We start from the raw sequence: 57,671 nt of genomic DNA on the forward strand, positions 1-57,671 counted from the left end.
CTGGGCGTCCGAGGAGTTCCACACCGTCAGCCTACGGGCTGTCGTACGCCCGGAAGCAGCGCGCCGCGATCAGCCGAGCCTTCGCCGAGTACGCCCCGGCCGCGGTCCTGGTCTTCGACGTCGGCCTACGCGATCTTGGACATTGCGCATCAAAGGAAACTGGCCAAGTCAGATTGCACAGCTGCAGGGGTGTCAGGTGAGGGGGCAGCGACCGGCACTGAAATGGGCGACGGCCGCCAGGATCTCGGCCTCGGACTTGTCGGCGAAGTTCAACGTGGCGACGAGCCCGGAGCCGTAGAAGGCGCTCAACATCCCGGAGTCCAGTGCGGTGTACGTGCCGAGGTTCGCCAGGGCGTTCGGATCGTGCGGCCGGACGACCAGCATCTTCTCCAGGCTCCACCGGCGGCGCGAGATTTGCGCGACCCCCTCCCAGGGCAGCCAGATCGCCTGACCCCGAGTCGGCCGGGTGCGGATCCACAGACCGGCCGGGCCCAGGGCCAGCACCGGGCCGCCGGTGCCGATCAGCCACAGCTGGAGGCCCAGCGGCAGGCAGACGGCGGCCAGCAGGCAACCGAGCATGCCCACCACGGCGAGGACCGATCCCCTGCCGGACGTGGTCGAACTCGTGACGCCAACCCCGAAGCAGCAGGTGATCGGCACGATGAGCAGCAGCGCGAAACCCAGGAAGACCAGGCCCCGTTTGGTGACGTTGGGGCGTACGACGAAGGGTTGGTCCTCGGGGATGCGCCGCACGACCGGCGGTGGCTGACCGCCCGCCGGCGGTTGGTTGCCCGGCGGTAGGAAGTTGGGTGGGTACGGGCCGAGGGGGTTGCCGGCCGGCGGGCCGCTCTGCGGCGGCTGCGGCGGGAATTCGGGTGGCGGGGTCGTGCTCACCTGTCTCGCTTTCGGTCGATGGTGGCAGAGGCGCGGACCGGGAAGATGGTGGCAGAGGCGCGGACCGGGAAGATGGTGGCAGAGGCGCGGACCGGGAAGATGGTGCCAATCCCGGTGGGCAGCAGGGTGCGGGGGCTTACCATCAGCCGCCGGGCTCGTGTCGTCGATGTTGATCGGTTCGACGAAGTTCCCCGCTCATGGTTCGGTAGCCGATCACGCCAGCGGACCGGCGTCAACACGTCGGCGCCCGCCTGCCTCCGGGTGCCTGCTCGGCGCTGTCGCGCCGAACCGTCCGCGCTCTCAGGTCGACAGGGCCGGCACCACCTCCGGCACGCGGACCATCGCGGCGTCGGGTCGCCCGGTGCAGGGATGGATGTCGGGCAGGAGAGATAGTGTCGACCGGTATAACCCCCCGTTCGCCCGGACGCGGGGTGATCGTCGTGTCCCCACCTCGGAAGTGACCATGACTGCGCTCACCGGACTCTTCGCCGCCGCCCTGGCCGACCCGGGCCTGGCCCGCGTCCGTGACCTGGCGCGCTCCGGTGCGGCCCAGGTCGACGGGCTCGACCTGACCGCCCCGGCGGCGCTGCGCCCGTTCGCGGTCGCCGCCGTCGCGGCCGACCCCACCACCGACGCCGACAAGCAGGGCGCCGACAAGCAGGGTGGAGCGGGGCGGCCGGTGCTGGCGGTGACGGCGACCAGTCGAGAGGCCGAGGACCTGGTCGCCGCCCTGGGCAGCCTGCTACCACCCGAACAGGTGGCGCTCTTTCCGAACTGGGAGACGTTGCCGCACGAGCGGCTCTCCCCGCGTTCGGACACGGTCGGTCGGCGGCTGGCCGTGCTGCGTCGGCTCGCGCATCCGGACTCGGCGGACGCGCACGGGCACACCGGCCCGCTGCGGGTGGTGGTGGCCCCGGTTCGCTCGGTGCTGCAACCACAGCTCAAGGGGCTCGGTGACCTGGAGCCGGTGCGGCTGTCCGCCGGGGACGAGGCCGACCTGGAGCAGGTGGCCCGGCGGCTGACCGACATGGCGTACGCCCGGGTCGACCTGGTCACCAAGCGGGGCGAGTTCGCCGTACGCGGCGGCATCCTCGACGTCTTCCCGCCCACCGACGAACACCCCTGCAGGGTCGAGTTCTGGGGCGACGAGGTGGAGGAGATCCGCACCTTCGCTGTCGCCGACCAGCGCACCATCGAGCAGGTTCCCCAGCTCTGGGCGCCGCCGTGTCGGGAGCTGCTGCTCACCCCGGCGGTACGCGAACGGGCCGCCGCACTGGCCGAGCGGCACCCGGAACTGGCCGAGATCCTGGACAAGCTGGCCGGCGGGGTGCCGGTGGAGGGGATGGAGTCGCTGGCCCCGGCGCTGATCGGCGCGGACTCCATGGAGCTGCTGCTGGACTGCATGCCGGCCGGCACCCACGTACTGCTCTGTGACCCGGAGCGGATCCGCACCCGGGCGCACGACCTGGTGCGTACCTCGGAGGAGTTCCTCCAGGCCAGCTGGGCGGCGGCCGCCGTCGGTGGCCAGGCCCCGATCGACCTGGGCGCCGCCGCCTTCCACACCCTCGCCGACGTACGCGCACACGCCGCGACCCTGCGGCAGCCCTGGTGGACCCTGTCTCCGTTCGGGCTGGCCGAAGCGGGGGCGGTGCCGCAACGGCAGCCGTGGGAGGACGAGCCGGAGCCGGTCGACGTCACTCCCGACGACGCCATCGCGGTGGCCCTGACCGCCCAGCCCGCCCCGCTCTACCACGGCGAGACCGCCCGGGTGGTCGACGACCTCAAGCGCTGGGCCGGTGAGGGCTGGTCCATCGCGCTGGTCTTCGAGGGCCACGGCCCTGCCCAGCGAGCCGTCGAGGTGCTGCGCGACGGTGGCCTCGGGGCCAGGTTGACCGAGCAGGTGCCAACCGCACCCACGCCCGGCGAACTGCTGGTCACCTGCGGCAGCCTGACCGGCGGTTTCGTCGACGAGGCGGCCCGGTTCGTGCTGCTCACCGGCAACGACGTCACCGGTGGCCGGGGCGTGACCACCCGGGACATGCGCAAGATGCCGAGTCGGCGGCGCAACACCATCGACCCGCTTGAGCTGCGCGCCGGTGACCACGTCGTGCACGAGCAGCACGGCATCGGCCGGTACGTCGAGCTGGTGCAGCGCACCGTCAACGGGGCGTCGCGGGAATATCTGGTCATCGAGTACGCCCCGAGCAAGCGCGGCCAGCCCGGTGACCGGCTCTTCGTCCCCACCGACCAGCTCGACCAGCTCAGTCGCTACGTCGGCGGGGAACAGCCCACGCTGCACAAGATGGGCGGCTCGGACTGGCAGAAGTCCAAGGCCCGGGCCCGTAAGGCGGTCAAGGAGATCGCCGCCCAGCTGATCCAGCTCTACGCCGCCCGCAAGGCGTCCAAGGGGCACACCTTCGGCCCGGACACCCCGTGGCAGCGGGAGCTGGAGGACGCCTTCCCCTGGCAGGAGACGCCCGACCAGCTCGCCGCCATCGAAGAGGTCAAGCGGGACATGGAGCAGAGCATCCCGATGGACCGGCTGATCTGCGGCGACGTCGGCTACGGCAAGACTGAGATCGCGGTACGCGCGGCGTTCAAGGCGGTGCAGGACGGCAAGCAGGTCGCGGTGCTGGTGCCGACCACCCTGCTGGTGCAGCAGCACTACAACACCTTCGCCGAGCGGATGAGCCAGTTCCCGGTGACCATCCGGCAGCTGTCGCGGTTCCAGACGCCGAAGGAGGCCGAGCAGACGCTGGCGATGGTGGCCGACGGCACCGCCGACATCGTCATCGGCACCCACCGGCTGCTCCAGGCCGCCACCCGGTTCAAGTCGCTCGGGTTGGTCATCGTCGACGAGGAGCAGCGCTTCGGCGTCGAGCACAAGGAGCACCTCAAGTCGATGCGGGCGGCGGTCGACGTGCTGAGCATGTCGGCGACCCCGATCCCGCGCACCCTGGAGATGGCGATCACCGGCATCCGGGAGATGTCCACCATCGCCACGCCGCCGGAGGAGCGGCATCCGGTGCTCACCGCCGTCGGGGCGTACGACGAGCGTCAGGTGGCCGCCGCCATCCACCGCGAGTTGCTCCGCGACGGCCAGGTGTTCTACCTGCACAACCGGGTCGAGTCGATCGAGCGGACCGCGCGGAAACTGCGGGAGCTGGTGCCGGAGGCCCGGGTGGCGGTGGCACACGGTCAGCTGGGCGAGGACGCCCTGGAGAAGGTCATGGTCGGCTTCTGGGAGAAGGAGTACGACGTCCTGGTCTGCACCACGATCGTGGAGTCCGGCATCGACATCCCGAACGCCAACACCCTGATCGTGGAGCGGGCCGACCTGCTCGGCCTGGCCCAGCTGCACCAGATCCGGGGCCGGGTGGGCCGGGGCCGGGAGCGGGCGTACGCGTACTTCCTCTATCCACCGGACAAGCCGCTCACCGAGCACGCCCACGAGCGGCTGGCCACCATCGCCCAGCACACCGAGCTGGGTGCCGGCATGTACGTGGCGATGAAGGACCTGGAGATCCGGGGTGCCGGCAACCTGCTCGGCGGCGAGCAGTCCGGGCACATCGAGGGCGTCGGGTTCGACCTGTACGTGCGGATGGTCGGCGAGGCGGTGCAGGCGTTCAAGGGCGAGCGGCCCGAGGAAGAGACCGACGTCAAGATCGACCTGCCGGTGGACGCGCACCTGCCGCACGACTACGTCGGTGTGGAACGGCTGCGCCTGGAGATGTACCGCAAGCTCGCCGAGGCCCGCGACGAGGAGCGGCTGCGTGAGGTGGCCGCCGAGATGACCGACCGCTACGGCGAGCCGCCCGCGCCGGTGCAGAACCTCATCGCGGTGGCGAAGTTCCGGCTGCTGGCCCGCAGCTACGGGCTGACCGACGTCAGCATGCAGGGGCGGCACATCCGCTTCGGCCCGCTGCCGCTGCCGGACTCCAAGCAGCTGCGACTCAAGCGCTACCACCCCGACTCGGTCTACAAGGCCGCCCTCGACCAGGTCAGCGTGCCCCGCCCGACCACCCGTAGGGTCGGTGGCGAGCCGCTGCGTGACCAGGCCCTGCTGGAGTGGTGCGCCCAGTTGCTCTCCGACGTCCTCGGTGCTCCCGCCCTCGCCGGCTCGCCTCGTTGAGGCGGGCGAGGCCGCCCCGCTGACCCGCCGGGAGGCGGCGGCGACCGCATGGTCGAGCCGCTGGTCGGCGGGTGCGGGGGACCTGTCAGGGTTCGGTGCGGCGGGGCATGAGAGAGTGACGGGCATGCGTGCACGCCGTCTTGCCGCCGTCGCCAGTGTGGCGATCGGCCTCGTCGCCCTGACCGGTTGCCGTTCCGAGCCCGGGGTCGCCGCGTACGTCGGTGACCACCGCATCACCGAGGACGCGGTCACCGACATCATCGACGACGCGTCGGCGAAGAACCCGATGCCGACCGGGGAGGACGAACTGCCGCCCGGTCAGGGGCCGCAGCTGCCCGGACGCAGCCAGGTGGTGAGCACCCTGGTCCTCACCGAGATCTGCGATCGGGTCTCGGCCGACAAGGGTTACCGGCCGCAGGGGCAGGTCGATCCCGCGCAGGTCGGGCGGAGCATCGGGCTGAACCCCGAGACCGGGTACGTGCGGCAGCTCGCCGAGCTGTACACCTGCCTGTCGGCGATCCCGATCGGCACTCCGGTGGCCCCCACCGAGCAGGAGCTGATCGACCTGGTCGCGGCCGGCAAGCGGGCCGGCGCGGTGCCGCCCGAGGTGACCGTGGAGCAGGCCGCCGGGCAGCTCGACGGCGAGCAGCTGCGCCAGGCCCTGGCCAACCGCAACGCGCTGCGGGAGGCCGCCGAGACGTACGACGTGACGGTCAACCCCCGGTACCGGCCGTTGGTGTTCCCGGTGTTGAGCTTCACCGGCAACACCATCGCGGTGGGGGTGCCGCTGGGCGAGCCGGCCTCCGACGCGGTCACCGACGTCTCCACCCCGAAGCCCCGGCTCGAACCGGCCCCACCGACCGACGGCTGACATGCCCCGGATCGTCCTGCTGGTGACCTCACCCCGGTTGCCTGCCGGGCTGCTGACGGCAGCCGCCTGGGATGTCGTACGCGCGGCTCCGGTGCTGGCCGCCGAGGAGAGCGAGCTGACCACGGCGCTGCGGACGGTGGGCGCCGAGGTGCGGGTGCTCGACGGGCCCGCGGTGCCGGTGCTGCTGGAGACGGTTGCGGCGCGGGGCACGGTGGTCTGGTTGGCCGGTCCGACCGGTGACGAGTCGTTGGCCCGGGAGTTGGGCCTGCGGCTGGCCCGGGAGCCGGGGCTGGCGGAGCTGGAGCTGATGTACGGCTCGTGGGATCCGCCGGGGGCCCGCCTGCTCGACGCGGTGGCGGTGCTCGACCGGCTGCTGTCGCCCGGCGGGGATCCGTGGAAGCGGGCGCAGACCCACCGCAGCCTGGCCGGGTACCTGTTGGAGGAGAGCTACGAGGCGTACGACGCGATCAGCGCCGGGGACACCGACGCGCTGCGCGAGGAGCTGGGTGACGTGCTGCTCCAGGTGGTGCTGCACGCCCGGCTCGCCGAGGAGCTGCCGGAGGACGAACGCTGGACCATCGACGACGTGGCCGGTGCGCTGGTGGACAAGATGATCCGGCGTAACCCGCACGTCTTCGCCGGTGCCGAGGCGGGCACCCTGGAGGAGATCACCGCGAACTGGGAGCGGATCAAGCAGGCCGAGAAGGCCCGCGATTCGGTGCTCGACGGGGTCGCGCTGAGCCAACCGGCGCTCGCCCTCGCGGCGAAGATCCTGGATCGCGCCGCGCGTGCCGGGCTCACCGTGCCGTTGCCGTCACCGCAGGCACAACCCGACGCCGAGACCGCCCTCGGCGCCCGGCTGCTGGCGGCGGTCGCCCAGGCCCGCGCGGCCGACCTGGATCCCGAGGCCGCTCTGCGCCGCGTCACCCTGGCGCACGCGGACACCCTGCGCACCGCCGAGAACCCACCTGGTTGACCGAGAGGTTCGGCTTGGGTCGGGTACTCCGCCAGGCGGGAACTTTCTGATCAACAAGTGGTGGTGTCGGTGGGTAGGGTCGGGGGGTGGAACGGTTCGGGGTGGTGGGGGAGCGGGTTGTCGAGGCGCTGCTGGGGAGCCGACCTCACCTCGCCGCGACAGCGGGGGACCATCGGGTCGACGACCGGCTGCCGGATTACTCGGCCGATGCGGTCGCGGCAGACCGGGCGATGCTGGTCGACGCGGCGAGCGCGCTGTGCGAGATCGACTCCGATGTCCTCGACGCCGAGGAACGCGTCGACCACGCCCTGCTCTCCGCCCTGGTCGACCAGGAACTGTTCGAGCTGACCGAGATCCGGGCGCACGAGTGGGATCCGCTCGCGCACAACCCCGGTCCGCTGCTGTACGCGCTGCTGTCCCGCCCGTACGCCCCCGTGGACGTGCGGTTGACCGCCCTCGCCGGTCGTCTCGCCGCCATGCCGGACGCGCTGGCCACCGCGCGCGCGACGCTGCGCGACATGCCCCGGGTGCACGCCGAGACGGCGGTCGGGCAGTTCACCGGTGTGGCGGCCCTGATCCGCGACGAGGTGCCCACGCTGCTCGCGCAGACTCCCGCCGCCGTCGACCGGATCGAGCCGTCCGCGACGGCGGCGCTGGCCGCGCTCGACGAGTTCGTCGCCTGGCTGCGGACCGGTCTGGCGGCCGACAGCGGGCCCGGCCGTGATCCCCGGCTGGGGCGGCGGCGTTGGGAGGCGCGACTGTGGCACACCCTCGACACCGAACTGAGCGCCGCCGAGATCCAGCGCCGGGCCTGGGCGAACCTCGACCGGGTCACCGAGGAGATCCGCGCGGCGGCGGTCGAGCTGGTCGGTGGTCCGGCCGACGACGAGACCGTACGCCGGGCACTCGACCTGCTCGCCGCCGAGCACCCCGACGACCACACCATCGTTGACCTGGCCTCGATCACGCTGGACGAGGCGAGCGACTTCGTACGGGCGCACGACCTGGTGAGCGTGCCGGAGGACCCGTGCCTCATCCAGGTGATGCCGCCGTTCGCCCGGGGCGTCGCGGTGGCCTACTGCGACGCGCCCGGTGGGCTGGAGACGGCGGACGTGCCGACGTTCTACTGCATCGCGCCGGCACCCGAGGACTGGCCGGCGAGCCGGGTGGATTCGTTCTACCGCGAATACAACGACCACATGCTGCGCAATCTCACCGTGCACGAGGCGATGCCCGGTCACTTCCTCCAGCTCGCCCACGCTCGACGCTTCGTCGGCTCCACCCGGGTGCGGTCGTTGGTCCGGTCGGGTCCCTTCGTGGAGGGGTGGGCGGTCTACGCCGAGGAACTGATGGTCGGTCGCGGCTTCGGCGGCCTCCCGGTGCGGTTGCAGCAGTTGAAGATGCAGCTGCGGATGACCCTCAACGCCCTGCTCGACCAGCTCACCCACGCCGAGGAGCTGCCCGAGGCCGAGGCGATGGCGTTGCTGACCGGTCGAGGCTTCCAGGAGGAGGGCGAGGCGGCGGGCAAGTGGCGTCGGGCGCTGTTGACCTCGGCGCAGTTGTCGACGTACTTCGTCGGCTACAGCGAGATGGCCGAGATCGCCGCCACCCGCCCGCCCGACGTGCCGCTGCGCGACTGGCACGACGAGATGCTCGCCCACGGCAGTCCGCCGCCGCGCCACCTGCGCACCCTGCTGGAGGGGTAGGAACGAGGCGGTCAGGGGCCGGCGGTGCGCCGGTCCACCACGTCGGCACCGGCCGGCAGGTCGAAGGCGCCGCCGTCGACCTGGCCGCGATAGTGGCTCAGCGCCAGTTCGACCGGTTTCCCGTCGAGTTGCCCGGTGAAGCTGCCCAGCGCCCCCTCCCCGGTCACGCAGGCGGTGAAGCTCTCCGCGTCCTGGCGTACGTCGACGCAGGTGGCGTGGTGACCGACGACGGTGCTGCTGCGTTCGGTGATCAGCGCCTCCGGGTCCAGCGCCGCCGAGGTCAGCCGGCTCATCACCATCGGCGGCGTGACCAGCCCCTGTAGCTCGGCCTCGGCGAAGACCACGACCGAGGGCTTGCTGTTGGGGGCGGGGGGCGCTTCCAGCGTGCACACCGTCCGGTCGCCGTCGACGTCGCACCGGGTGGTCGCCTCGTCGGTGACGGTCACCTTCCCGCCGGGCCAGGTGTAGCTGGACCGGGCCGGGTCCTGCGACTGGACGAACGAGGCGCGCTGCCCGCCGGCCAACTGGTACTCCGCCGAGTAGGTCAGCTCCAGCGCCCGGTCCATCCGGGCGGCGAGGTCGTTGACGATGTCGGCTCGGCCCATGGCCCGTCCGGCGTCGTCCAGAGCCTGACAGCCGGTTACGGTGAGCAACGCGATGACCGACACAGCGAGCGTACGGAGAGTGGTCGAGGTGGCGGGCATGGCGACCAGCCTTGTCGATCGGGTCCCGGTCGTGCAAACCGGTTGCCGGTTGAGGTACGAGAATCCGGGAATGTCCGACCCGTCGGAACCGGAGAGTGACCGTTGACCCGACCGGTCGCGGTGCCGACGGGCGGGGACCGATACGCTGCGTTCAACACCTGCCTCTGCCGCACCGTCGCGGCCGATACCGGACGAGACCGCACGAACGAGGAGCAAACTCAGTGGCAACCATCGAGGTAATCGAGGCCCGGGAAATCCTGGACTCGCGGGGCAACCCGACGGTCGAGGTCGAGGTCGGGCTCGACGACGGCACGATCTCGCGGGCGGCGGTGCCCTCCGGCGCCTCCACCGGCGCCTTCGAGGCGATCGAGCTGCGCGACGGTGACAAGGGCCGCTACCTGGGCAAGGGAGTGGAGAAGGCGGTCGCCAACATCGAGGACCGGATCGTCGACCAGCTCATCGGCTACGAGGCCAGCGAGCAGCGGGCGATCGACCAGAAGATGCTCGACATCGACGGCACCGACAACAAGGCCGAGCTGGGCGCCAACGCGATCCTCGGGGTTTCCCTGGCCGTGGCCAAGGCCGCCGCCGGCAGTGCCGACCTGAGCCTCTTCCGCTACCTGGGCGGGCCGAACGCGCACCTGCTGCCGGTGCCGATGATGAACATCCTCAACGGCGGGGCGCACGCGGACAGCAACGTCGACATCCAGGAATTCATGATCGCCCCGATCGGCGCGCCCAGCTTCCGCGAGGCGCTGCGTTCCGGCGCCGAGGTCTACCACGCGCTCAAGTCGGTGCTGAAGAAGAAGGACCTCTCCACCGGGCTCGGCGACGAGGGTGGCTTCGCACCGAACCTGCCGACCAACGCCGCCGCCCTGGACCTGATCGCGGAGGCGGTGGAGAAGGCCGGTTACCGGCTCGGCACCGACATCGTCTTCGCCCTCGACGTGGCCGCCACCGAGTTCTTCGCCGACGGCAACTACACCTTCGAGGGCACGGCCAAGAGTGCCGCGGAGATGAGCGAGTACTACACCAAGCTGGCCGACGCGTACCCGATCGCCTCGATCGAGGACCCGCTGGCCGAGGACGACTGGACCGGCTGGCAGACGCTGACCGCCGCGATCGGCGACCGGATCCAGATCGTCGGTGACGACCTGTTCGTCACCAACCCGCAGCGCATCGCCCGGGGCATCGCCGAGCAGGCGGCCAACGCGGTGCTGGTCAAGGTAAACCAGATCGGCTCGCTCACCGAGACGCTGGACGCGGTGGACCTGGCCCACCGGGCCGGTTTCAAGTGCATGATGAGCCACCGTTCCGGCGAGACCGAGGACACCACCATCGCCGACCTGGCGGTGGCCACCGGTTGCGGTCAGATCAAGACCGGCGCACCGGCCCGGTCGGACCGGGTGGCGAAGTACAACCAGCTGCTGCGTATCGAGGAGGAGCTGGCCGACGCGGCGCGGTACGCGGGCGCTGGCGCCTTCCCGCGCTACCGTTCCGCCTGACGGATGCCGGACCTCGGGGGAGGGGTGTGATGCAGCAGCGCCGCACGCCGGGCGGCCAGCGTCCGGTCCGCCGGCCGGCCCGCGCCGGTCGGCCCGGCGTGACCCGCGACGGCGGCGTCCGCGCCGATTCGCGGTCCGCCGCCGGTCGGGCGCCGTCGGCGGCCCGGGGCGCCGAGAGCGTACGCTCCGCCAAGCGCCCCGCCGCCGCCCGGCGCACGGCGGCCGGCAGCGCGGTGACGCGGCTGTCCGCACCCCGTTCCCGAGGTCTCACCGGCCGGGCGACCGTGCTGTTCGCGGTGTTGATCGCCCTGGCTCTCGCCTACACCTATCCGGTCCGGGTCTACCTCGACCAGCAGGCCGACATCGAGCGGATGGAGGCGTCGCAGGCGGCCCAGCGAAAGCTGATCGCGGAGCTGACCACGCAGGCGGAGAAGTGGCAGGACGAGGCGTACATCGAGACCCAGGCCCGGGAGCGGTTCTTCATGCGGCGCCCCGGCGAGAAGATGCTGATCCTGCTCGACGACCCGGCCGGCGCGGCTCGGGAGGCGGGCACCGGCGAGAGCCCGACGCCCACGGACGTCTCCGATGCCTGGTACGACACCCTCTGGTCCAGCGTGCGGGCCGCCGACGCCCACCGGACCGAGGACTGAGCAGCACAGCGTGAGACACCGACGGTTCAGCACCCGACGAGAGATGGCATCGTGACTGTCGTACCACCGCAGGAGCCGGCGGCGGCTTCCGTACCTCCGCCGCAGCGGGAACCGGCCACGGAGGCCGACCTGGCGGCGGTGGCCGCGCAGCTCGGACGCCCGCCCCGGGGCACCCGGGCGGTGGCGCACCGCTGCCCGTGCGGCCTACCGGACGTGGTGGAGACGACCCCCCGGCTGGCCGACGGCACTCCCTTCCCGACGCTGTTCTACCTGACCTGCCCCCGCGCGACCGCGGCGTGCAGCCGGCTGGAGTCGGCCGGTCTGATGAAGGAGATGGCCGAGCGGCTGGCGACCGACCCGGAGTTGGCGGCCCGGTACCGCGCGGCGCACGAGGACTACCTGACCCGCCGCGAGGCCATCGCCGAGGTGCCCGAGATCGCGGGGATCTCGGCCGGCGGGATGCCCGGTCGGGTGAAGTGCCTGCACGTCCATCTCGGTCACGCGCTCGCCGCCGGGCCGGGGGTGAACCCGTTCGGCGACGAGACGCTCGACCTGATCGAGCCCTGGTGGACGGCCGGACGCTGCGTCGACGCGCCGGAGGCCGGGTGAGCGACAGCGGTGTCGTGGTCCGGCGGGCCCGGACCGCCGACGTGCGGGCGATCCGTCGGCTGGTCGACACCTACACCGACGACCGCCGGCTGCTCAGCAAGGCCACCGTGACCCTGTACGAGGATGTGCAGGAGTTCCGGGTCGCCAGCCGGGTCTCCGACGGCACGGTGGTGGGCTGCGGCGCGCTGCACGTGATGTGGGAGGACCTGGCCGAGATCCGTACGGTCGCGGTCGATCCCAGCTGCCGGGGCCAGCGGATCGGGCACCGGATCGTCACCGAGCTGATCGACGTGGCCCGGGACCTGGGGGTGGCCCGAATCTTCGTGCTGACCTTCGAGACCCGGTTCTTCGCGTCGTTCGGCTTCACCGAGATCGACGGTGCCCCGGTGCCGCACCCGGTCTACGAACAACTGCTGCGCTCCTACGACGAAGGTGTCGCCGAGTTCCTCGACCTGGAACGGGTCAAGCCGAACACGTTGGGCAACACCCGCATGCTGCTGCGCCTCTGACCCGGGCGCCGATCACGCGGACGCGACGCTCCGCCCGTCACCCACTGTGGCCACCTCCCGGAGAGTAAGCGAGATGGCGCTACCGTGCGTGACCGTGGTGGTCGGAGTCGCGGGCTGCGGGTGGCGGTAGGGTTCCGTTGTGACGACGCGCGTGGCGGCCATCGACTGTGGCACCAACTCGATCCGTCTGCTGGTGGCAGACCTGCCCGATCCGTCGGCCGGACCGGCCGCACCCCTGATCGACCGGAGCCGACGGATGGAGATAGTCCGACTCGGCCAGGGAGTGGACGCGACCGGTCGGCTCGCCCCGGAGGCCATCGAGCGTACCCGGGTCGCGCTCGCCGACTACGCCGCCGAGATCGAGCGGTTGGGGGCCGAGCGGGTGCGGATGTGCGCCACCTCGGCCAGCCGGGACGCGGAGAACGCCGCCGAGTTCCGCACCATGGTGGAGCGGATCCTCGGCGTCCCGCCCGAGGTGGTCACTGGTGACGAGGAGGCGCGGCTGTCGTTCACCGGCGCGGTGCGCGGCCTGCCCGCCGACGCGCCGTCGCCGTACCTGGTGCTCGACATCGGTGGCGGCTCGACCGAGTTCGTCGTGGGCACCCGGGACGGTGGTGTCGAGGCGGCGATCTCAGTGGACATCGGCTGTGTGCGGATGACCGAGCGGCACCTGCGCGGTGACCCGCCGAGCCCGGAGGAGATCGCCGCGGCCGAGGCCGACATCGCTGCCGCGGTGGACCGGGCGTTGACGGCAGTGCCGGGACGGCAGGCGGCCACGCTGGTCGGGCTCGCCGGCTCGGTCACCACGGTGGTCGCGATCGCCGAGGGCCTCACCGGGTACGACCCGGCCCGCATCCACCATGCCCGGGTGTCGTACGAGCGGGTGGCGGAGGTCACCGCCGACCTGCTGGCCATGACGCGTGAGCAGCGACTGGCCATCCCGGTCATGCACCCCGGCCGTGCCGATGTGATCGGTGCCGGTGCGTTGGTGCTCCGAGTGGCCATGGAGCGGGCGGGCATGGCTGCCGTGATCGCCTCCGAGCACGACATCCTCGACGGCATCGCCTGGAGCATGGCAAACGCGAACAGGAGGTGAATGCCACTCTTCCGGCATCTTCCCGGCAATGGTCACCGCGTGGCAGGCTACCGGCACGTAGGACCACTGGGCGACCAGCCAACGATGACTGACCGCTAGGAGGACGGGCCGATGGGCGAGATGGTGACCTACCGTGGTGATGGCCGCACCGGTGAGGGATATCTCGCGATACCCGCCACCGGCGCGGCAAGCCCGGCGGTGATCGTGATTCAGGACTGGTGGGGCCTCGTGCCGCACATCAGGTCGGTGGTGGACCGTTTCGCCGAGGCGGGATTCGTCGCCCTGGCCCCCGACTTCCGGCACGGCGAGCCGGCCGGGAAGCCGAGCGAACCCCGGCGGCTGCTCAACGGAGCACAGATGGACGAGACGGCGCGCGAGATCGCCGCCGCCGCCGACTATCTCGCCGGCCGCACCGAGGTCACCGGCAAGATCGGCTGCGCCGGCTTCTGCGCCGGAGCGAGCCTGGCCCTGTGGGCGGCGAACTACTCCGAGCGGATCGTCGCCACCGCAGCCTTCTACCCCCGCCTGCCCTGGGAGGGCATGCGTACCGACTGGGTCGACTACGCGGGCAAGGACGCGTTGGTGCACTGCTCCGAGGCGGACGGCACCTCCGCCGACCCGGGCGTACAGGCGGTCCGCCAGGCCATCGAGAACGCCGGTGGCAACTGCCAACTGCACGACTATCCGGGCACCGCGCACGCCTTCTTCAACGAGGACCGGCCGGAGAAGTTCGACCAACGGGCCGCCATCAGCGCCTGGGCGCGCACTCTGGAACTCTTCCGGGCCAAGCTTGGCTGAGTCGCGTACCCCCGCCGAGGTCGTCGCCCGTGCCGCACGGGCGGCGGACCTGGCCGACCTGGACGCGGGCGTCGCCGACTGCTTCGCCTGCCCGCGCCTGGTCGACTGGCGGGAGGAGGTCGCCCGCACGAAGCGAGCGGCCTTCCGCGACCAGGAGTACTGGGGACGGCCGGTGCCCGGCATGGGTGACCCGGCGGCCCGGATCGCCATCCTCGGTCTGGCCCCGGCCGCACACGGCGGCAACCGCACCGGTCGGATCTTCACCGGCGACCGCTCCGGTGACGTGCTTTTCGCCGCCCTGCACCGGGCCGGTCTGGCCAATCAACCGACCAGTGTGTCAGCCACCGACGGTCTGACGCTGCGGGAGACGAGGATCTTCGCCGCTGTACGCTGCGCCCCACCCGACAACAAGCCCACTCCGGGCGAGCGGGACACCTGCGCGCCCTGGCTGCATCGTGAGGTCGAGCTGATCCGGCCGACGTTGCGGGTGGTGGTGGCGTTGGGCGCCTTCGCCTGGGCGGCATGGTGGCCGGCACTGCGCGCCGCGTACGGTGTCCGTCCGCCCAGCCCGCGACCGTCGTTCGGGCATGGGGCACACTGGTCCGGCACAGCCGTACCGGAACTGCTCGGTTGTTACCACGTCAGCCAGCAGAACACCTTCACCGGCCGGCTGACACCAGAGATGCTGGACGATGTGTTCGCTCGGGCGAAACAGCTGGCCGGGGTGGACTGAGGCTGCGGGGCGGTGACGATGGCGGACGACACTGGTGACCTTCCGCCGTACGCCCCGGTGGTCCGGAGGTAACCGATGGACGTGCTTCGCAGGTGGTGGCCGGTGACGGTGGTGGTCGCCCTGCTGGCCGCCGTCACCCTGGCGACCACGCACTCGTCGATCGGTGCGAGCCGGATACCGCCCGCAGTCAAGGACGCGCCCTTCGTACTGGAGTACCCGAGCGGGGAGCCGCGTCCCTCGATCCCGGTCGAACCCCGCGAGGCCGCCGAGGAGACCCGTACGCACATTCCATCCTGGCTCGGCACGGTGGCGGTGGCGATACTCGGGCTGGCACTGCTGATCGCCCTCAGTTATCTGCTCTGGACCGTGGCGCGGGGGGTGGCGCGCCGGGTCAGCCGGGCGTTGCCCGCGCAGCCGGTCCGGCGCAGCGCCGAGGGCACCGCCGCCGAGGTGGTGGCGGCCGTCGACGCCGGTCTGGTCGACCTGGACGACCGCGACACCGACCCACGGACCGCGGTGATCGCCTGCTGGGTACGCCTCGAGGAGGCGGCAGCCGCCGCCGGGGTGCCCCGGCTCACCGGGGACACCCCCACCGACCTGGTCACCCGGCTGCTCCGCGGAGACCCGTCCAATGGCGTGCCGGCGATCGTGAGCGCCGACGTGCTGGCCGAGTTCGCGAACGTCTACCGCGAGGCCCGCTACGCCACCCGGCCGGTCGACGAGCGGACCCGGGACCAGGCCCGGGCGGCGCTGCGGCGGCTGCGCGGTGAACTCACCGAACCGGCCGAGCGGGAGACGGTGTGAGCAGCACCAGCATCGACGACCTGCTCAGCTTCTCCGAGGAGCGGCCGGTCCAGCACGAGCCACGGCAGGGTGGCCGGCTGCGTACCATCGCCGGGGCGCTCGGTGTCACCGCGGCGGTCACCGTCGTCGCCGTCGCCGTACTGCGTGCGATCGGGCTGCGGGTGTCGCTGCTGGTGTTGGTCGCCGCCGTGGTCGCGTTGCTGGTGGTACGCCGGATCGTCGGCCACCTGGCCCCACCTCCGAAGTCCGCCCAGGGTGGAGCGTCGTCGCGGGGTGGCGAGGAACCCGGCGTCTACAACTGGAACGCCCGGGATGCGCTGCGCGTCGCGATCAACGGGTGGGCGACTCCGCTGGAGTGGTCCAAGACTCGCCCGGAACGCTTCACCACCGTGATCCTGCCCCGGTTGGTCGAGTTGGCGGACGAGCGACTGCGCCTGAAACACGGCGTCACCCGCGAGCAGGATCCGGCCCGAGCCCGGATCCTGCTGGGTGAGCGCCTGTCGACATTCCTGGAAACCCCACCCCGCCGCACCCCTTCGCCGCGCGACCTCGCGGCGATCGTCGCCGAACTGGAGAAGATCTGATGAACGACGTCGGCCGGACGATGCCCCCCATCGAGGTAGGTCGCCTCGCTCGGGCGGTGCTGGACGCGGTGGGCCAGGTCGTGGTCGGCAAGCGGGACGCCCTGGAGCTGGTGTTGGCCGGCATCCTCGCCGGTGGGCACGTGCTGTTGGAGGACCTGCCGGGGTTGGGCAAGACGCTCACCGCGCGGTCCTTCGCCCAAGCGCTGGGGCTGGACTTCCGCCGCCTTCAGTTCACCCCCGACCTGCTGCCCGCCGACGTCACCGGTTCGTTCCTCTACGACCAGCGCAGCGGTGACTTCACCTTCCGGGCCGGGCCGGTCTTCACCAACCTGCTGCTCGCCGACGAGATCAACCGGACCCCGCCGAAGACCCAGTCGGCCCTGCTGGAGGCGATGCAGGAGAAGCAGGTCTCGGTGGAGGGCGTGACGTACCGGCTGGACGAGCCGTTCCACGTGCTGGCCACCGCCAACCCCATCGAGTACGAAGGCACCTACCCGCTGCCGGAGGCGCAGTTGGACCGGTTCCTGCTGCGGGTGTCGTTCGGCTACCCGGCGCAGGACGAGGAGTGGGAGGTGCTGCGTCGACGGATGGCGCGCCGCCGGGAGGAGGCCGACATCAAGCCGGTCGTCGACGCCGGCACCCTGCGCGCCATGCAGGCGGCGCTGGAGGACGTCGTGGTGGAGGACTCGGTCGGCCGGTACATCGTGGCGCTGACCGCGGCCACCCGCGAGCATCCGTCGGTGCTGGTGGGCGCGTCGCCGCGCGGTTCGTTGGCGCTGCTGCTGCTGTCCCGGGTACGGGCGGTGCTCTCCGGGCGGGACTTCGTGATTCCCGAGGACGTCAAGGACGTCGCGGCTCCGGCGCTGGCGCACCGGATCACGCTGCGGCCGGAGATGTGGCTGCGCCGGGTCGATCCGTCCTTCGTCGTCGGTGAGGTGCTCGACGGCACCCCGGCTCCGGCCAGCGGCGCGCTGCCCAGCTACGCCGCCGGTCGGCAGGGAGACTGACCCGGCGTGACTGCACCGGACCGCCCGGCACCGCCCAACTGGACGCCCACCTGGGCGTTCGGCCGGGCGGTGCTGCTCACCGGCCTGCTCCTGGTCGCCGCGGTGCTGCTGGGGCGGGTGGATCTGATCGTGCTGGCCGTCCCGTTCGCGCTCGGCACCGCGTACGCGTTGCGGCGTCGACCCGTCGACCTGCCCCGGGTGTGGCTCAGCGCCGACGAGGACCCGCTGGTGGAGGGTGGTCGGATGGCCGGGACGGTCAGCGTCGGCAACCCGGGTGCGGTCCACTACGACGTGGCGGTGCTGCGTACCCGGATCTCACCGTGGCTGCGGGTCGACCGCGTGGGCCTGGCCGGTAGCGCCGTCGTCGGGTCCGGGCGGTCCGGTGCCGGTCAAGCGACGGTGGCGGATCGTCCGTTCGTCACGTCGGTCGCCCCGGACACCGTCGTCGACCTGGAACTGACCGGCACCGCGCTGCGGTGGGGTCGGCATCCGCTGGGCCCGGCGGGTGCCCGGGTCGCCGCCGCGCAGGGCCTGCTGGTCTCGCGGGCGGTGATCGTCGAACCGGTCCGGTCCAAGGTGTACCCGAAGACCGAGCCGTTCGAGGCGGTCGAGGCGATGCCCCGGGCCGCCGGTCTGGTCGGTGCCCACCACTCACGTCGCCCCGGCGAGGGGGGCGAACTGGCCGGCGTACGGGTCTTCGCCCCCGGTGACCGGTTGCGCCGGATCGACTGGCGGGTGTCGCTGCGGGCCCGGCAACTGCACGTGGCGGCCACCCTCTCCGACCGGGACGCCGAGGTGGTGGTGCTGCTCGACGTGCTGGCCGAGGCGGGACGCTCCGGCGGGGTCACCGGTACGGCGTCGGTGTTGGACACCACGGTCCGGGCGGCGGCTGCCATCGCCGAGCACTACCTGCACCGGGGCGACCGGGTGGCGTTGCTGGAGTACGGCCCGAGCGCCCGGCGGTTGCGCCCGGCGACCGGACGCCGGCAGTACCTGACCGTGCTGGAGTGGCTGTTGGACGTGAAGGCGCAGTCCTCCCCGCACGAGCCGTACGACCAGGTCTTCGGGCCGCAACTGCTCTCGGCGGACGCGCTGGTGGTGGTGCTCACCCCGTTGCTGGAGGAGCGGTCGGCGCAGATGTTGGCCCGGTTGGCCCGTTCGGGACGGTTCGTGGTGGCCGTCGACACGCTCCCGGCGGACCTGCCCCCACCGAAGGACCGGGGCTGGGTCGAGGTGGCGTACCGGCTGTGGCGGCTGGACCGGGACACGATGATCGCGCAGCTACGGGAGCACGGGGTGCCGGTGGTGCCGTGGGCCGGTGCCGGCAGCCTCGACCAGGTGTTGCGCGACGTGGCGAGGCTGGCCACCGCCCCCCGGGTCGGTGGCCGGTGAGCGCGAGGAATGTAGCGCAGCGGAGTCCCGCAGTCGCGAACGAGAGGCCAGCTCGGTGAGCGCGAGGAATGTAGCGCAGCGGAGTCCCGCAGTCGCGAACGGAAGGCCAGCTCGGTGAGCGAGATGGTGGGGTCGATCGTCGGGCGGGTCCGCGCGCTGCGGACGGCCGCGACGCGGATCTCCCTGGCTCCCCTGCTGATCCGGGTGGGGATCTTTCTCAGCGCACTTACCGGGTTGCTGCTGGCGTACCCCGTGGAGGTCGTGGTCGGGGAGGCGCTGGGCCCGCTGGTGGCGGTCGCGGTGCTGCCGGCCCTGATGCCGCGCCGGCTCTGGCCGACCTTCGCCGCGTTGGTCACGGTCGGCGGGTGGCTGCTCGCCACCGAGGGGTACGACCGGCCGATCGCGCTGTGGCGGCTGCTGGCGGTGGCGTCGGCGCTCTACCTGACCCATACGCTCTGCGCGCTGGTGGCCGTGTTGCCGTACGACGCCGTGCTGGACCCGGACGTGATAGTGCGTTGGCTCACCCGTGCCGCCGGCGTGTTGCTCGCCACGTCGGTGCTCGGCGTGCTGCTGCTCGAACTGGCCGACGTCCGGGCCGGTGACGGAGGCTGGCAGGTGGTCACCATCGCCGGTCTGCTGCTCGCCGTCGGGGTGACCGCGTTGCTGGCTGGGCTGCTGCGACGCAGGTGACGCGGGGGCCTGGAGTGCCTCCGAGCGCGAGCGCTGCCACCGCCTCAGGGTTGCTCCCACCAGCCGCGTTAGCGGCGTCACAGCGGGCTTGTGCTCGGTCACAGAAGCCGGCCGCGCCGGGATTACTGCTGCCGGTGGGGGAAAGATGGAGGTGTGAATCCGAAGCGGATCCTTGTGGTGGGCGCCGGGCACGTCGGTCTCTACGCGGCGCTGCGCCTGTCGAAGAAGCTGAGTTCCCGTGAGGCTGAGGTCGTGGTCGTCGACCCCCAGCCGCACATGACGTACCAGCCGTTCCTGCCCGAGGCATCGGCGGGAAACATCTCCCCACGGCACGCCGTGGTGCCGCTGCGCCGGGAGTTGCGCCGGTGCACGGTGGTGGCCGGTGCGGTCACCCGAATCGACCATGCGAACAAGACCGCCACGGTGCAGCCGATCGTCGGCCCGCCCCGCGAGATCACCTACGACCACGTGGTGGTCGCCCCGGGCTCGGTCTCCCGGACCCTGCCGATCCCCGGGCTGCACGAGCACGGCATCGGCTTCAAGACCATCGGTGAGGCCATCTATCTGCGTAACCACGTGCTCGAACAGCTCGACGTGGCCGCCGCCACGACCGACCCGGACGTGCGCCGTCGCGCGTTGACCTTCGTCTTCGTCGGTGGTGGGTACGCGGGCATCGAGGCGTTGGCCGAGATGGAGGACATGGCCCGCCACGCGCTGAAGTACTACCCGGAGCTGAACGTCAAGGACATGCGATGGGTGCTGGTCGAGGCCACCCAGCGGGTGCTGCCGGAGGTCGACCGGGACATGGGCGCCTACACGGTGCAGCAGCTGTTGAAGCGGGACATGGACCTCCGCCTCGACACCCGGTTGGAGTCCTGCGTCGACGGGGTGGTCAAGCTCTCCGACGGGGACAGTTTCGCCGCGGACACCATCGTCTGGACCGCCGGCGTGAAGCCGTCACCGATGCTGGACGCGACCGACTTCCCCCGCGAGGAGCGCCGCCGGGTCACCTGCCTGCCGACGTTGCAGGTGGTCGACGGTGACCGCGTGGTCGAGGGCGCGTGGAGTGCCGGTGACTGTGCTGCCGTACCGGACCTGACCAAGCCGCCGGGCAACTACTGCTCGCCGAGCGCGCAGCACGCCGTACGCCAGGCGCAGCGGATGGCCGACAACATCGTCGCCGTGATCCGGGGCCGGGAGCCGGTCGCCTACAAGCACAAGCACGCGGGCAGCGTGGCCAGCCTCGGTCTGCACAAGGGTGTCGCCCAGGTCTACGGCATCAAGATGACCGGGTGGCCGGCGTGGTTCATGCACCGGACGTACCACATGAGCCGCATCCCGTCGCTGAACCGGAAGGTCCGGGTGGTGGTCGACTGGACGTTGGCGTTCGTCCTCAAGCGCGAGGTGGTCGCCCTCGGCCAGCTGCACGACCCGCGCGAGGAGTTCGCCGAAGCGTCCCAGCCACCGGCCAAGGTGTAAGGAAGGGCCCCTTCTTATCGTCTCCGGTAGAGCAGGGGCCCCCTTTTAACAGCCGGCCATTCGTTCGGGCGGCTTCAGACCCGCCAGAACCAGGCGTCGCTGATCCGGGCCGACGGGCCGTACAGCGCCTCCAGCGTCAGGCGCAGGCTGTCGGCGTGCGCGGTGTCGGCCGCCAGGACCACGCACGAGGCGCCCCAGTGCTCGACGTCCGCCGCAGCCTGTCGGCGCTGCTCGTCGCCGACGACCGGCCGGAGGCCGCTGCGGGCCACCTCGGCCAGCAGCGCGGAGGTGGGTCGTGGGGCGACACCCATCGCGGCGCTGCCGCCCCGACCGTGCGGGCCGATGAAGAATCCCTCCGGCATGCCGAACTCGGCGTTCGCGGCGGTCGCCCACCGCATCGGCCAGGGTTGCTTCGGTGTGGGCAGTGGCACCGGCACCAGGACCCCACCCGGTTCGACACAGGCCCGCCAGTGGCCATCGGTGATGAACTGTGGAACCGGCGGCCGGTGCGCGGTGGGCAGCGGTGCCGGGAGCAGCGGCACCACCGCCACGGCGACCGCGACCAGGGTCAGCCGACGGGTGCGGCCCCGGGCACGTAGCGCCCGGTCGACCGCCGACACCAGGAGCGTCGCGATCAGCGGCGGGGCGGCCAGGGCGAACCGCATCGGCAGCGAACCGTCGACCACCGGAAGGCCGGCGAGCAGCGCGTACGGCCCGGACACGCCGGTGCCCTCGCCGTCGAGGACCACCTCGGGGCCGAGTGACAGCGCGCCCATCACCACAAGGCCGACGGTGCAGGCCAGCACCAGCGGTCGACGTCCCAGCCAGATGGCGCACCCGATGGTGACCACCAGCAGCGGCCAGCCCAGGAAGGTGTTGTACTCGGCCGGACCGGTGCTCAGGTCGGCGGAACGCTCGTCCCCGAGCAGGGACAGCGGTGAGATCGCCCACCAGCTGGCCAGGTCGGCCGAGAAGTAGTGCGGGCTGAACATGCCGTCGGCGACGCCGAGGGGACCGGCGAACTGGAACCACAACGGGTACAGGAGCACCAGCAGGGCCAGCCCGGTGGCGAGGGCCATCGCACCGGCGAAGGCGGGTAGTGCGCGACGAGCCAGGTCACGGTCCACGACGATGATCGTCAGCGCCATCACCAGCAGGGTGAGCGCGGTGAGGAACAGCACCTCCTCACCGATGAGCACCTGGGCGGTGACGGCGGCGGCGAGCCCTGCTGAGGAGGTGGCGAGCCGACGCCGGTCCGCAGCGGCGGTGGGCCGAACGGCAGCCGCCCCGGGCCGGACGGCGGGGTCGGCGGCCCGCAGCAGGCGTACCACCAGCCAGACGATGACCGGCAGCAGCCACTGCGCCGTCATGTGCAGGTGACTGTTGCTCTGCGACACCATCCCGGGAGCGAAGCCGCACAACGCGCCGCCCAGCGCGGCGGCGGCCCGGTGGGCCCGCAGCATGCGGCTGAACAGTAGGTACCAGGCGGTGGCGGTACCGGCGAGGTTGACCGACACCAGCAGGACGAAGGTGACCGGAGCGCCGAACAGCAGGGTGACCGGGGCGAACAGCACACCGAGGGCGATCACCGACGTGTTGGCCATCAGGTTGACCCCGTCCGGGGCGTTGAGCCGGTCGGTGGCCAGACCGACGTCGCCCAGCAGCGCCCGCGCGTCGACGGCCAGGAACCACTCGTAGAGCACCTGGTCCTCGGGGTTGAGGGCGAGCACCAGCCCGCTCGGGTCGGCCCAGAGCCGGTGGGTGAGGATGCCGGCGAGCGCCGCGAAGAACAGCCCTGCCAGCAGGTCGGCGCGGTGCTGAGCGACGGCCCGGACCCAGCGCCGCAGCGGCTGCGGGCGTACCCGGGTGAGGGGGTGACCAACCGATGTCGCCACGTCCTCGGTGGGGGCGGTGGGTGGGCCGCTGCTCACGGCCTCGACCCTAGCTGCGGTGATCGACGGGGGACGCCGCAGCGGCGACGAACCCGCTACCGTGTGCACTGCACCGTGCGTGTCGGCGCGTCGGTGTCACCCGCCCGGGTGGTGGAACGGCAGACACGGCCGCCTTAAAAGCGGCTGCCGCAAGGCGTGCGGGTTCGACCCCCGCCCCGGGCACTCTCAGCGATCGCTCAGCCTTCCCGTCGCCATCGGGCCGTGCCGGGCGTTTACTCTTGTATGGCGCGTTGACGTGCCACGACCCCCTTAGGGAGGCCAGTAAAGTGAAGACTTCGAACCCGGTGCTCGCTCGGCTCGGTCAGGCGGCCGAGCGGGAGCGGGCCGCCGGGTACGCCCCGTCCGGGCCGTACGGACAGCCCGGCTACCCCCAGCAGTACCCGCCGCAGGCCGGTTACCCCGGCGCGCCCGGCTTCCCGTCGGCCCCGCCGGCGGTCACCCCCATGTCGATCGACGACGTGGTCGTCAAGACGGTCACCCTCCTGGCCATCGTCGGCGTCGCCGCCGCGGCGGCGTGGGCGTTGGTGCCCGACGCGCTGCTCGGCGTCGCCTGGATCGGCGCGGCCGTCGTCGGCCTGGTGCTCGGCCTGATCATCTCGTTCTCCCGGATGGCGAACCCGGCGCTCGTGGTCGCGTACGCGGCCGTCGAGGGTGTCCTCGTCGGAGCGGTGAGCAAGTTCTTCGAGTCGATGTACGACGGCATCGTGCTCCAGGCGGTCACCGCCACCTTCGGTGTCTTCTTCGTGATGACCATGCTCTACAAGGCGCGGGTCATCCGGGCGACGCCGAAGTTCGTCAAGGGCATGATCGCGGTGATGGCGGGTCTCTTCGCCGTCATGCTGATCAACCTGGTGCTGGCCATGTTCGGCGTCAACACCGGCCTGCGTGACGGCAGCCCGCTGGCTATCGGGTTCAGCATCGTCTGCATCGTGGTGGCCTCGTTGAGCTTCGTGCTCAGCTTCAAGGAGGTCGAGGACGGCGTCCGGATGGGCCTGCCGCAGCGCTACTCCTGGGTGGCCGCGTTCGGCATCCTGGTCAGCCTGATCTGGCTCTACATCGAGATGCTGCGTCTGCTGAGCTACTTCCAGGGCGAAGACTGACCTGGTCGTCGCCGACTGACCGACTGGTGCCCGCCCCACCCCGGGGCGGGCGCCGTCGTCATCCCGCCCGTTGAATCCTGGGCGCCGATCACACCGTTCGGCACCCGCCGGGACGGTGGGGCGGGTGCGTAGAGTTCGGGGGGTGGAGACGGACGCTGGGGCTGAGGTGGCGCGGGGGGTCGAGCTGTTGGTCCGGCAGGTCGGCCACTGGCAGCAGCCACGGTGGTCGGCACCCGCGTCGACCGGCAACGTGTCCCGGGCGGATCTGGTGCACCGGCTGGTGCAGGAGATCGCCAACCTGGCGGCGGACGCAGAAGGGCAGCCACGTCGAGCCGTACCCCGGCTCGACAACGACCTCGCCCTGCCCGACCAGCTCCGGGTGGTGACCGCCGACCTGCTTGCCGCCGACGCGGGCGAGGAGGCGCTGGCTCGGGCCGCCACCGAGGTGGCGGCGACCCGGGCCGCGCTCTAGCCACCAGGGACGCGCACCGGCCGCGACCGGCGGGCCTGTCGTCAGCTGAGGCGCTCGATGACCATCGCCATGCCCTGCCCGCCGCCGACGCACATGGTCTCCAGACCGATGGTCGCGTCGTGCCACTGGAGGGCGTTGAGCAGCGTGCCGGTGATCCGGGCGCCGCTCATCCCGAAGGGGTGACCGACGGCGATCGCGCCGCCCATCACGTTCAGCTTCTCCTCCGGAATGCCGAGCTGGCGGTACGACGGGATCACCTGGGCGGCGAACGCCTCGTTGATCTCGACCAGATCGACGTCGTCGATGGTCATGCCGGCGCGTGCGAGCGCCTGGCGGCTCGCCTCCACCGGACCGAGGCCCATGATCTCCGGGGACAGCGCGGTGACTCCCGTCGACACGATCCGCGCCAGCGGGGTCACGCCCAGTTCCTCGGCCCGCTGGGCGCTCATCACCACCACGGCGGCGGCCCCGTCGTTGAGCGGGCAGCAGTTGCCGGCGGTGATCCGGCCATCGGGGCGGAAGACCGGCTTGAGCGCGGAGACCGCCTCCAGGGTCACCCCGGCGCGGGGGCCGTCGTCGGCGCTGACCACGGTGCCGTCGGGCGTGGTGACCGGGGTGATCTCGCGGGCCCAGAAGCCGTCGGCGATCGCCTTCTCGGTCAGGTTCTGGCTGCGTACGCCGAAGGCGTCCATGTCCTCGCGGCTCACGTCGTACACCTGGGCGAGGTTCTCGGCGGTCTGCCCCATGGACAGGTAGACGTCGGGCAGCGCGTCGCGTTCGCGCGGGTCGGTCCAGACCGGCGCGTCGGCCTCGGCGCGGGCCTTGGACAACTCGCGTGCCTGCGCGAAGCGGGGATTCTCCCAACCGCCCCCGACCAGGGCCTGAGCCTCCGGGGGCAGGCCGTCGGAGCTGCCGCGGGCGTACCGGGAGACCATCTCGACACCGGCGGAGATGAAGACGTCTCCCTCACCGGCGCGGATCGCGTGCATGGCCATCCGCGTGGTCTGCAACGAGGAGGCGCAGTAGCGGGTGAGGGTGGCGCCGGGCAGACCGTCGAGACCCATCAGCACGGCGACCACGCGGGCCATGTTGAAGCCCTGTTCGCCGCCGGGCAGGCCGCACCCGAGGTAAAGGTCGTCGATGTGTCGCGGGTCGAGCTGCGGCACCTTGTCGAGGGCCGCCTGAACGATGGTGGCGGCCAGATCGTCCGGGCGGAGTTCGCGGAGGGACCCCTTGTGGGCTCGGCCGATGGGGGAGCGGGCGGTGGCGACGATGACGGCGTCGCGGGACGACTCAATCGGCATACCGCCACGTTAACTCGCCGGTAACTTGCAGCGGAAGTTTTCTGGCAGCCGGAAATGTCACCCCGCGCCACCCGGAACGACCGCCGAGTCGCTCAGTGGCGGGAGGCGATGGCCGCGGCGGCGACCACCGCCGGCAGCAGAGCGTGGGCCCAGACCCGGTAACCGTCGGCGGAGGGGTGGTAACCGTCGTGGCAGAAGGTGCCGGCATCGGCCCGGAACACCGGGCCCGTCTCGGTGGCCAGGTCGACCACCGACCCGCCGGCGTCGAGCACCGCAGCGGTCTGCGCCTGGGCGACGCGACGTCCCATCCATCCGACGACCTGCCGCAGGGGCGACGCGATCGCGCGTACGGCGCCGAGATCCGGGCAGGTGCCCACCACGACCTCGACACCGGCCTGGCGCAGCCGGTGCACGGCCGCACCGAGGTAGGCGGCGGCCTCGGTCGGACGCCGCATGCTGGTGACGTCGTTGGCACCGACCAGGATGACCGCCACGTCCGGCCGTTCACCGAGCAGCGCCCGAGCCACCTGGGTGGCCAAGTCGGTGGAGCGGGAACCGGAGACACCGACGCTGGACAGGTGCACCTGACGCCCGCCCGGCCCTTCGGCGAGCAGCTCCGCCAGTTGCCCGCCGATGGTGTCGCCGAGACGGTCGACACCGACGCCGAGAGCGGAGGAGTCACCGAGCAGCACCAGGCGCAGCGGTGGGGTGCCGGCCCGCCCGACAGTCGCCCGCAGCGCCAGTCCGAGTTCGGGTTGGGCGTATCGACGGTTGCGCGCCACCACGGCCTCGCCGGCGAGCACCGCAGCCCCGCCGAGCGCGCCGGCGAGCAGAGAGAGCGCGGCGGTGCGGGCGACCCGCGCGGCGACCCGGCTGCCGTGAGGGAGGGCGGTCATGGCGTCACCCTCGGGTCTGCGTCGAAACCGCATCGCCCCCTGATCCGCTCGGTCATGAGAATCCTTCCGCTGCCGGTGAGTCGACGGTGGGTGCCGGCTGTGGCATCGGCGCGATCCCGAAGCGCCGCCGCCGACGCAACTGCGCCCAACGACCGGCCGGACCGCTCTCGCTGCCACGGACCTGCGTGCCGCTGACCTCCGTCCCAGGGTGCCGCGCCGCCTCCTGCGCGGCCTTCGGCAAAGACCGTACGCCTTCGCGGCGGGTTGGCGTAGGTCTGCGTTCGGCACCGTGCCCCAGAGCGGAGATCACGGTCGGCAACAGCGCGGCGGCAGCCGCCGCGTATCCGTCCGCGGAGGGATGAAACCGGTCCCAGGCGAACATCCGCCCCGGCTCGGCGTCGAACCGGGGACCGAGCAGGTCGCCGAGGGAGACCGTCCAGCCTCCGGCGGAGACCACCGCGACCGTCTGCGCTGCGGCGAGTTGCCGGCTCCACCGGCGGGCCAGCCAGCGCAGCGGCGGCTGGATGGGGCGGATGGCGCCCAGGTCGGGGCAGGTGCCGACGACCACCTCGGCACCGGCCGCGCGCAGCGCGCGGACCCCCTCGACGAGGTAACGCACGGCCAGGGCCGGCGGCGTACGGTTGGTGACGTCGTTGCCGCCGATGAGGATGACCGCCACATCGGGGTCGCATTCCAGGGCCGCCTCGACCTGGAACTTCAGCCCGGCCGAGATGGCACCCACCACCGCGAAGCGGTGCAACCGGACGGGTCGTTGGAGGCGTCGGGACAGACCGGTGGCCAACAGCGCGCCCGGCGTCTCCCGCCGTCGGTGTACCCCGTAACCGGCGGCCGACGAGTCGCCGAGGATGACCATGGTGATGGCGGGCCCGGGGAACTTCGCGCCGTAGACGCCGTCGCAGCGCGGTGGCGGTGCCTCGGCCATCGGAATGGTGCGCCGGGCCTGTCGGGCCTGCCCGAAGAGCACCCCGGTCGTCGCTGCCGCAGCCGCCACCGTGGCACCCGTGCCGATGGCCGCCAACCGGGCCACCCGCAGGGCGCGCTGCCAGCGCGGACGATCCGGTACGACGGAACCAGCGAGCCCCATACCGTGACACTAGCGCGGCCCTCCGACGTCCCGCTGTCATCGTCGCGGCGCTCCGGTGCCTGGAAAACGACTGTGCTGGGTACCTGGGTGGACAGTGTTGCGGCGGGGCGTCACGCTGCACGTGGAGAGGAGCACGACGATGGCTAAGACGTTGAAGCGAGGTGCCGCGTTCGTGGCCCTGGCCCGGGCGATGACCGCCGGTGCCCGGGGCGGGCCGTCCCTCGGCGCCCGGCTCGGGGCGCTGCCCAGGATGATCGCGGCCACCGCCCGTGGCCAGTACGACGGTGGTCTGCGGCTGGCCATGATGACCGCGGCCACGGCGTACATCGTCTCGCCGATCGACGTGGTGCCGGAGATGTTCCTCACGGTCTTCGGGCTGATCGACGACGCGGTGATGGTCACCTGGCTGGCCGGCGCGGTGCTGGCCGAGACCGAGCGCTTCCTGGAGTGGGAAGCGCGACGCAGCACCGTGGTCCCCGGCCACGTGGTCCCCTGACCGACGTACTCTGGGCGGGAATTCCACCTGACTCACCCGCCCGGCCTGGCGTGCCGGTGCCGGAGCAGAAGGGCACGAAGAGGTGCAGTACTACGACAACGTCGTCGAAATGATCGGCAACACGCCGCTGGTACGGCTACGCAACGTCGCCGAGGGCATCCAGGCGACGGTGCTGGCGAAGGTGGAGTACGTCAACCCCGGCGGGTCGGTGAAGGACCGGATCGCGTTGCGCATGGTGGAGGACGCCGAGGCGGCGGGGCTGCTCCGCCCGGGCGGCACCATCGTCGAACCGACCAGCGGCAACACGGGTGTCGGGTTGGCTTTGGTCGCCCAGCTCAAGGGCTACAAGTGCGTCTTCGTCTGCCCGGACAAGGTCAGCCAGGACAAGCAGGACGTGCTGCGGGCGTACGGCGCCGAGGTGGTGGTCTGCCCGACGGCGGTCGCGCCGGAGGACCCCCGCTCCTACTACAACGTCTCCGACCGGTTGGCCCGGGAGATCCCCGGCGCGTGGAAGCCCGACCAGTACGCCAACCCGGCGAACCCGCGCTCGCACTACGAGACCACCGGCCCGGAGCTGTGGAAGCAGACCGAGGGGCGGATCACCCACTTCGTGGCGGGGGTGGGTACCGGCGGCACGATCTCCGGCATCGGGCGCTACCTGAAGGAAGCCTCCGGCGGCACCGTCAAGGTCATCGGCGCGGACCCGGAGGGTTCGGTCTATTCCGGCGGCACGGGTCGGCCGTACCTGGTCGAGGGGGTCGGTGAGGACTTCTGGCCCGAGACGTACGACCGGGACATCGCCGACGAGATCATCGAGGTGTCGGACAAGCAGTCGTTCGAGATGACCCGGCGGTTGGCCCGCGAGGAGGGACTGCTGGTCGGTGGCTCCTGCGGTATGGCGGCCGTCGCGGCATTGGAGGTGGCCCGCGCCGCCGGACCGGACGACGTGATCGTGGTGCTGTTGCCGGACGGCGGTCGCGGCTACCTCTCCAAGATCTTCAATGACGAATGGATGGCCCGGTACGGCTTCCTCGACGCCTCCGGTTCCGAGCCCACCGTGGCCGAGGCCCTGGCGGGCAAGCCGGGCGGCCTGCCCGAGCTGGTGCACGTGCACCCGACCGAGACGGTCCGCGACGCCGTCGACTACATGCGTGAGTACGGCGTCTCGCAGTTGCCGGTGCTGAAGGCCGAACCGCCGGTGGTGACCGGCGAGGTGGCCGGCTCGATCGCGGAGAAGGATCTGCTCGACGCGCTGTTCACCGGCCAGGCGCAGCTGCACGACACGATCGAGCGGCACATGGCACCGCCGCTGCCCATGATCGGCGGTGGCCAGCCGGTGAGCGAGGCGGTGAACCTGTTGGAGAAGTCCGACGCCGCGCTGGTGCTCATCGACGGCAAGCCCAAGGGTGTCCTCACCCGCCAGGACCTCCTAGCCCACCTCGGCGCCCGCTGAAGGTGCAAGGAAGGGCACCTTCTTAACGCGTGGTGTATAGCAAGGGCCCCCTCTTAACGCCGCCCTCGAATTCGCAAGATCGAGTGTTAAGAAGGTGCCCTTCCTATACCGCAGGCGTTAAGAAGGTGCCCTTCCTTACAGAAGCAGGGTGTAGCGGAGTTGGGGGACGGGGATGGTGCCGATGAATTCGTTCTGTTCGGTACCGGTCGGCTGCCAGCCGCCACGTTCGTAGAAGCGGCGGGCGGCGACGTTCTCGCGGAGCACCCAGAGCACCGCGCGCCGCCAGCCGCGCTCCCGCATCCCGGCCAGCGCCTCGATCATTAGCTCCCGGCCGACGCCTCGACCGCGCTCGGCGGGGGCAAGGTGGATCGCGCAGAGTAGCCCGGTGTCCGGCCCCTCCTCGTCGTCCGGGCCGGAATAACTGAACCCGACCAGAGTGTCGTCGCGTACCGCCAGGGTCATCCAGTGGCTGTCGCGTTCCCATTTCCATCGCTCGGCCCAGTACTCGCCCATGGCCTGCGGCGTCGGGTCGGCCAGCGCCTCGGGCGGCAGGAAGGACGAGTACGTGGCGACCCGGGAACGTTGGTGCAGGGCACCGACCGCCATCAGGTCATCGGGAGTCGCGGCACGCAGCGTGACGGTCACCCAGCCGAGGGTACCCGTCGGGGTGGCACCTGAACCGTGGTCAGATCCTCGGCGACCACCAGGTCACCGTCGAAATGCCGACGTGCCTCGTCGACGAAGCGGGCCGGATCGGTGTACCGCTGGGAGAAGTGGGTGAGCACGAGTGTGCGTACCCCCGACTCGGCCGCCACCCGCGCGGCCTGACCGGCGGTGAGGTGCCCGAACTCGGCGGCCAGCGCCGCCTCCGACTCCAGGAATGTCGACTCGATGACCAGCAGGTCGGCGTGCTCGGCGAGGGCGTACACCCCGTCGCAGAGCGCGGTGTCCATCACGAAGGCGAACCGCTGCCCCGGCCGACGCACGCTCACCTCCTCCCGGGTGACCCGGCGTCCGTCGAGGTCGAGGTGGCCGGTGCGGTGCAGCTCGCCGACGGCGGGCCCGGCGATGCCGTACGCGGCCAGCCGCTCCGGCAGCATCCGACGCCCGTCCGGCTCCAGCAGCCGATAGCCGTACGTCTCGACGCGGTGCCGCAGCCGCCGTGCCTCCAACGTCACGTGGCGCAGCGCGATCCGCTGCCCGTCCGTCTCGATGGGTTCCACGGCCAGTTCGGCGGTCTCGTGGAAGGCACTGGCGTGCCGCAGCCGGTCGAAGTAGTCGACACCTCCGGCGGGGAAGTGCACCGCCACCGGGCGGGGCACCCGGTCCAGGGACAGCCGCTGGATGATGCCGGGCAGGCCGAGGCAGTGGTCGCCGTGGAAGTGGGTGACGCAGATCCGGGTCAGGTCCGTGGCGGTGACGCCGCTGTGTTGCAGTTGCCGCTGGCTGCCCTCGCCGGGGTCGAAGAGGATCACCTCGTCGTCCCAGCGCAGCACGTAGCCGTTGTGGTTGCGGGTTCGGGTGGGCACCTGGCTCGCGGTGCCGAGCACCACCAGTTCGCGCATGGACACGGCCACCTCCGGTGCGGATGAAAAGCGACCCCCGGGGCTTCCGCGCTGACGCGCGGGCCGGCTGGACTGGGCCGGCACCCCGGGGGTCGGGTGGCTGTCGTGGTTTCGCCGCACCGCTGCCACACGGTCTCGACGACTCTTACCGTGGCCCACCCCTGGGGGTGAGCGTCACTGTCGAGGACAGCGGCTAGCGGACAGCCACCTCACGAGTCCGATTGCTATACAAGTCTGGACCACCTCCTTTCCCGTGTACCGCCACGCTATCGAGCTGCCGGTTCACCAGCAACGGATTTCGATCACACCGCCGGTCGGGCCGTCGTCAGCCCTCCGGGACGATGCCGATCGGGCCCTCGCGGGGGCCGTCGGCGCTGGCCGGCTGCACCGCCAGCGACGGGAAGTCGGCGAGGTCGCCCTCCGGCTCCGCGTCCCATTCGGGGAACACCAGGTCGCTCTGGAGGTACAGACAGAGCAGCTGGGCCAGGTGGCGCAGCCCTTCCAGGTGGGTGCGCTCGTGACCGTGGGTCGCGTCGACACCGAAGCCGAGCAGCGCCACCCGGGCGTGCGCCCCCGCCTCCACCGCCGCCGCCACGTCCGAGCGGTAGTAGTCGAAGACGTCCCGGACGAGATCGACACCGTGTTCCCGGGCGATCGCCGCCAGGTTGCGGCTGAGGTGGTAGTCGAACGGCCCCACGCCGTCGCCCATCGCCAGGGTGGCGGAGTGCTCCCGGGACTGCTGCCCGGGGGCGACCACCGCCGCGTCGACCGAGACGATCTCGGCCACGTCGGGGTCGAGGCCGTGGGACGCGCCGTGGCCGATCTCCTCGGTCACGGTGATCAGCAGATGCGCGGTCACCGCCGGTTTCACCCCGGCGTCGACCATCGCCTTCATGGCGGTGAGCACCGCCGCCACGCCGGCCTTGTCGTCCAGGTGGCGGGACTTCACGTAGCCGCTGGGGGTGACCGTCGGGTTGGGCAGGAACGCCACGAAGTCGCCCGCGTCGATGCCGAGTGCTCGCAGCCCGGCGATGTCCTCCACCGGCTCGTCGACGCGTACCTCCACCTGCTCCCAGCCGATGCCCTGGAGGTCGACCGCCTCGTTGTAGCGGTGACCGCTTGCCTTGAGCGGCAGCACCTGACCGGTGATCACCCGATCCAGGTCGTCGGTGAAGATCCGCACGTGGGCGCCTTCGGCGAACCGGGCGCTGTGCGTGCCGATCGGCTTCAGCTCCAGCCGACCGTTCTCCTTCAGCCGCTTGACCATCCCGCCGATGGTGTCGGTGTGCACCACGATGGCCCGGTCCGCCCCGGTTTCACGGGGGCCGGGCAGGCAGGCGCTCAGCGCGCCCCGGCGGGTCAGGGTCGACGGAATGCCGAGCGCCGACAAGCGCTCACCGACGTACTGCTGCACGTGGTCGGTGCGTCCCGACGGACTCGGGATATCGAGCAGCTCGACCAGCACCTGGCGGAGATAGTCCAGGTCGATGGGGAGCGGAGTGGTCTTGCGTACGGTCATGCCCCAGATGGTGCCGCACCGGCCGGGGTCCACAGCCGCTGCGGTGCCCGAGTCCCGGGAAAGAGTAGATCCACGAAGCGTTCGGCGGTCGGCTGCGGCTCGTGGTTGGCCAGCCCCGGCCGCTCGTTGGCCTCGATGAAGACGTGCTCGGGTTGGTCCGGTGCCGGGACCAGCAGGTCGAGCCCGGTGACCGGGATGTCGATGGCACGGCTGGCGGCCACGCACGCCTCGGCGATCACCGGATGCAGCTCCCCGGTCACGTCGTGGATGGTGCCGCCGGTGTGCAGGTTCGCGGTGCGTCGCACGGCCAGCAACTGCCCCTCGGGCAGGACGTCGTGCAGTCGGTAACCGGCCTCGGCAACCACGTCCCGGGTCATGTCGTCGAGCGGGATGCGGGACTCGCCACCGGTGGCGGCGGCCCGGCGGCGACTCTGCCGCTCGATCAGCTCGGCGATGTCGTGCACGCCGTCACCGGTGATCGAGGCGGGCCGGCGTACGGCGGCGGCCACCACCTCGTGATCGATCATGATGACCCGCAGGTCCTCACCGGCGCACAGCTCCTCCAGCAGCACCTCGGGGCAGAACCGGGCGGCCAGCGCCACGGCGGCGGCCAGCGCCTCCGGGGTGCGTACCCCGACGGTGATGCCCTGGCCCTGCTCGCCCCGGGCCGGCTTGACCACCAGCTGGCCCACCTCGGCCAGGAACTCCGCGTCGGCGGCGTCACCGGTGGCGGTGCGCCCGCGCGGCACCGACAGGCCGGCCTCGGCGAGGATCCGGCGGGTGACCCGCTTGTCGTCGCAGCGGCTCATCGCCACCGCCGAGGTCAGCTCGGACAGCGACTCCCGGGTGAGGATGGTCCGGCCGCCGCTGGTCAACCGCAGCTCCCCCCACTCCGGGTCGGTCACCTCCACCCGGATGCCCCGCCGCATCGCCTCGTCGGCGACGATGCGCGCGTACGGGTTGAGCCCGTCGTAGCCGACCGGCATGGCCGGCAGGAACAGTCGCTCGTTGATCGGGTTCTTCCGCTTCACGCAGAGCGTGGCGGTGCGGTAGAAGCCGAGCCGCTCGTAGAGCCGGACCGCCCCGGCGTTCTCGGCCAGCACGGACAGGTCGACGTACGCGCGGCCCCGGGCGACCAGCCGGGCGGCCAGCTCGGTGATGAGCGCCTGCCCGGTCCCCGGCGGGGCCTGGTTGAAGTCGACGGTCAGGCACCACAGGCTGGCGCCGTTGTCCGGATCGTCGAAGACCGCCACGTGGTCGATGCCGGTGATCGTGCCGACGATCTCGCCACTGGCCGCCTCGGCCACCAGGTGCAGGAAGCGGTCGGTCGCGGCGTTGTCGACCAGCACGTCGACCGGGGCGGTGACCATGCCGTTGGCCGCGTAGATCCGGTTGACCGCGTCGGCGTCGGCGGCGTCGCGCAACCGGCGGATGCGTACCCCGGGCAGCTCGTTGCGGCCGTCGAGCGGTGCCGGGATCTCGGCGGTGCCGGCCTCCTCGCTGGTGCCCGACCCGACCTGCGGTCCGCGACGCTCCCCGCCGAGTGGCAGTCGGTAGGTCAGGGACGGGTCGATGAACAGCTCGTCGGGCAGCCGGGAGACCAGCACGTGTGGATCCCGCAGATAGATGCAGATGTCCCGGGCACCGGCCGCCTCGGAGCGCAGCACGTCGGCGACCGCGGCCTGGTCGGCGAAGGTCTGGCCGAAGACCAGCCGTCCCCACCCGCAGTCGAGGATGACATCCGTACCGGTGTTCGGGCGTTCGTCGGCGGTCGGACCGGCGGTGCCGCCCGTGGCGACCGGGTCGCCGCCCGGTCCGACCCGCTCGTACCGTCTGCCGGTGCCGCGGCCCCGATCTGTCCGGGCGACTCCGGTGGCCAGGGTGTCGGTCACAGTCAGTCGATTCCGTGGCTCTGGAGCCACATTTCCAGGAGTCCGAGTTGCCACAGCTTGTTTCCGTTCAACGGGGTCAGTTCGGCGTTGGGGGCGTCGAGCAGGGCGTTGACGTAATCGGCGCGGAACAGGTCGCGGCGGCGGGCCTCGGGGGCGTACAGCGCGTCGCGTACCCGGTCGAGGAGCTTGCCCTCCAGGTGCGTCAGGCCGGGCACCGGGAAGTACCCCTTGGGCCGGTCGATGACCTCGTGCGGCAGCAGGCGGCGGCCGATCTCCTTCAGCACACCCTTGCCACCCTGCGCCAGCTTCAGTTCCGGCGGGCAGGCGGCGGCCAGCTCCACGAACTCGTGATCCAGGAACGGCACCCGGGCCTCCAGCCCGTGCGCCATGGTCATGTTGTCGACCCGCTTCACCGGGTCGTCGGTGAGCATGATCTGCGTGTCGATGCGCAGACCGGCGTCGACCGCGGTCTGCGCGCCGGGCCGCGCCAGGTGGGCGGCGACGAACTCCCGGGCCGGGTCGCCGTCGGTCAACCAGTCGGGGTTGAGCACCCGGGCCAGACCGGCGCCGTCACGGTCGAAGAAGGCCCGAGCGTACGTGTCGAGGGCCTGCTCCCGGCCGACCTGCGCCAGCGGTGGATACCAGTGGTAGCCGCCCAGGATCTCGTCGGCACCCTGACCGGACTGCACCACCTTGACGTGCCGCGACACCTCCTGGCTGAGCAGGTAGAAGGCGACACAGTCATGGCTGACCATGGGCTCGCTCATGGCCGCGACGGCCGCTTCCAGCGGCGGGACCAGATCCTGTGCGGCGACCCGGATCTGGTGGTGGTCGGTGTCGAAGGTCTTGGCGACCACGTCGGAGTAGCGGAACTCGTCACCCTCCCGGCCGCCGACCGCGTCGAAGCCGATGGAGAACGTCGAGAGCCCACGCTGCCCCTCCCCGGCCAGCAGGGCGACCACCAGGCTGGAGTCCAGGCCGCCGGAGAGCAGCACGCCCACCGGCACGTCGGCGACCATCCGACGGCGTACGGCGGTGGTGAGCGACTCGTGCAGCGCGTCCTGCCAGTCCCGCTCGGACCATCCGGCGTGCTCGTCGCGGCGCAGGAACGGCGGATCCCAGTAGACCCGCTCGTGGCTGCGGCCGTCGGCCTCGTATACCCGGACGGTGGCCGGGGGCAGCTTGGCGACCCCACGCAGGATGGTGCGCGGCGGCGGCACGATGCTGTGGAAGCTGAGGTAGTGGGCCAGCGCGACCGGGTCGATGGTGGTGTCCACCCCGCCGCCGGCCAACAGCGCCGGCAGGGTGCTGGCGAAGCGCACCACCCCGGCGGACTCGGCGAGGTAGAGCGGCTTGATGCCGAGCCGGTCCCGGGCCAGGATCAGGCGGCCGGTGTCGCGCTCGCTGATCGCCACCGCGAACATGCCGACAAGGTGGTCGACGAAGTCGAGCCCCCACTCGGCGTACGCCTTGATGACGACCTCGCTGTCGCCGCTGGAGAAGAAGTGGTGCCCCTTGGCGGCGAGTTCGGCCCGCAACTCGCGGTAGTTGTAGATGCAGCCGTTGAAGACGCCGGTCAGGCCGGCGGCCGAGTCGACGATCGGCTGGCTGCTGGCCGCCGACAGGTCGATGATTTTCAGCCGCCGGTGGCCGAGGGCGACCGCCCCCTGTGACCACACTCCGCTGCCGTCAGGCCCTCGATCGCACATGGTGGCGGCCATCCGCTCCACCGCCGCGACGTCGGCGCGTGACGCGTCCCGTCGGAACTCCCCAGCCAGTCCGCACATGTGAGCCCATGCTGCCAGAGGATGTTGCGATTTGCCTGTTGAGACCATGACGGTCGTGTAACAGCATTGCTAGAATCCGCGCCCCGCGATCAAGTGGCTGACACGTCGGTCAGCCGCTGTGCGATTTTGGTCTCCGCGTGGCGTCTGCGGCTTTTGGAGTACCCGCGCGGGTGTGACAAACGCCGCAACACCGGGGGGCGGGTCCTCGCGTACCCACGTCGACGGCCGGCCCGCCGAAAGTCGGCAGACCGGCCGGTCACGTCACAACCTGTGTGGTCTCAGCCCGCAGTACGGGCCACACCGACCGGGCAGCTCAGCCCGTTCGGGCCGTGGTTGCAGTAGCCGTTGGGGTTCTTGGTCGGCGCGAGATACTGCTGGTGGTAGTCCTCGGCCAGGTAGTAGTCGCCGAGTCGGGCGATCTCCGTGGTGATCTCGCCCTTGCCGGCGCGGGCCACGATCGGCGCGAACGCCTCTCGCGCCGCCTCGGCGGTCGCGAGCTGCTCGTCCGTGGTGGCGTAGATCGCGGACCGGTACTGGGTGCCCACATCGTTGCCCTGGCGCATGCCCTGGGTCGGGTCGTGGTTCTCCCAGAAGACCTTCAGCAGATCCTCGTAGCTGATCTTCGTGGGGTCGAACACCACCTGGACCACCTCGGCGTGCCCCGTCATCCCGGAGCAGACCTCGTCGTAGGTCGGGTTCGGGGTGTAACCACCCGCATAGCCCGCAGAGGTGGTGAAGACACCGGGCAGGGTCCAGAACAGGCGCTCGGCCCCCCAGAAACATCCCATGCCGAACACGGCCACCTGGTGGCCCTCGGGGAACGGGCCCTTCAGCGGGGTCCCGAGCACCTCGTGCCGGTCGGCCACCGGCATCGCGATGGGACGGCCGGGCAGGGCCCGGTCGGGTGAGATCATCTCGGCCTTCATACGGCGGAGGAACACGGTGGGACTCCTTTCGTACCCTTCCCCGCGTGCAACACAGGTGGGCCATGCTTCCTTACCCGCCGCACCGTCGGTCAGGCTGACCGGCGGGTCGCTCGGCCGGTTCACGCTCCCAGGGCGGCGCTGATCCGGTCGGCGTGGGCCGTCGCCTCCGCGTCGTCGGCGTAACGGGTACGCGGCCAGAAGAAGCCCCGTAGCCCGTCGCCCTTGGTCCGGGGTACCACGTGCGTGTGCAGGTGCGGCACCGACTGGGACACCTTGTTGTTCATCGCCACGAACGTGCCACCCGCGCCCATACCGGACTCGACCGCCACCGTCATCCGCCGTACCAGGCCGAAGTAACCGGCGAGGGACTCCGGCGGCAGGTCGGCGAGGGTGACCACGTGGGCGCGGGGCACCACCAGCACATGCCCCTTGAACACCGGCCGGGTGTCCAGGAACGCCACCCCGTCCGGCTCGTCGGTCACCCGGAACGCCGGCACCTCACCGGCCACGATCCCGCAGAACACACACCCCGCCACCCGGCCAGACTAAGACCGGAACGCTGTCGCCGCCGTTGCGGTCACAGCCGATCGAGGTACGCGTCCCACTCGTCGTCGACCGACGGGGCCGGACCGTTGTCTCCGTTCGCCAGCCGAGACCGGATGTCCGCCTCCCAGTCGAGAGCCCACCCACGCAGCTCAACGATCCTCGGGTCGGTCAGTCCGTACGCGGCGAATGTCTCGTCGTCCAGCTCCCCGATGGCACCGAGCCTGTCGGCCAACTCCTCCAGGGAGAAACCGGCTGTGTGTCGAGCACCCAGCCGCTCCAGGTCCCGCCAGGCCAGGCAGCCGTTGGCGGCGTGGATGTCGATGTAGTCGCGGTGGGCCGCGCGCTCGTGAAGCGCTCGCATCTTGAGGCCGACCGCATCGTCGAAGGCGAGAACCGGTCCAAGGCTGAGCATGGTGGGTGGACCGATCGCCTCTTTCAACAGGTCCACCTCGCATGCCTCTTCTGTCGCGGTGACCAGCAACCGCGCCATACGAGGGGTCGCCTCGACGATGTGTGCGCCGAATCCTGCCGTGACGTACGCATCGACGAGGCGGTCGGCGACAATCGGTAACGGCAGCGGGGTCGACGTCGCGAAGTCGATGTCCCGGGACGGACGTTGGACCAGCTCGTAGCACCGAGGGCGTAGCCGCCAGCTAGGACGAGCCCGAGATCGTCGCCGGCAGCGAAGCCGACACGGAGTAACCGGAGGTGTAGTTCATCCACGCTCAGGAAACGAGCTCGGGAAGCCGACGTTCCCAGATCGCGATCAGACGCCTGGACGTGAGCCGCCTGATGCGGGGCCAGTCGTGGCGGAGCAGCGTCGCGTTGACGTAACGGATGATGTCGTCGCGTTGGCCGCAGTCCAGCAGTGTCCGGTACAGAGTCAGCCGCTGGCGTGGGTCGGAAACCTCGAACTCGCTCAGCCCTGACCAGGCCAACCGCAGGGGCAGGGCGACCCGGCCGTGCTCCGGCCCGGTGAGCTGGTCCAGTGACGTCGGAATGCGATCGGCCACGCCGGCCAGGCGAGACGGCAGCGTTTCCGGCGGACTCATCGGCCCAGTATGACCCAGCCCGCCAGCGGGGTGGGTTTCCTCCGGTGGGACGGGGCAGGGGGGACTAACGTCTGCGGAATGAACCACGGCTTCGAGACGCTCGCCATCCACGCCGGCCAGGACCCCGAGGCCCGCACCGGCGCGGTGATTCCTCCGATTTACCAGACCAGCACGTACGCCCAGGACGCCGTCGGCGCGCCACGGCTCGGCTACGAGTACAGCCGCTCCGGCAACCCCACCCGGGACGCCCTCCAGGAGTGCCTGGCCGCCTTGGAGGCCGGTCGGGTCGGCCTCGCCTTCGCCAGCGGCCTCGCCGCCGAGGACACCCTGCTGCGTACCGTGTGCGGACCGGGCGACCACGTGGTGATCCCCGACGACGCGTACGGCGGCACGTACCGGCTCTTCGCCAAGGTCACCGAGCGGTGGGGGCTTTCGTACACCCCGGCCAAGGTCTCCGACGCGGACGCCGTGCGGGCCGCGATCCGGCCGGGCGTCACGAAGGTGGTCTGGGTGGAGACCCCGACCAACCCGCTGCTCGGCATCGCCGACATCGCCACCCTCGCCGCCGTGGCGCACGACGCCGGGGCGCTGCTGGTGGTCGACAACACCTTCGCCTCGCCGTACCTGCAACAGCCGATCGCCCTCGGCGCGGACGTGGTCGTGCACTCGACCACCAAGTACGTGGGTGGGCACTCGGACGTGGTCGGCGGTGCGCTGGTGACGGCCGACACCGAACTCGGCGAGCAGTTGCGCTACCACCAGAACGCGATGGGCGCGATCAACGGTCCGTTCGACGCCTGGCTGACCCTGCGCGGCATCAAGACCCTCGGGGTGCGGATGGACCGGCACTGCGACAACGCCGAGCGGATCGTCGCCTACCTGGACGGGCACGCCAAGGTCGCTCAGGTGCTCTACCCGGGTCTGCCGACGCACCCCGGGCACGAGGTCGCGGCCAAGCAGATGCGCCGCTTCGGCGGGATGATCTCCTTCCGGGCGGCCGGGGGCGAGGAACACGCCGTCGAGATCTGCAACCGGGCCCGACTCTTCGTCCTCGCCGAGTCTCTCGGCGGGGTGGAATCCCTGATCGAGCACCCGGGGCGGATGACACACGCGAGTGCTGCCGGCTCGCCGCTTGAAGTTCCCTCCGATCTCGTGCGACTGTCTGTCGGCATCGAGACGGTCGAAGACCTGCTCGCCGATCTGGAGCAGGCGCTGGGCTGACCGCTGGCTTGGGAGGGTGGCCGTGCAGGACATCATGCCGACCTGGGTCGGAGCGACCGCCAAACAGATCGCCCGGGGCGTACGCCGAGGTGACGTCTCCGCCACCCAGGTGCTTGCCGACCACCTCGACCACGTCGCCAAGGCCGACGTCGACCTCGCCGCGTTCCGCGTGGTACGCGGCGGGGGAGCGGTCACCGAGGCGGAGAAGGTCGACGAGCAGGAGGACCTGGCGAACCTGCCGCTGGCCGGGGTGCCGGTCGCGGTGAAGGAGAACACTCCGGTCGCCGGGGTACCCACCTGGAGCGGCTCGGCTGCCGTGCGTACCGCCGTGGCGGAGGCCGACCACGAGGTGGTCCGCCGGTTGCGTGGGGCCGGCGCGGTGATCCTCGGGGTCACCCGGATGCCCGAGCTGGGCCTGTGGGGCGTCACCGACGACGAGACAGCCGTCACCCGCAACCCGTGGGACCTCTCCCGTACGCCTGGTGGCTCGTCCGGCGGTGCGGCCGCAGCGGTGGCGGCCGGCATGGTGCCGATCGCCCACGCCAACGACGGCCTCGGCTCGATCCGCATCCCCGCCGCCTGCTGCGGGCTCGTCGGCCTGAAGCCCGGTCGTGGCGTGGTGCCGTGCCAACTCGGCGCGGAGGACTGGTTCGGCCTGGCCGAGCACGGCATGCTCAGCACCACCGTCGCCGACGCGGCGGTCGGCTTCCAGGTGCTGGCCGGGCGGGCACAGAGCAAGCTCGTCCCGCCGCAGCGGCTGCGGGTGGGTGTGTCGCTGCGGTCTCCGGTGCGGGGCGTCTCGCCCGACGCGCCGAACCGGGACGCCGTCGCCGCCGCGGGCCGGCTGCTCGCCGGTGCCGGACACGACACCGTGCCCGCCGATCCGGTCTATCCGACCTCGTTGGGCCTCAAGGGCATCGCCACCTGGCTCGCCGTCGCGGCGGCGGACGTGCGCGCCGCCGGGATCGACCGGCGCACCCTGCAACGTCGCAGCCGACGGCACGTCGCCCTCGGCGAATGGGCCCTGCGACGCGGGTACGTCCGGGAGGCCGACCGGCTGGCCTGGCGCGAACAGTCGATCAACTTTTTCGCCGACCACTCGGTGGACCTGCTGCTCACCCCGGCCTTGGCGAGCGTGCCGCCGCCGGCCGTCAGCTGGTCGACGCGTTCCTGGCAGGCCAACATGCTGGCCAGCATCCGGTACGCGCCGTACAACGCGCCGTGGAACATCGCCGGACTGCCCGCGTTGGTGGTGCCGGTGGGCCGTCGCCCGGACGGGCTGCCGCTCGCCGTCCAACTGGTCGGACCGCCCGGCTCGGAACTGCTGCTGCTCGGCGTCGCCGGTCAGTTCGAGATGGCGAGCCCGTGGCCCCGGCACGCTCCCGGTTATCCGCGCGTCGGAACGGAGTCACCCGCCATCACGTGAGCACCGGCCCGCACCGGCGTCCACGTCCGGTGTCGGCGGTGCCGGGTTGGCCGTCGCCGGTGCCGCCCGGTGCGGGTGGCACGATCTAGGCATGACGGAGCTGGTCAGCCTGGACGACGTGCGGGCGGCACGGAAACTGCTCGACGGGGTGGTCCGTACCACCCCGCTGGAGCCGTCCCGCCCACTCACCGCGGCGCTCGGCGGGCCGGTCTGGTTCAAGTGCGAGAACCTCCAGCGGGCGGGGTCGTACAAGGTACGTGGCGCGTACGTGCGGATCTCGCGGCTGTCGGCGGAGGAGCGGGCCCGGGGGGTGGTCGCGGCCAGCGCCGGCAACCATGCCCAGGGGGTGGCGCTCGCCGCCGGTCTGGTCGGCACCCACGCCACCGTCTTCATGCCGGTGAACGCGCCGCTGCCGAAGGTGGCGGCGACGAAGGGGTACGGCGCCCAGATCGAGCTGGTCGGCGCCACGGTCGACGAGTCGCTGGTGGCGGCGCAGAGGTTCGCGGAACGTACCGGGGCGGTGCTGATCCACCCCTTCGACCACCGGGACGTGATCGCCGGGCAGGGCACCGTGGCGCTGGAGATCCTGGAGCAGTGCCCGCAGGTGACCACGATCGTCACCGGCGTCGGCGGGGGAGGGCTGATCTCCGGGATGGCGGTGGCGGCCAAGGCGCTCCGGCCGGACGTACGGCTGATCGGGGTGCAGGCGGCCGGCGCGGCGGCTTTCCCGCCGTCGCTGGTGGCGGGCGAGCCGGTCCGGCTGCCGGCCTTCAGCACCATCGCGGACGGCATCGCGGTCGGTCGGCCGGGTGACGTCACCTTCACCCACGTCCGCGAGCTCGTCGACGAAGTGGTCACCGTCTCCGAGGAGGACATCTCCCGGGCGCTGCTGATGGTGCTCGAACGCGGTAAGCAGGTGGTGGAGCCGGCCGGGGCGGTCGGCGTGGCCGCCCTGCTGGCCGGTGTGGTCGAGGTGACCGCACCCGTGGTGGTGGTGCTCTCCGGCGGCAACATCGACCCGCTGTTGATGCTGCGCGTGATCGAGCACGGACTGGCGGCGGCGGGCCGCTACCTGCGGGTGACGGTGCGTTGCTCGGACCGACCGGGGCAGTTGGCCTCGCTGCTGAGCGAGATCGCCGAGCACCGGGCGAACGTGGTGGACGTGGTGCACCAGCGGGCCAACCCGCACCTGCACCTCGGTGAGGTCGAGGTGGCGCTGTCGGTGGAGACCCGTGGCGTCGAACACTCCGAGACGCTGATCGCCGCGCTGCGGGCCAGCGGCTACCAGGTGACGATCGCACCAGAGGCGTGACGCGGCGGCGTCACGCCTCTGGTCGGGAACGGATCGCCGGCTGGGCCGGCGGAGCACGATCAGCCGGAGAAGGGCTCGAAACTGACCACTGTCACCTTGATGTCGGCACCGCTCGGAGCGGTGTAGGTGCAGGCCTGGCCAGCCTTGGCGCCCAGGATCGCCTGGCCGAGGGCTGACTCGGGGCTGTAGACCGTCAGGTCGGTGGTGGAGGCGATCTCCCGCGAACCGAGCAGGAACGTCTCGGTGTCGTCGGCATCGTCGTCGAAGTAGATCGTCACGACCATCCCGGGTGCCACGGCGTCGACGGTCGGCGCCTCACCGACCTGGGCGGTGCGCAGCAACTCCTTCAGGTAGAGGATGCGTCCCTCGGCCTTGCCCTGCTCCTCACGTGCGGCGTGGTAGCCGCCGTTCTCGCGCAGGTCGCCTTCCTCGCGCCGGGCGTTGATCTCGGCGGCGATGACCGGCCGGTTGGCGATCAACTCGTCGAGTTCGGCCTTCAGGCGGTCGTATGCGTCCTGGGACAGCCAGGTGGCGGGCGCCTCGTTGCCATTGGACACAGGCGGTCCTCCTCGGTTGTGCGTGCTGGCTGACAGGTGAACCTCCAAGTTACCAGTGCCCCACGACAACGAGTGTCGGCGATCACGCCGGACGGGGGCGCCAGCGCTCGGTGCCGTCACCTCCTTGCCCCGCGCTGACCGGCGGAAACTCGGGCGGGCGGAGCGGTGGAGAACTCAGGTGCGCGGGTCGGCGGAACTCAGGCGGGCGGCCGACAGCGGACGACCTCACCGATGAACGGCCGAGCCTCGGTGGCCAGGCGGTGCCGCACGGTGACGTGCCGTTCCCCGGCGGCGGCGGTGACCGGTACCTCCTCCCGGGCCACCTCGGCACCGGCATGGTCCCGGGCACGCAGCAGGCACACCGCGGAGCCGCCGTCCGGCAGGTTCACCCGGAAGTCGACCACTACCTGGTTGTCCGTGATGTCCCCATAACTGATCACCTGGACGTCGTACGCCGGGTCTCCGTACTGCCGGTAGAGCCGGAACGAGACGGCGGTGAGGCCCGCGACCAGGACGAGCGCGAGCAGCGCGACCAGCACCGGCCGGCGGCGCTGGGGCGCGCGACGGCGGCCGTAGCGACCGGGCGGAAAGACCGGCGCGTTCGGTTCAAGTGTGGCGTGCGTCTCGGACACCGGCGGGTATCTCCCTGGCGTTGTTGTCTGCGGTATCGGCAAGAATGGCAGAGTCCGCCGTTCCTGTTCGACTCGGTCGCCAGATCTGGCTCAGCGCCGCATGAGGCTGGGGTCAAATATGACAGGCCGGCGCGGTCGACGGCCGCGCCACGGGGAGGAAATCGGCAGGTCAGGTCAACGGGGGCCCGGGGTGGGTCGCCGGTGGGCAGAGACGAGGAGCGCCGACTTGGCAGAGCAACTTCGACTCATGGCCGTTCACGCGCACCCTGACGACGAGTCGAGCAAGGGCGCCGCGACGATGGCGAAGTACGTCGCCGAAGGGGTGGACGTACTGGTCGTGACGTGTACGGGCGGTGAGCGGGGCAGCGTGCTCAACCCCAAGCTCGACCGGCCTGACGTCTGGGCGAACATCGCCGAGATCCGGCGCGGCGAGATGGACGCGGCGCGGGCGATCCTCGGCATCGAGCAGGCGTGGCTGGGCTTCGTCGACTCCGGCCTGCCGGAGGGTGACCCGTTGCCGCCACTGCCCGAGGGCTGTTTCGCCCTCCAGGACGTGGACGTGGCTGCCGGTCCGCTGGTCCGGCTGATGCGCGAGTTCCGGCCGCACGTGGTCACCACGTACGACGAGGAGGGTGGCTACCCGCACCCGGACCACATCATGTGCCACAAGATCAGCGTGGCGGCCTTCGACGCCGCCGGTGACGCCGAGCGCTATCCGGAGTTGGGTGCGCCGTGGCAGCCGCTCAAGCTCTACTACGACATCGGCTTCTCCAAGGGCAAGATCCTGGCGCTGCACGAGGCCGTCATCGCGACCGGGGCGGAGTCGCCGTACGCCGAATGGCTGGCCCGCTGGGAGGACCGGCCCGACAAGGGGCCCCGGATCACCACCCGGGTGCCGTGCGCCGAGTACTTCCCGGTGCGTGACGACGCGCTGCGCGCGCACGCCACCCAGGTGGACCCGGACGGCTTCTGGTTCCAGGTGCCGATGGAGTTGCAGCAGCGCGCCTGGCCGACGGAGGATTTCGAGCTGGTTCGATCGACGGTCGACAGCCCGACCCCCGAGTCCGACCTGTTCGCCGGTGTCCGGGGGACGGCGCATGCCCGCTGAGCGGGCTGCGGGCTACCCTGGTCGCACACCGCTTACCGGAGGAATCCCATGTTGACCACTGTCGAGGTGCTCGCCCAGAACAACTTCGGTGACACCCGCACGGGTGGTCTCGCCGGGCCGATGGGCCTGTTCCTCATCCTCGTCCTCGGTGCCGCCACCGTGCTGCTGATCCGCAACATGAACGCCCGGCTGCGGCGACTCCCGGATCGTTTCCCTGGCCAGGGGCCGTCTTCGACGGGCCCGGAGGCGATGGATCGCGGGTCCGATGATCCGACAGGTGGGATCGTGACGGAGGATTCATCCACGGACGCCCCTAGCGGGCACCAGCAGCGCCTCAACGGTTGATCTGAGCATGATTCACGTCGAACCGGATGGTCGACCCCTGTTGCGACCATCCGGTTTGGCTTAGCCTTCCGCCGGGGGGACCAGAAGTCCTCAAGCTGCGCGGGAGGGGGCGCCGATGACCACCGCAGTCATGTCCGCCCGCCGCGCGGCCTCTTGCCGGTTGGCGGGAGGAGGCCGGTGACCTCCGGCAGGACCGGTCAACCGCTGGACCGGTCCACGGGCCGTGGTACGCCGATCGGGCTGCGCCTGCTCACCGCCGCACTCATGGCCACCGCGTTGGTCGCCGCGGCGGTGGGGTTGAGCCTGCCGGCCCGGCTGCCGCCCGACGACCCGCTCGGTGGGCTGGCCCGCTTCGGTCTCGCGGTCGCGCTGTTCGCCCTGTCCCACCTGGTCCGGCTCCGCTTCCGCGCCGCCGCCGGGGTGCTCAGCGTCACCTGGGTCGAAGCCGCCCTGATCGTCTGCCTCTACCTGGTGCCACCCGGCTGGCTGCCGGCCGCCGCGCTGCTCGGCGTCACGCTCGCCTGGACGGCGCTCTCGGTGGTCGACGACGGTCGCACCACCTGGGACGTGGTCCGCGTCGCGGGCGCGCAGACCGCCGCCACCGCGCTGGCGGTGGCGGTCACCACCGCCCTGGGGCAGCCGATGCTGGCCGCTCCCACCCCGGCACTCGCGCTCGCGGTGGCCGCCGGTGCCGTCGCCTACCTGCTGGCCAGTGTCTGGCTGGGCGGGATGATGCTGGCGCTGCGGCACGGCATGCCGATCGGGCGTCCGTTGCTCGCCGCGCTGCGCGGCAAGGCACTGATGTTCGTCGGCAACGTGGTGGTCGGCCTGCTGGTGGTGGTGCTGATCGAGATCGATCCACACTGGCTGCTGTTGCTGCCCGCTCCGCTGTGGCTGTTGCAGCAGACCTACCGGCAGCGACTGCGGGAAGACCGCGACCGACGCATGTGGCGGTCACTCGCCGACGCCACGAACGCGCTCAACCAACTCGACGAGCGGGGTGTGGCCACGGCCGGTGTCACCGGGGCGTTGACGCTGTTCGAGGCGGAACTGGTCGACGTGGAGGTGATCCGGGGCGACGGACGCTGGCGTCGCTACCGGGGCGACCCCGGCGGCCAGGTGGTCGACCGGGAGATCGCCCCGCCCGGTGATGACGAACCCGAACCGGCGGAACTGCTCCGCGACCTGGTGGTCGGTGACACCCGGGTCGGCCGCCTGCGGGTGCGGTTGCCCCGTACGGCGCCACCCGTCGGGCGGGAACGCGACGCCCACGCGGCCTTCGCCGACGCCCTCGCCGCAGCTCTGCACGACGCCGCCACGCATCGGGAGCTGCGGCTGGTCACGGCTCGTTCCTCGTACGAGGCGGTGCACGACCCGCTGACCGGGCTGGTCAACCGGTCGGCGTTGCTCAGCAGGGGTGACCAGGCGTTGCGGCAACTGGCTCACGACCATCCGGTCGCCCTGCTGCTGCTGGACATCGACCAGTTCAGGGAGGTCAACGACACCCTGGGCCACGCGGCCGGTGACCAGCTGCTGCGGTTGGCCGCGAACCGGCTGGGTTCCCTGGCCCGCTCCGGTGACCTGCTGGCCCGCCTCGGCGGCGACGAGTTCGCCCTGCTGCTGAGTTCGGTCCCGGTGGTCGGCGACCGTGCCGCCCCGATGACGTACGCGCTGCGTCAGGCCCGGGAGATCGCCGAGCGGCTGGCCGCGCCCACCGAGGTTGCCGGGGTGCGGATGTCCGTCGAGGTCTCCGTCGGGGTCGTGGTGGCCCAGGCCGGTACCGCCGATCTGACCGAGCTGCTGCGCCGCGCCGACATCGCGATGTACCAGGCCAAGTCCGGTGGCGTCAGCGTGGCCGCGTACGACAGCTCTCGTGACGCGGCCAGCACCGACCAGTTGGCCCTGCTCGCCGAGCTGCGGGAGGCGTTGCAGACCGACGACCAACTGGTGCTCGTGTTGCAGCCGGCCGTTGATCTGGTCACCGGTGCGCCGACGGGTGTGGAGGCGTTGATCCGTTGGCGACACCCCCGGCGGGGCTGGCTGGGGCCCGCCGACTTCATCCGCGCAGTGGAGAACAGCGAGCAGCTCAGTGCCTTCACCCGCTACGTGCTGGACAAGGCGCTCGCGGTGGCCGCCGACTGGGCCCGGGAGGGCCTCGACGTGCCCATCTCGGTCAATCTCTCCGCACGTAGCCTGCTGGACCCGAGGCTGCCGACGGAGATCGCCGACGCGCTCCGCCGGCACCAGGTGCCGGCGGACCGGCTGGTCCTGGAGATCACCGAGACGGTGGTGATGAGCGAACTGGAGGTCATCGACCAGGTGCTCACCACGTTGCGCTCGATGGGCGTGCAGTTGGCGGTCGACGACTTCGGCACCGGGTTCTCGTCACTGGCGTTCCTCACCCGGATCACCGTGGACGAGCTGAAGGTGGACCGTTCCTTCGTACTCCAGATGGCGGACTCGCCAGAGGCGGCGGCCATCGTACGCAGCACCGTCGGGTTGGCCCACCAGCTTGGCCTGCGGGTGGTGGCCGAGGGGGTGGAGACGGCCGCGCAGCGTTCCGCGCTGGCCGAGCTGGGCTGCACCGCCGCCCAGGGCTACCACTTCTTCAAACCGATGCCCGCCGACAAGATCGGGGCCGTGCTCAACTCCCTCGCCGCCCAACCCCCCACCAACGTCCTCCCCCTACGCGCCGACGGGGCCTCCTGACCGCCCGACCCCGTATCGATCAAGAGGTTTTCGTCGGCGCGACCGCTCCCGCAGGCCGAAAACTTCTTGATCAACACAGTGCGGGTGGGTGGGATGGTTATGGTCGTTGGGTGAATCGACTTGCCGAGGCGACCAGCCCGTACCTCCTTCAGCACGCCGACAATCCGGTGGACTGGTGGCCCTGGTGCGAGGAGGCGTTCGCCGAGGCGAGAAAACGCGACGTGCCGGTGCTGATCTCCGTCGGTTACTCGGCCTGCCACTGGTGCCACGTCATGGCGCATGAGTCGTTCGAGGACGAGGCCGTCGGCCAGCTGCTCAACGAGGGGTTCGTCTCGATCAAGGTGGACCGCGAGGAGCGGCCCGACGTGGACGCGGTCTACATGACCGCGACCCAGGCGATGACCGGCCAGGGCGGCTGGCCGATGACGGTCTTCGCCACACCGGACGGCACCCCGTTCTTCTGCGGCACCTACTTCCCTCGGGAAAACTTCGTCCGGCTGCTGGAGTCGGTCGCCACCGCGTGGCGGGAGCAGCGCGAGGCCGTGCTGCGCCAGGGCGCCGCGGTGGTGGAGGCGATCGGCGGCGCCCAGGCCGTCGGCGGCCCCACCGCCCCGCTCACCGCCGAGCTGCTCGACGCCGCGGCAGACCAACTGGCCAGCGAGTACGACGAGGTCAACGGCGGTTTCGGCGGGGCGCCGAAGTTCCCACCGCACATGAACCTGCTGTTCCTGCTGCGTCACCACGAACGCACCGGATCGGCGCGGAGCCTGGAGATCGTCCGGCACACCTGCGAGGCGATGGCCCGGGGCGGCATCCACGACCAACTCGCCGGTGGCTTCGCCAGGTATTCCGTGGACGGTCACTGGACGGTGCCGCACTTCGAGAAGATGCTCTACGACAACGCCCTGCTGCTGCGGGTCTACACCCAGCTGTGGCGGCTCACCGGCGACGCGCTGGCGCTGCGGGTGGCCCGCGACACCGCCCGCTTCCTCGCCGACGAACTGCACCGCCCCGGGCAGGGCCTCGCCTCCGCGCTGGACGCGGACACCGAGGGCGTCGAGGGCCTCACCTACATCTGGACCCCGGCTCAACTGGTCGAGGTGCTGGGCGAGGAGGACGGCCGCTGGGCCGCCGACCTCTTCGCGGTGACCGACGCCGGCAACTTCGAACACGGCACGTCCGTGCTGCGGCTGGCCCGCGACGTCGACGACGCCGATCCGGCGGTACGGCAGCGCTGGCAGGCGGTGGTCGGGCGGTTGCTCGCCGCCCGGGACACCCGCCCCCAGCCGGCGCGCGACGACAAGGTGGTGGCTGCCTGGAACGGGCTGGCCATCACCGCGCTCGCCGAGTTCGTCCGACTGGTCGAGACCAGCGGGCGGATCGGTACCGAGGGCGAGGCGAACCTGCTGGAGGGGGTCGCCATCGTCGCCGACGGGGCGATGCGGGACGCCGCCGAGTACCTCGCCCGGGTGCATGTCGTCGACGGACGGCTGCGCCGGGCCTCCCGCGACGGCCAGGTCGGCGAACCGGTCGGGGTGCTGGAGGACTACGGCTGCGTGGCCGAGGCGTTCTGCGCCATGCACCAGGTCACCGGCGAAGGGCGGTGGCTGGACCTGGCCGGTCAGCTGGTCGATGCCGCGCTCACCCACTTCGCCGCGCCCGGTGGGGCGTTCCACGACACCGCCGACGACGCGGAGCAGTTGGTCGCCCGGCCCGCCGACCCGACGGACAACGCCACCCCCTCCGGCCGGTCCGCGATCGTCGCGGCCCTGGTCGCGTACGCGGCGCTGACCGGGGAGAACCGATACCGCGAGGCGGCCGAGGCGGCGCTGTCCACCGTCGCGCCGATCGTCGGGCGGCACGCCCGCTTCACGGGGTACGCGGCGACCGTGGGTGAGGCGCTGCTCTCCGGGCCGTACGAGATCGCGGTGGTGACCGACGACCCGGCGGGTGACCCGCTGGTGGCGGCGGCCTACCGGCACGCCCCACCCGGTGCGGTGGTGGTGGCGGGCCGGCCGGACCAGCCGGGGGTGCCGCTGCTGGCTGACCGTCCACTGGTCGACGGACGGGCCACCGCGTACGTCTGCCGGGGGTTCGTCTGCCAGCGGCCGGTCACCAACGTCGGGGAGCTGGTGGGGCAGCTGCGGTGAGCCCGTCCGCCGGTCTGCGCCGCGACCGGCCCGGATAGGCTGACGCCCGTTATGGATTCCCGTACCGGTCTGCCCGTTGTCGGCATGGTGGGCGGCGGCCAGCTGGCCCGGATGACCCACCAGGCTGCCATCTCCCTCGGCCAGTCGCTGCGTGTGCTCGCGCTCACGCCGGACGACGGCGCGGCCCTGGTCGCCGCCGACGTCCAGTACGGCGACCACACCGACCTCGCCGCGCTGCGCACCTTCGCCAAGGGGTGCGACGTGGTCACCTTCGACCACGAGCATGTCCCGACCGAGCACATCCGGGCCATGGCCGACGAAGGGGTGAAACTGTTCCCGCCCGCCGACGCCCTGGTGCACGCCCAGGACAAGCAGGTGATGCGGGAGCGGCTGGGCACCCTGAGCGCGCCGAACCCGCGCTGGCGACCGGTCACCTCCCCGGCCGACCTGGTCGCCTTCGGTGACGAGGTGGGTTGGCCGGTCGTGCTCAAGGCCGCCCGGGGCGGGTACGACGGGCGTGGCGTCTGGTCGGCCACCGACCCCGCCTCGGCGACCGAGCTGGCGCAGACGTTGCTCGCCGGTGGCACGAAGCTGATCGTCGAGGAACGGGTGGCGCTGCGCCGGGAACTGGCCGTGCAGGTGGCGCGCTCACCGTTCGGGCAGGTGGCGGTCTACCCGGTGGTCGAGACGGTGCAACGCGACGGGATCTGCGTCGAGGTGCTGGCCCCGGCTCCCGACCTGGCGGAGGACCTGGCCCTCGCCGCGCAGCAGCTCGCCATCGACCTGGCCACCTCGCTCGGCGTGGTGGGCCTGCTGGCCGTGGAGCTGTTCGAGGTGGCCGATCCGGCGGCACCGGGCGGCGGCCGGTTCGTGGTCAACGAGTTGGCGATGCGCCCGCACAACTCGGGGCACTGGACGATCGAGGGTGCCCGGACGTCGCAGTTCGAGCAGCATCTGCGGGCGGTGTTGGACTACCCGATGGGCGACACCTCGTTGACCGCTCCGGTGGTGGTGATGGCGAACGTGCTCGGTGGGCAGCCCGGTGGCATGTCGATCGACGAGCGGCTGCACCACCTCTTCGCCGCGGAGCCGACCGCCCGGGTCCACCTCTACGGCAAACAGGTACGCCCCGGCCGCAAGATCGGCCACGTCACGGTGCTCGGCGACGATCTGGACGAGGTACGCGCCCGGGCTGCCCGGGCGGCCAGCTGGCTGCGGGACGGAACAGCGGAGATGGGAGCGGCGTGAGCACGGTCGGTGTGATCATGGGAAGCGACTCGGACTGGCCGACGATGAAGGCCGCCGCCGAGGTGCTCACCGAGTTCGACGTGCCGTACGAGGTCGAGGTGGTCTCGGCGCACCGCACCCCGGTCAAGATGATCGACTACGGGCGGGCCGCCGCCGACCGTGGGCTCAAGGTGATCATCGCCGGTGCGGGCGGTGCCGCAGCGCTGCCCGGCATGGTCGCCTCGGTGACCCCGCTGCCGGTGATCGGCGTACCGGTGCCGCTGAAGCACCTCGACGGCATCGACTCGCTGCTGTCCATCGTGCAGATGCCGGCCGGTGTGCCGGTGGCGACGGTGTCGATCGGCAACGCCCGCAACGCCGGGCTGCTCGCCGTACGCATCCTCGCCACTGCTGACCGCGCCCTGCTCGACCGGATGTCGGCCTACCAGGCCGACCTGGAGCAGTTGGTCGCCGAGAAGGACGCCGCCCTCCGCGCCTCGCTGTAAGGAAGGGCACCTTGTTAACGCCTGGTGTATAGGAAGGGGCCCTTCCTAACAGCAACAGCGCCGCAGCGCTTCAGCGCATGCCGCGCAGCGCCGTCTGGAGGCGTTCCTGGGCGCGGCGACGGCGCTCGTTGCTGGCCCCGAGGATCAGCAGGAGGAAACCGAGCGGGATCAACGCCAGCCACGGCCCGAGGCTGAACAGCGCGTGCACGGCCGTGATGGCGGTGACCACCGCACCGACGATCACCGGTGCCTGCTGCTGGGTCATCGAGCCGAAGACCAGCACGGCGACCGCGCCGAGCAGCAACAACACCTGCCGTAACGTGCTCGAATCGGTGGCCAGCACGATCGCCAGGGTCGGTACGAACGCGGCGAGCAGCGCCGGCCCGTACGCCACCCAACTGCTCAGGTCGGTGCGTTGACGCAGCTCCAACACCCCGACCAGCAGGGCCAGCGCGGCGAACGGCAGGGTGTACGCCTCGGGCAGCGCCACGTCGGCGACCCGCATCAGGATCCACCAGGCGGTGATCTCGCAGAGCACCACCGCCCAGAAGAGGATCCGTCGCTCCGCCGGCCGCCGGCCGGGCCGGGTCGCCGCGACACCGAGGACCGCACCCCAGGCGGCGAGCAGCGCGGCGATGTGCCGGGGCGAGTCGAAGGCCATCGCCAGCGCGATCAGTGCGGCGGCGTAACCGCTCCACTCCACGGTCGCCGCCTCACGGCGTGCCTCTGGGCGGCGGAGCCGGGGCAGGGTGGCGGAGAAGACCTGCAACGCCGCGCCGACCGCCAGCACCCCGAACGCCGACCAGACCGGGGCGAGCCCGGCCACCAGGCCGGCGGTGAGGACGAACAGTTGCGCCATCAGCGAGGCGAACAGCCAGCCGAGGAGCCGGGCTCGGGAGGTGAGGCCGTAGAGGGCGGCGACCAGCCCGACACCGACCGCACCGCCGAGGGTGAACAGGGTCAGCTCCCGGGTGGCGAGGCTGCCGGCGAGACCGGCCCCACCCGCCGCGAGGCCGATCACGAAGACCAGGACGCGAGCCAGCCGCAACGAGCGGGCCCGCTCCACCAGGGCCGGTGGCGGCGTCAGCGCCAATCCGAGCATCGAGATGGTGAACACGGCCAGGGCCGACAACGTGCTCGCCGGCCAGCCGCCGCCCAGCGCGATCGGGGCGATCAGCAGGGTGACGGCGGCACCGGGCAGCACCACCGGCACCGCCCGGGAGCGGCGACCGCCGCTGAACCCGGTCGCGGCCAGCGCCGCCGTCACGGTGAGCAGCAGCGCGGTGAGCACATGGGTCGGGTTGGCCGCCGCCGACGCCGGTTCGAGCAGGAGCGCCGGTGGACCCTGCCAGATCCGGCCGACCGTGCGGTGCGGATCGACGAGGGCCGCCACCAGCGCCGGGGCGATGGAGAACAGGGCCAGGGCGGTGGGCAGGGCGGCGGCGGCCAGCGCACCGGCGGCCGGACTGACCCGCCAGCGGCGTCTCTCGTCGTCGGGCAGCCGACGCAGCGCCCCGTCGAGCAGTACGGTCCACCGGCGTACCGGTTGGGCCGCGTCGACCGGCGGCTCCGTCGCCCCTCGCACCAACTCGGCGAGCACCCCGAGCAGCGCCGCCGCCGCGGCGTAGACCCCGACGGGCAACGAGATCGGTACGGCGGCGAGTGCCGTCACGCTCGCCCCGCCGACCACTCCGGCGCTGGCCCAGGGCAGATACTGCGGAACCTGCCGGCGGGCCGTGGCCACCGCCGCCAGACCGAGGCTGGACGCGGCGAGCCCGGCGGTGAGGACCACCTGAGCGGTGTGGCCGTACTCGACGGCGAGGGCGGCGGTGGCACCCGGCAACGCCAGCAGCGCCGCACCCACGCCCGCGCCACCGATCTGCGCCAGGTGCGGCGGCATCCCCTCCGCCTCGATGTCGTCGACGAGCGGAACCGCCATGGTGCGGGCCAGCGCCGCCACCACCGCGCCGATCAGCACGATGCTGCCCAGGGCCAGCGCGGTCGTCCACGGCCGCACCAGACCGGCACCGGCGGCGTGCAGTGCGACCACCCCGGCCACCGTGATCCGGGACAGCGCCGCCCGGGGATCGACGGTGGCGACCGCGGCCATCCCGAAGACGGTGGCGACCATGCCACCGATCAGCACCGGCGACCACCAGCTGAGGTCGAACGCCGCAGGCGCGCCGATGGTGGCGAGCACGACCGCCACACCGGCCACGTCGTAACGCCACGGCGGTGGCAACAGGATGCCGGCGGCGATCGCGAGCAGGACCAGGGCGATCGGGCCCTGCCAGGTCGTACCGCCGGTCGGCGCGGCGGGCCAGCCGCTGAGGTCGCCGTTCCAGATCGGACCCGGTGTGGCCAGCACGCCGACGCCACCGCGCAGCGCCATCCAGCCCGCCAGCAGCCCGATCAGCAGCCCGCCGATGGTGAGGCCGAGCACCGGCCCGCGACGCCACTCCTCGGGCATCGCCCGTGCCGCCACGGCGACCACCAGGACCAGCGCGGCGGCGACGGCGAGCTGCCCGGTCGGTGCCAGCACCGTGCCGATCCGCAACAGCGTGGCGACCAGCGCGACGGTCACCGCGGCGGCGGACAGGTCGGAGCCGTCGAGGGTGAGATCGGAGCGGCGGCCGGTGTCGATGGAGGGGGCCAGGAAGAGCAGCACCGCCGACACCAGCAGCAGCGCACTGACCCAGGCGTCGGCCACGGTGGCGCCCGGCGCACCGAACCCGGCTGCGGCGACCACCAACGCGCCCAGGCCGGTGCCCACCGACAGAGGTGCCGGGATGTGCCGTTGCGACACCTGGACGATGGCGGCGTAGCCGAGCGTGACGCAGACGGCGAGGAAGCTGGCCGCGAGGATCGGCACGGTCGCCTCGCGCAGGCTCGCCGGGGTCGGCGTGGCGTCGCCGGGCAGGGTGGCTGCGACGAAGGCGGCGACCGCCCCGGGCAGGGCGAAGGCGGCACCTCCGGCGGCCCAGGCCGAGACGGTGTCCGCCGCCGCCGGGGCCAGCCGGATGCGCGGCGCGGCGGCGATCAGTGCACCGGCGAAGACGAAGGTGAGCAGCACGGCGGCGGTCAACCCCGGTCGAGCGAGGGAGGCGCCGGCCCCGGCGAGCCCGACCACGGCGGCGGCCACCGCGTGCGCCAGCGCGGCACGGGAGGTACGGGCGGAGAGGCCGACCGCCCCGATGCCGATCGCGGTCAGCACCATCGGCCACGGCGCCCACGCCCAGGACAGCCCGAAGGAAGCCGGCACGGCCAGGGCGGTGAGCGCCGCACCGGTCACCGCGAACTCGCGTCGGATCTCCGGCGGTAGGGCCAGCACGGCGGCCACGGTCAGCAGGAAGGCGCTGGCGGCGAGCTGCCAGGCGGCCGGGCCCACGGCGGCGGCCAGTTCGGCCGGGTACCGGTCGAGATCCGCCGCCCAGGCGGGCAACGCGGCCTGGATCGGGGCCATTCCGGCGCGGAGCGTGCTGCCCGCGACCACCACCCCGCTGACCGTCAGCGCCACCGCGGAGGCCAGCTGCGGACCCCGACGGGCGGACTCGGGTACCGCCCGGACCGCGAGACCGGTCACCGTGATGACCGCCGCGATCAGCAGCAGGGCGCGGCCGGGCAACGCCACCGAGGCGATCCGCCCCAGCGCACCGATGACGGCGAGGGTGAACACGCCCGCGCCCAGGTCGGGCAGGGGCGGGTGGCGCAGCACCAGCGTCCCGGCCAGGCAGACGGCGGCGGCCAGGAGGAGCACCAGCCCAGCGCCGGTCGCGCCCGGCACGGTGGTGGTCCGCAACAGGGCGGTCACCGCGTACGCCAGGGCGACGGCGACGGCCACGCCGTGCAACACCCAGGTCAGTTCCCGTAACCCCGGCACCGGCCGGGTCGGCCTCGCCGCACCACCCCCGACGGTCAGGTCCAGCAGTTCACCGGCCTCCTCCGGGGCCGCCTCCGGCCTACCGTCGGACGACTCCTCAGTCGACCGCTGTCGGGGCGCGCTCGACCGGCCGGGATCGACCGTCGTGTCGGTGAGCGGCTGCTCCACGGTGACCGGGGAGCGGGCGAGCCACAGGTCGAGCAGCGCCACCAGGGTCAACACCAGCGCCCAACCGGCCGGGCCGGTGATCCGGTCGTACGCCAGCAGCGGCAGCACCGGTTGGGCGGCCAGCACGGTGGCGAACCGGGGCGCGCGCAGCCGGGTCCACCCGGCGTAGCCGACCGAGACCGCGGCGGTGACCGCGAAGATCACTCCGGCGAAGACGGCACCGGAGGCGGCACTGTCGCCGATCCGGTCCACCGCCCACAGGGCGTATCCGGCGAGCGGCACCAGGAGCAGACCCACGGCGGCGATGGTCTCGGCCGTGGAGGTCAGTCCACGGCGGATCAGCACCGGCGGGGCGAGCAGCATGAGCACCGTGGCGAGCAGCAGGATGCCGAGGCGTACCAACGCGTCCATCGAGCTGGTGGCGACCACGGCGAACACCACCGCGGCGACGCCGAGCAGCAGCGCGCCGAGACCGAGCGGGATGTTCTGGACCTCCCGTGAGGAGGCCTCCGGCGGGTGTTCAGGGTCGTCGGCGGTCAGCCAGACCGGCTCGGCCGGTGACGGTGGCTGCTGGGCGGTGGCGCCCTGCCGAGGCACCCGGGGCGGCGGGGCGGCACCGTCGTCGGGCGACGAGGCACCCACCGAGGTGGGGCGGCGTAGCGGCCGACGACGCAGTACGCGGCGTGGCCGGGCGGCCTGCCGGAGCCGTTCGTCGCCCTCGTTCCCGGCGTGCGAGAGGATGTCCCGCTGGAAGAGTGCGGCCTGCATCTTCGCGGCGAGTTGCCGTTGCTCGCGGGCGATGGCGGCCTCGCGGGCCTTGATCTCCGCGATCGACCTGTCGATCTCTGCTAGGTGCGCTGACCACTGTGGCTGGTGCGCGCCGCAGTTCGGGCAGCGAACCGCCGGTTTGATCTCCCGGTCGCACGAAGGGCACTGAAAGCTCGCCACGACACCCCTCCACCCGCACTGTGGATATCCACTGTCGCAGCATGCCCAAAGTGGGCGGGGAATTCGACAGTTGTCGGCGGGTCAACCCTCAGTATCGCCAACCGACATGATCATGGACGTCCCATGCCCCGGTAGTCCCACCCGGCCTGGGTCCACAGTGCCGGGTCGAGGCAGTTGCGGGCGTCGACCACGCGGCGGCCGGCGACGAGGTCGCCGAGCAGGCCGGGGTCGGCGTTGCGGAAGTCGGCCCATTCGGTGAGGACGCAGACGAGGTCCGC

The 57,671-nt window shown here is 71.8% G+C and carries 49 protein-coding genes and 1 tRNA gene (1 of these 50 only partly in view); 31 read left to right on the top strand and 19 right to left on the bottom strand.

Features of this window, described 5'->3' with window-relative positions; all coding sequences use genetic code 11:
• Nucleotides 1-192 precede the first annotated feature (192 nt).
• Nucleotides 193-894, bottom strand: a complete 702-nt coding sequence (locus tag ACLQ2S_RS14420) for a hypothetical protein (RefSeq protein WP_196222456.1) — start codon at nucleotides 892-894, stop codon at nucleotides 193-195.
• Nucleotides 895-1,357: 463 nt separating this feature from the next.
• Here ACLQ2S_RS14420 and mfd point away from each other — a divergent pair, with 463 nt between their 5' ends.
• The 4 genes from mfd (at nucleotide 1,358) to ACLQ2S_RS14440 (ending at nucleotide 8,579) form a co-directional block, all read left to right on the top strand.
• A complete protein-coding gene (gene mfd, locus ACLQ2S_RS14425; RefSeq protein ID WP_155215121.1) occupies nucleotides 1,358-5,026 on the top strand; it encodes a transcription-repair coupling factor in 3,669 nt (1,222 codons plus the stop codon).
• Between the two features lie 124 nt (nucleotides 5,027-5,150).
• Entirely contained in the window at nucleotides 5,151-5,897 is a 747-nt protein-coding gene (locus ACLQ2S_RS14430; RefSeq protein WP_155215120.1) for a hypothetical protein, read from the top strand.
• A 1-nt stretch (nucleotide 5,898) separates the two neighbouring features.
• Nucleotides 5,899-6,873: a nucleoside triphosphate pyrophosphohydrolase gene (locus ACLQ2S_RS14435; RefSeq protein ID WP_155215119.1), complete on the top strand. Its 975-nt coding sequence runs from the start codon at nucleotides 5,899-5,901 to the stop codon at nucleotides 6,871-6,873.
• 86 nt (nucleotides 6,874-6,959) lie between these two features.
• Nucleotides 6,960-8,579 (top strand): DUF885 domain-containing protein, encoded by a 1,620-nt coding sequence (locus ACLQ2S_RS14440; protein ID WP_425701839.1) that lies wholly within the window; start codon nucleotides 6,960-6,962, stop codon nucleotides 8,577-8,579.
• An 11-nt stretch (nucleotides 8,580-8,590) separates the two neighbouring features.
• Here ACLQ2S_RS14440 and ACLQ2S_RS14445 read toward each other — a convergent pair whose 3' ends face one another.
• Entirely contained in the window at nucleotides 8,591-9,283 is a 693-nt protein-coding gene (locus ACLQ2S_RS14445; protein WP_155215118.1) for a hypothetical protein, read from the bottom strand.
• A gap of 221 nt (nucleotides 9,284-9,504) precedes the next feature.
• Here ACLQ2S_RS14445 and eno point away from each other — a divergent pair, with 221 nt between their 5' ends.
• From eno to ACLQ2S_RS14510, 13 genes are all read left to right on the top strand, one after another.
• The gene (eno, locus tag ACLQ2S_RS14450) at nucleotides 9,505-10,788 is read left to right on the top strand and encodes a phosphopyruvate hydratase (protein ID WP_425701840.1); all 1,284 of its coding nucleotides are present in this window, start codon (nucleotides 9,505-9,507) and stop codon (nucleotides 10,786-10,788) included.
• A 29-nt stretch (nucleotides 10,789-10,817) separates the two neighbouring features.
• Nucleotides 10,818-11,438: an FtsB family cell division protein gene (locus ACLQ2S_RS14455; RefSeq protein ID WP_155215117.1), complete on the top strand. Its 621-nt coding sequence runs from the start codon at nucleotides 10,818-10,820 to the stop codon at nucleotides 11,436-11,438.
• A 51-nt stretch (nucleotides 11,439-11,489) separates the two neighbouring features.
• Nucleotides 11,490-12,047 (top strand): DUF501 domain-containing protein, encoded by a 558-nt coding sequence (locus tag ACLQ2S_RS14460; RefSeq protein ID WP_309222678.1) that lies wholly within the window; start codon nucleotides 11,490-11,492, stop codon nucleotides 12,045-12,047.
• Nucleotides 12,044-12,556: an amino-acid N-acetyltransferase gene (locus tag ACLQ2S_RS14465; protein WP_309222677.1), complete on the top strand. Its 513-nt coding sequence runs from the start codon at nucleotides 12,044-12,046 to the stop codon at nucleotides 12,554-12,556. The genes ACLQ2S_RS14460 and ACLQ2S_RS14465 overlap by 4 nt, the downstream gene beginning before the upstream one ends.
• Nucleotides 12,557-12,707: 151 nt before the next feature.
• Nucleotides 12,708-13,652: a Ppx/GppA phosphatase family protein gene (locus ACLQ2S_RS14470; protein ID WP_309222768.1), complete on the top strand. Its 945-nt coding sequence runs from the start codon at nucleotides 12,708-12,710 to the stop codon at nucleotides 13,650-13,652.
• A 111-nt stretch (nucleotides 13,653-13,763) separates the two neighbouring features.
• Complete coding sequence (locus ACLQ2S_RS14475) at nucleotides 13,764-14,450, top strand: dienelactone hydrolase family protein (RefSeq protein ID WP_155215116.1); 687 nt, start codon at nucleotides 13,764-13,766, stop codon at nucleotides 14,448-14,450.
• Nucleotides 14,443-15,183 carry a uracil-DNA glycosylase gene (locus ACLQ2S_RS14480; protein WP_425701841.1) on the top strand — a complete coding sequence of 247 codons (741 nt, stop codon included), beginning with the start codon at nucleotides 14,443-14,445 and terminating at the stop codon, nucleotides 15,181-15,183. The genes ACLQ2S_RS14475 and ACLQ2S_RS14480 overlap by 8 nt, the downstream gene beginning before the upstream one ends.
• A gap of 75 nt (nucleotides 15,184-15,258) precedes the next feature.
• Entirely contained in the window at nucleotides 15,259-15,987 is a 729-nt protein-coding gene (locus ACLQ2S_RS14485; RefSeq protein ID WP_155215114.1) for a DUF4129 domain-containing protein, read from the top strand.
• Nucleotides 15,984-16,571, top strand: coding sequence for a hypothetical protein (locus ACLQ2S_RS14490; RefSeq protein ID WP_309222676.1), 588 nt, complete (start codon nucleotides 15,984-15,986; stop codon nucleotides 16,569-16,571). Before ACLQ2S_RS14485 ends, ACLQ2S_RS14490 begins: the two co-directional genes overlap by 4 nt.
• The gene (locus ACLQ2S_RS14495) at nucleotides 16,571-17,578 is read left to right on the top strand and encodes an AAA family ATPase (protein ID WP_425701842.1); all 1,008 of its coding nucleotides are present in this window, start codon (nucleotides 16,571-16,573) and stop codon (nucleotides 17,576-17,578) included. The genes ACLQ2S_RS14490 and ACLQ2S_RS14495 overlap by 1 nt, the downstream gene beginning before the upstream one ends.
• A gap of 6 nt (nucleotides 17,579-17,584) precedes the next feature.
• Entirely contained in the window at nucleotides 17,585-18,970 is a 1,386-nt protein-coding gene (locus ACLQ2S_RS14500; protein WP_425701843.1) for a DUF58 domain-containing protein, read from the top strand.
• Nucleotides 18,971-19,093: 123 nt separating this feature from the next.
• Nucleotides 19,094-19,660 carry a hypothetical protein gene (locus ACLQ2S_RS14505; protein WP_155215360.1) on the top strand — a complete coding sequence of 189 codons (567 nt, stop codon included), beginning with the start codon at nucleotides 19,094-19,096 and terminating at the stop codon, nucleotides 19,658-19,660.
• A 153-nt stretch (nucleotides 19,661-19,813) separates the two neighbouring features.
• The gene (locus ACLQ2S_RS14510; RefSeq protein ID WP_309222674.1) at nucleotides 19,814-21,139 is read left to right on the top strand and encodes an NAD(P)/FAD-dependent oxidoreductase; all 1,326 of its coding nucleotides are present in this window, start codon (nucleotides 19,814-19,816) and stop codon (nucleotides 21,137-21,139) included.
• Between the two features lie 74 nt (nucleotides 21,140-21,213).
• Here ACLQ2S_RS14510 and ACLQ2S_RS14515 read toward each other — a convergent pair whose 3' ends face one another.
• Nucleotides 21,214-23,070, bottom strand: a complete 1,857-nt coding sequence (locus tag ACLQ2S_RS14515) for a hypothetical protein (RefSeq protein WP_425701844.1) — start codon at nucleotides 23,068-23,070, stop codon at nucleotides 21,214-21,216.
• 102 nt (nucleotides 23,071-23,172) lie between these two features.
• On the opposite strand from ACLQ2S_RS14515, the gene ACLQ2S_RS14520 reads away from it, so the two are divergent.
• The 3 genes from ACLQ2S_RS14520 (at nucleotide 23,173) to ACLQ2S_RS14530 (ending at nucleotide 24,663) form a co-directional block, all read left to right on the top strand.
• Nucleotides 23,173-23,253: transfer RNA gene (locus tag ACLQ2S_RS14520), tRNA-Leu, on the top strand.
• A 104-nt stretch (nucleotides 23,254-23,357) separates the two neighbouring features.
• Nucleotides 23,358-24,191, top strand: coding sequence for a Bax inhibitor-1/YccA family protein (locus tag ACLQ2S_RS14525; RefSeq protein WP_309222672.1), 834 nt, complete (start codon nucleotides 23,358-23,360; stop codon nucleotides 24,189-24,191).
• A 142-nt stretch (nucleotides 24,192-24,333) separates the two neighbouring features.
• The gene (locus tag ACLQ2S_RS14530; protein ID WP_309222671.1) at nucleotides 24,334-24,663 is read left to right on the top strand and encodes a hypothetical protein; all 330 of its coding nucleotides are present in this window, start codon (nucleotides 24,334-24,336) and stop codon (nucleotides 24,661-24,663) included.
• Nucleotides 24,664-24,704: 41 nt separating this feature from the next.
• On the opposite strand, the gene ACLQ2S_RS14535 is transcribed toward ACLQ2S_RS14530, so the two are convergent.
• The 3 genes from ACLQ2S_RS14535 to ACLQ2S_RS14545 form a co-directional block, all read right to left on the bottom strand.
• A complete protein-coding gene (locus ACLQ2S_RS14535) occupies nucleotides 24,705-25,967 on the bottom strand; it encodes an acetyl-CoA C-acetyltransferase (RefSeq protein ID WP_155215111.1) in 1,263 nt (420 codons plus the stop codon).
• Nucleotides 25,968-26,059: 92 nt separating this feature from the next.
• Nucleotides 26,060-26,863 (bottom strand): SGNH/GDSL hydrolase family protein, encoded by an 804-nt coding sequence (locus ACLQ2S_RS14540; protein WP_155215110.1) that lies wholly within the window; start codon nucleotides 26,861-26,863, stop codon nucleotides 26,060-26,062.
• A gap of 52 nt (nucleotides 26,864-26,915) precedes the next feature.
• Nucleotides 26,916-27,968: an SGNH/GDSL hydrolase family protein gene (locus tag ACLQ2S_RS14545; RefSeq protein WP_155215109.1), complete on the bottom strand. Its 1,053-nt coding sequence runs from the start codon at nucleotides 27,966-27,968 to the stop codon at nucleotides 26,916-26,918.
• 139 nt (nucleotides 27,969-28,107) lie between these two features.
• Here ACLQ2S_RS14545 and ACLQ2S_RS14550 point away from each other — a divergent pair, with 139 nt between their 5' ends.
• Complete coding sequence (locus ACLQ2S_RS14550; RefSeq protein WP_155215108.1) at nucleotides 28,108-28,464, top strand: YkvA family protein; 357 nt, start codon at nucleotides 28,108-28,110, stop codon at nucleotides 28,462-28,464.
• Nucleotides 28,465-28,546: 82 nt separating this feature from the next.
• Complete coding sequence (locus tag ACLQ2S_RS14555; protein ID WP_309222670.1) at nucleotides 28,547-29,917, top strand: cystathionine beta-synthase; 1,371 nt, start codon at nucleotides 28,547-28,549, stop codon at nucleotides 29,915-29,917.
• Nucleotides 29,918-30,052: 135 nt separating this feature from the next.
• Here the strand turns inward: ACLQ2S_RS14555 and ACLQ2S_RS14560 are convergent, their stop codons facing one another.
• The 9 genes from ACLQ2S_RS14560 to ACLQ2S_RS14600 form a co-directional block, all read right to left on the bottom strand.
• Nucleotides 30,053-30,562, bottom strand: a complete 510-nt coding sequence (locus ACLQ2S_RS14560) for a GNAT family N-acetyltransferase (RefSeq protein ID WP_309222669.1) — start codon at nucleotides 30,560-30,562, stop codon at nucleotides 30,053-30,055.
• Nucleotides 30,559-31,488, bottom strand: a complete 930-nt coding sequence (locus tag ACLQ2S_RS14565; protein ID WP_309222668.1) for a ribonuclease Z — start codon at nucleotides 31,486-31,488, stop codon at nucleotides 30,559-30,561. The genes ACLQ2S_RS14560 and ACLQ2S_RS14565 overlap by 4 nt, the downstream gene beginning before the upstream one ends.
• A 319-nt stretch (nucleotides 31,489-31,807) precedes the next feature.
• The gene (locus ACLQ2S_RS14570; RefSeq protein WP_155215107.1) at nucleotides 31,808-33,001 is read right to left on the bottom strand and encodes an osmoprotectant NAGGN system M42 family peptidase; all 1,194 of its coding nucleotides are present in this window, start codon (nucleotides 32,999-33,001) and stop codon (nucleotides 31,808-31,810) included.
• Nucleotides 32,998-34,893 carry an N-acetylglutaminylglutamine synthetase gene (ngg, locus tag ACLQ2S_RS14575; RefSeq protein WP_309222667.1) on the bottom strand — a complete coding sequence of 632 codons (1,896 nt, stop codon included), beginning with the start codon at nucleotides 34,891-34,893 and terminating at the stop codon, nucleotides 32,998-33,000. The genes ACLQ2S_RS14570 and ngg overlap by 4 nt, the downstream gene beginning before the upstream one ends.
• A gap of 2 nt (nucleotides 34,894-34,895) precedes the next feature.
• Complete coding sequence (locus tag ACLQ2S_RS14580) at nucleotides 34,896-36,680, bottom strand: N-acetylglutaminylglutamine amidotransferase (protein WP_155215106.1); 1,785 nt, start codon at nucleotides 36,678-36,680, stop codon at nucleotides 34,896-34,898.
• 278 nt (nucleotides 36,681-36,958) lie between these two features.
• Nucleotides 36,959-37,621: a peptide-methionine (S)-S-oxide reductase MsrA gene (gene msrA / locus ACLQ2S_RS14585; protein ID WP_309222666.1), complete on the bottom strand. Its 663-nt coding sequence runs from the start codon at nucleotides 37,619-37,621 to the stop codon at nucleotides 36,959-36,961.
• Nucleotides 37,622-37,725: 104 nt separating this feature from the next.
• Nucleotides 37,726-38,142: an HIT family protein gene (locus tag ACLQ2S_RS14590; protein WP_309222665.1), complete on the bottom strand. Its 417-nt coding sequence runs from the start codon at nucleotides 38,140-38,142 to the stop codon at nucleotides 37,726-37,728.
• 41 nt (nucleotides 38,143-38,183) lie between these two features.
• A complete protein-coding gene (locus ACLQ2S_RS14595; RefSeq protein ID WP_155215105.1) occupies nucleotides 38,184-38,777 on the bottom strand; it encodes a hypothetical protein in 594 nt (197 codons plus the stop codon).
• Between the two features lie 100 nt (nucleotides 38,778-38,877).
• Nucleotides 38,878-39,204: a hypothetical protein gene (locus ACLQ2S_RS14600; protein ID WP_155215104.1), complete on the bottom strand. Its 327-nt coding sequence runs from the start codon at nucleotides 39,202-39,204 to the stop codon at nucleotides 38,878-38,880.
• Between the two features lie 78 nt (nucleotides 39,205-39,282).
• On the opposite strand from ACLQ2S_RS14600, the gene ACLQ2S_RS14605 reads away from it, so the two are divergent.
• The 3 genes from ACLQ2S_RS14605 to ilvA all read left to right on the top strand — a co-directional run bounded on the left by ACLQ2S_RS14605 (nucleotide 39,283) and on the right by ilvA (nucleotide 43,163).
• The gene (locus ACLQ2S_RS14605) at nucleotides 39,283-40,425 is read left to right on the top strand and encodes a cystathionine gamma-synthase (RefSeq protein WP_425701845.1); all 1,143 of its coding nucleotides are present in this window, start codon (nucleotides 39,283-39,285) and stop codon (nucleotides 40,423-40,425) included.
• Nucleotides 40,426-40,441: 16 nt separating this feature from the next.
• Nucleotides 40,442-41,851, top strand: coding sequence for an amidase (locus ACLQ2S_RS14610; protein WP_309222664.1), 1,410 nt, complete (start codon nucleotides 40,442-40,444; stop codon nucleotides 41,849-41,851).
• 91 nt (nucleotides 41,852-41,942) lie between these two features.
• On the top strand, nucleotides 41,943-43,163 hold the full coding sequence (gene ilvA / locus ACLQ2S_RS14615; RefSeq protein WP_425701846.1) for a threonine ammonia-lyase: 1,221 nt from the start codon (nucleotides 41,943-41,945) through the stop codon (nucleotides 43,161-43,163).
• Between the two features lie 59 nt (nucleotides 43,164-43,222).
• Here the strand turns inward: ilvA and greA are convergent, their stop codons facing one another.
• A complete protein-coding gene (gene greA, locus ACLQ2S_RS14620) occupies nucleotides 43,223-43,720 on the bottom strand; it encodes a transcription elongation factor GreA (RefSeq protein WP_309222663.1) in 498 nt (165 codons plus the stop codon).
• A 197-nt stretch (nucleotides 43,721-43,917) separates the two neighbouring features.
• Nucleotides 43,918-44,352, bottom strand: a complete 435-nt coding sequence (locus ACLQ2S_RS14625) for a DUF4307 domain-containing protein (RefSeq protein WP_309222662.1) — start codon at nucleotides 44,350-44,352, stop codon at nucleotides 43,918-43,920.
• Between the two features lie 226 nt (nucleotides 44,353-44,578).
• On the opposite strand from ACLQ2S_RS14625, the gene mca reads away from it, so the two are divergent.
• From mca to purE, 6 genes are all read left to right on the top strand, one after another.
• The gene (gene mca / locus ACLQ2S_RS14630) at nucleotides 44,579-45,460 is read left to right on the top strand and encodes a mycothiol conjugate amidase Mca (RefSeq protein ID WP_155215100.1); all 882 of its coding nucleotides are present in this window, start codon (nucleotides 44,579-44,581) and stop codon (nucleotides 45,458-45,460) included.
• A gap of 48 nt (nucleotides 45,461-45,508) precedes the next feature.
• Nucleotides 45,509-45,805: a hypothetical protein gene (locus tag ACLQ2S_RS14635; RefSeq protein WP_155215099.1), complete on the top strand. Its 297-nt coding sequence runs from the start codon at nucleotides 45,509-45,511 to the stop codon at nucleotides 45,803-45,805.
• A gap of 264 nt (nucleotides 45,806-46,069) precedes the next feature.
• Nucleotides 46,070-48,514 carry a putative bifunctional diguanylate cyclase/phosphodiesterase gene (locus ACLQ2S_RS14640; RefSeq protein WP_155215349.1) on the top strand — a complete coding sequence of 815 codons (2,445 nt, stop codon included), beginning with the start codon at nucleotides 46,070-46,072 and terminating at the stop codon, nucleotides 48,512-48,514.
• A 110-nt stretch (nucleotides 48,515-48,624) separates the two neighbouring features.
• The gene (locus tag ACLQ2S_RS14645; protein ID WP_309222661.1) at nucleotides 48,625-50,664 is read left to right on the top strand and encodes a thioredoxin domain-containing protein; all 2,040 of its coding nucleotides are present in this window, start codon (nucleotides 48,625-48,627) and stop codon (nucleotides 50,662-50,664) included.
• Between the two features lie 51 nt (nucleotides 50,665-50,715).
• Nucleotides 50,716-51,912: a 5-(carboxyamino)imidazole ribonucleotide synthase gene (locus ACLQ2S_RS14650; RefSeq protein WP_155215098.1), complete on the top strand. Its 1,197-nt coding sequence runs from the start codon at nucleotides 50,716-50,718 to the stop codon at nucleotides 51,910-51,912.
• On the top strand, nucleotides 51,909-52,397 hold the full coding sequence (purE, locus tag ACLQ2S_RS14655) for a 5-(carboxyamino)imidazole ribonucleotide mutase (RefSeq protein ID WP_309222660.1): 489 nt from the start codon (nucleotides 51,909-51,911) through the stop codon (nucleotides 52,395-52,397). Before ACLQ2S_RS14650 ends, purE begins: the two co-directional genes overlap by 4 nt.
• Before the next feature lie 70 nt (nucleotides 52,398-52,467).
• Here purE and ACLQ2S_RS14660 read toward each other — a convergent pair whose 3' ends face one another.
• Together ACLQ2S_RS14660 and ACLQ2S_RS14665 are read right to left on the bottom strand one after the other, a co-directional pair.
• A complete protein-coding gene (locus tag ACLQ2S_RS14660; RefSeq protein WP_309222659.1) occupies nucleotides 52,468-57,393 on the bottom strand; it encodes an SCO7613 C-terminal domain-containing membrane protein in 4,926 nt (1,641 codons plus the stop codon).
• Nucleotides 57,394-57,503: 110 nt separating this feature from the next.
• A protein-coding gene (locus ACLQ2S_RS14665; RefSeq protein WP_309222658.1) for a UDP-glucose dehydrogenase family protein crosses the window boundary here: on the bottom strand, nucleotides 57,504-57,671 show its end. It continues 1,260 nt past the right edge of the window; 168 of the gene's 1,428 nt are visible here — the last part of the coding sequence; its start codon lies beyond the right edge, outside the window; the stop codon is at nucleotides 57,504-57,506.

It is taken from the genome of Micromonospora sp. DT48 (assembly GCF_049844495.1).
Classification (GTDB): Bacteria; Actinomycetota; Actinomycetes; order Mycobacteriales; family Micromonosporaceae; genus Micromonospora.

Coding starts and splice junctions, on each gene's coding strand:
- mfd (WP_155215121.1), top strand. CDS start 1,358: ATGACTGCGCTCACCGGACTCTTCGCCGCCGCCCTGGCCGACCCGGGC.
- ACLQ2S_RS14430 (WP_155215120.1), top strand. CDS start 5,151: ATGCGTGCACGCCGTCTTGCCGCCGTCGCCAGTGTGGCGATCGGCCTC.
- ACLQ2S_RS14435 (WP_155215119.1), top strand. CDS start 5,899: ATGCCCCGGATCGTCCTGCTGGTGACCTCACCCCGGTTGCCTGCCGGG.
- ACLQ2S_RS14445 (WP_155215118.1), bottom strand. CDS start 9,283: ATGCCCGCCACCTCGACCACTCTCCGTACGCTCGCTGTGTCGGTCATC.
- ACLQ2S_RS14455 (WP_155215117.1), top strand. CDS start 10,818: ATGCAGCAGCGCCGCACGCCGGGCGGCCAGCGTCCGGTCCGCCGGCCG.
- ACLQ2S_RS14475 (WP_155215116.1), top strand. CDS start 13,764: ATGGGCGAGATGGTGACCTACCGTGGTGATGGCCGCACCGGTGAGGGA.
- ACLQ2S_RS14485 (WP_155215114.1), top strand. CDS start 15,259: ATGGACGTGCTTCGCAGGTGGTGGCCGGTGACGGTGGTGGTCGCCCTG.
- ACLQ2S_RS14495 (WP_425701842.1), top strand. CDS start 16,571: ATGAACGACGTCGGCCGGACGATGCCCCCCATCGAGGTAGGTCGCCTC.
- ACLQ2S_RS14505 (WP_155215360.1), top strand. CDS start 19,094: ATGGTGGGGTCGATCGTCGGGCGGGTCCGCGCGCTGCGGACGGCCGCG.
- ACLQ2S_RS14535 (WP_155215111.1), bottom strand. CDS start 25,967: ATGCCGATTGAGTCGTCCCGCGACGCCGTCATCGTCGCCACCGCCCGC.
- ACLQ2S_RS14540 (WP_155215110.1), bottom strand. CDS start 26,863: ATGACCGCCCTCCCTCACGGCAGCCGGGTCGCCGCGCGGGTCGCCCGC.
- ACLQ2S_RS14545 (WP_155215109.1), bottom strand. CDS start 27,968: ATGGGGCTCGCTGGTTCCGTCGTACCGGATCGTCCGCGCTGGCAGCGC.
- ACLQ2S_RS14550 (WP_155215108.1), top strand. CDS start 28,108: ATGGCTAAGACGTTGAAGCGAGGTGCCGCGTTCGTGGCCCTGGCCCGG.
- ACLQ2S_RS14570 (WP_155215107.1), bottom strand. CDS start 33,001: ATGACCGTACGCAAGACCACTCCGCTCCCCATCGACCTGGACTATCTC.
- ACLQ2S_RS14580 (WP_155215106.1), bottom strand. CDS start 36,680: ATGTGCGGACTGGCTGGGGAGTTCCGACGGGACGCGTCACGCGCCGAC.
- ACLQ2S_RS14600 (WP_155215104.1), bottom strand. CDS start 39,204: ATGAGTCCGCCGGAAACGCTGCCGTCTCGCCTGGCCGGCGTGGCCGAT.
- ACLQ2S_RS14605 (WP_425701845.1), top strand. CDS start 39,283: ATGAACCACGGCTTCGAGACGCTCGCCATCCACGCCGGCCAGGACCCC.
- ilvA (WP_425701846.1), top strand. CDS start 41,943: ATGACGGAGCTGGTCAGCCTGGACGACGTGCGGGCGGCACGGAAACTG.
- ACLQ2S_RS14635 (WP_155215099.1), top strand. CDS start 45,509: ATGTTGACCACTGTCGAGGTGCTCGCCCAGAACAACTTCGGTGACACC.
- ACLQ2S_RS14640 (WP_155215349.1), top strand. CDS start 46,070: ATGGCCACCGCGTTGGTCGCCGCGGCGGTGGGGTTGAGCCTGCCGGCC.
- ACLQ2S_RS14650 (WP_155215098.1), top strand. CDS start 50,716: ATGGATTCCCGTACCGGTCTGCCCGTTGTCGGCATGGTGGGCGGCGGC.